Origin of the sequence: Micromonospora humidisoli (genome assembly GCF_016900955.1) — a bacterium.
GTDB classification, from domain to species: domain Bacteria; phylum Actinomycetota; class Actinomycetes; order Mycobacteriales; family Micromonosporaceae; genus Micromonospora; species Micromonospora wenchangensis.
The window spans coordinates 401,777-456,819 of the sequence record NZ_JAFEUO010000005.1; the positions used below are offsets into that span (position 1 = coordinate 401,777).

Annotated in this window: 61 protein-coding genes and 1 riboswitch (2 of these 62 running past the window's edge); of the genes, 20 read left to right on the forward strand and 41 right to left on the reverse strand. The window is 73.0% G+C overall.

Annotated elements, in window-relative coordinates:
• The 5 genes from JQN84_RS20380 to JQN84_RS20400 form a co-directional block, all read right to left on the reverse strand.
• A protein-coding gene (locus JQN84_RS20380) for a peptidase M16 family protein (RefSeq protein WP_204960077.1) crosses the window boundary here: on the reverse strand, positions 1-102 show its 5' portion. It extends 1,581 nt beyond the left edge of the window; the window shows 102 of its 1,683 coding nt (coding positions 1-102); it begins with the start codon at positions 100-102; its stop codon lies beyond the left edge, outside the window.
• Entirely contained in the window at positions 99-1,037 is a 939-nt protein-coding gene (locus JQN84_RS20385) for a hypothetical protein (protein WP_204960080.1), read from the reverse strand. The genes JQN84_RS20380 and JQN84_RS20385 overlap by 4 nt, the downstream gene beginning before the upstream one ends.
• A gap of 65 nt (positions 1,038-1,102) precedes the next feature.
• Positions 1,103-2,383: a multidrug effflux MFS transporter gene (locus JQN84_RS20390; RefSeq protein WP_239485762.1), complete on the reverse strand. Its 1,281-nt coding sequence runs from the start codon at positions 2,381-2,383 to the stop codon at positions 1,103-1,105.
• A gap of 136 nt (positions 2,384-2,519) precedes the next feature.
• Positions 2,520-3,494: a siderophore-interacting protein gene (locus tag JQN84_RS20395; RefSeq protein WP_204960332.1), complete on the reverse strand. Its 975-nt coding sequence runs from the start codon at positions 3,492-3,494 to the stop codon at positions 2,520-2,522.
• Positions 3,495-3,597: 103 nt separating this feature from the next.
• Positions 3,598-4,158, reverse strand: a complete 561-nt coding sequence (locus JQN84_RS20400) for a GNAT family N-acetyltransferase (protein ID WP_204960081.1) — start codon at positions 4,156-4,158, stop codon at positions 3,598-3,600.
• A gap of 443 nt (positions 4,159-4,601) precedes the next feature.
• On the opposite strand from JQN84_RS20400, the gene JQN84_RS20405 reads away from it, so the two are divergent.
• Genes JQN84_RS20405 through JQN84_RS20420 form a run of 4 tightly spaced genes read left to right on the forward strand, consistent with a single transcriptional unit; the run spans position 4,602 to position 8,841 of the window.
• Positions 4,602-5,306 (forward strand): tryptophan 2,3-dioxygenase family protein, encoded by a 705-nt coding sequence (locus JQN84_RS20405; protein ID WP_204960082.1) that lies wholly within the window; start codon positions 4,602-4,604, stop codon positions 5,304-5,306.
• 57 nt (positions 5,307-5,363) lie between these two features.
• The gene (locus JQN84_RS20410) at positions 5,364-6,659 is read left to right on the forward strand and encodes a tryptophan 2,3-dioxygenase family protein (RefSeq protein WP_204960083.1); all 1,296 of its coding nucleotides are present in this window, start codon (positions 5,364-5,366) and stop codon (positions 6,657-6,659) included.
• Complete coding sequence (locus tag JQN84_RS20415; protein WP_307821355.1) at positions 6,656-7,822, forward strand: aminotransferase class V-fold PLP-dependent enzyme; 1,167 nt, start codon at positions 6,656-6,658, stop codon at positions 7,820-7,822. The genes JQN84_RS20410 and JQN84_RS20415 overlap by 4 nt, the downstream gene beginning before the upstream one ends.
• On the forward strand, positions 7,819-8,841 hold the full coding sequence (locus JQN84_RS20420) for a methyltransferase (protein WP_204960084.1): 1,023 nt from the start codon (positions 7,819-7,821) through the stop codon (positions 8,839-8,841). Before JQN84_RS20415 ends, JQN84_RS20420 begins: the two co-directional genes overlap by 4 nt.
• A gap of 46 nt (positions 8,842-8,887) precedes the next feature.
• On the opposite strand, the gene JQN84_RS20425 is transcribed toward JQN84_RS20420, so the two are convergent.
• Entirely contained in the window at positions 8,888-9,904 is a 1,017-nt protein-coding gene (locus JQN84_RS20425; protein ID WP_204960085.1) for a methyltransferase, read from the reverse strand.
• Between the two features lie 57 nt (positions 9,905-9,961).
• On the opposite strand from JQN84_RS20425, the gene JQN84_RS20430 reads away from it, so the two are divergent.
• A complete protein-coding gene (locus JQN84_RS20430; RefSeq protein WP_204960086.1) occupies positions 9,962-10,342 on the forward strand; it encodes a YccF domain-containing protein in 381 nt (126 codons plus the stop codon).
• A gap of 85 nt (positions 10,343-10,427) precedes the next feature.
• On the opposite strand, the gene mnhG is transcribed toward JQN84_RS20430, so the two are convergent.
• From mnhG to JQN84_RS20470, 8 genes are all read right to left on the reverse strand, one after another.
• Positions 10,428-10,793 carry a monovalent cation/H(+) antiporter subunit G gene (mnhG, locus tag JQN84_RS20435; RefSeq protein WP_204960088.1) on the reverse strand — a complete coding sequence of 122 codons (366 nt, stop codon included), beginning with the start codon at positions 10,791-10,793 and terminating at the stop codon, positions 10,428-10,430.
• Positions 10,790-11,053: a monovalent cation/H+ antiporter complex subunit F gene (locus JQN84_RS20440; RefSeq protein ID WP_088645903.1), complete on the reverse strand. Its 264-nt coding sequence runs from the start codon at positions 11,051-11,053 to the stop codon at positions 10,790-10,792. Before JQN84_RS20440 ends, mnhG begins: the two co-directional genes overlap by 4 nt.
• Positions 11,050-11,727: a Na+/H+ antiporter subunit E gene (locus JQN84_RS20445; protein WP_204960090.1), complete on the reverse strand. Its 678-nt coding sequence runs from the start codon at positions 11,725-11,727 to the stop codon at positions 11,050-11,052. The genes JQN84_RS20440 and JQN84_RS20445 overlap by 4 nt, the downstream gene beginning before the upstream one ends.
• Complete coding sequence (locus tag JQN84_RS20450; protein WP_204960092.1) at positions 11,724-13,304, reverse strand: Na+/H+ antiporter subunit D; 1,581 nt, start codon at positions 13,302-13,304, stop codon at positions 11,724-11,726. The genes JQN84_RS20445 and JQN84_RS20450 overlap by 4 nt, the downstream gene beginning before the upstream one ends.
• On the reverse strand, positions 13,301-13,801 hold the full coding sequence (locus tag JQN84_RS20455) for a Na(+)/H(+) antiporter subunit C (RefSeq protein ID WP_204960094.1): 501 nt from the start codon (positions 13,799-13,801) through the stop codon (positions 13,301-13,303). The genes JQN84_RS20450 and JQN84_RS20455 overlap by 4 nt, the downstream gene beginning before the upstream one ends.
• Positions 13,798-16,620, reverse strand: a complete 2,823-nt coding sequence (locus JQN84_RS20460) for a Na+/H+ antiporter subunit A (RefSeq protein ID WP_204960096.1) — start codon at positions 16,618-16,620, stop codon at positions 13,798-13,800. Before JQN84_RS20460 ends, JQN84_RS20455 begins: the two co-directional genes overlap by 4 nt.
• A gap of 149 nt (positions 16,621-16,769) precedes the next feature.
• Positions 16,770-17,249, reverse strand: a complete 480-nt coding sequence (locus JQN84_RS20465; RefSeq protein ID WP_204960098.1) for a cation:proton antiporter regulatory subunit — start codon at positions 17,247-17,249, stop codon at positions 16,770-16,772.
• 190 nt (positions 17,250-17,439) lie between these two features.
• The gene (locus JQN84_RS20470) at positions 17,440-18,381 is read right to left on the reverse strand and encodes an ion transporter (RefSeq protein ID WP_307821356.1); all 942 of its coding nucleotides are present in this window, start codon (positions 18,379-18,381) and stop codon (positions 17,440-17,442) included.
• A 190-nt stretch (positions 18,382-18,571) separates the two neighbouring features.
• Between JQN84_RS20470 and JQN84_RS20475 the strand changes: the two genes are divergently transcribed.
• The 3 genes from JQN84_RS20475 to JQN84_RS20485 are packed head-to-tail and all read left to right on the forward strand — an operon-like array spanning position 18,572 to position 20,573.
• Positions 18,572-19,330, forward strand: coding sequence for a hypothetical protein (locus JQN84_RS20475; protein ID WP_204960103.1), 759 nt, complete (start codon positions 18,572-18,574; stop codon positions 19,328-19,330).
• Positions 19,330-19,995 carry a DUF6529 family protein gene (locus JQN84_RS20480; RefSeq protein ID WP_307821357.1) on the forward strand — a complete coding sequence of 222 codons (666 nt, stop codon included), beginning with the start codon at positions 19,330-19,332 and terminating at the stop codon, positions 19,993-19,995. The genes JQN84_RS20475 and JQN84_RS20480 overlap by 1 nt, the downstream gene beginning before the upstream one ends.
• Positions 19,992-20,573 carry a Rieske (2Fe-2S) protein gene (locus JQN84_RS20485; RefSeq protein WP_307821358.1) on the forward strand — a complete coding sequence of 194 codons (582 nt, stop codon included), beginning with the start codon at positions 19,992-19,994 and terminating at the stop codon, positions 20,571-20,573. The genes JQN84_RS20480 and JQN84_RS20485 overlap by 4 nt, the downstream gene beginning before the upstream one ends.
• On the opposite strand, the gene JQN84_RS20490 is transcribed toward JQN84_RS20485, so the two are convergent.
• The 7 genes from JQN84_RS20490 to JQN84_RS20520 form a co-directional block, all read right to left on the reverse strand.
• Positions 20,570-22,207 (reverse strand): CotH kinase family protein, encoded by a 1,638-nt coding sequence (locus JQN84_RS20490; protein ID WP_307821360.1) that lies wholly within the window; start codon positions 22,205-22,207, stop codon positions 20,570-20,572. The genes JQN84_RS20485 and JQN84_RS20490 overlap by 4 nt on opposite strands.
• Positions 22,208-22,307: 100 nt before the next feature.
• Entirely contained in the window at positions 22,308-23,000 is a 693-nt protein-coding gene (gene urtE, locus JQN84_RS20495) for an urea ABC transporter ATP-binding subunit UrtE (RefSeq protein WP_204960110.1), read from the reverse strand.
• Positions 23,000-23,755 carry an urea ABC transporter ATP-binding protein UrtD gene (gene urtD / locus JQN84_RS20500; RefSeq protein WP_204960112.1) on the reverse strand — a complete coding sequence of 252 codons (756 nt, stop codon included), beginning with the start codon at positions 23,753-23,755 and terminating at the stop codon, positions 23,000-23,002. Before urtD ends, urtE begins: the two co-directional genes overlap by 1 nt.
• Positions 23,752-24,939, reverse strand: coding sequence for an urea ABC transporter permease subunit UrtC (gene urtC / locus JQN84_RS20505; RefSeq protein ID WP_204960114.1), 1,188 nt, complete (start codon positions 24,937-24,939; stop codon positions 23,752-23,754). The genes urtD and urtC overlap by 4 nt, the downstream gene beginning before the upstream one ends.
• Positions 24,936-25,823, reverse strand: coding sequence for an urea ABC transporter permease subunit UrtB (gene urtB, locus JQN84_RS20510; protein WP_204960116.1), 888 nt, complete (start codon positions 25,821-25,823; stop codon positions 24,936-24,938). Before urtB ends, urtC begins: the two co-directional genes overlap by 4 nt.
• A 63-nt stretch (positions 25,824-25,886) precedes the next feature.
• A complete protein-coding gene (gene urtA, locus JQN84_RS20515; RefSeq protein WP_239485763.1) occupies positions 25,887-27,092 on the reverse strand; it encodes an urea ABC transporter substrate-binding protein in 1,206 nt (401 codons plus the stop codon).
• Between the two features lie 646 nt (positions 27,093-27,738).
• Positions 27,739-28,878 carry a substrate-binding domain-containing protein gene (locus JQN84_RS20520; protein ID WP_204960120.1) on the reverse strand — a complete coding sequence of 380 codons (1,140 nt, stop codon included), beginning with the start codon at positions 28,876-28,878 and terminating at the stop codon, positions 27,739-27,741.
• A 95-nt stretch (positions 28,879-28,973) separates the two neighbouring features.
• Between JQN84_RS20520 and JQN84_RS20525 the strand changes: the two genes are divergently transcribed.
• Entirely contained in the window at positions 28,974-29,414 is a 441-nt protein-coding gene (locus JQN84_RS20525; RefSeq protein WP_204960122.1) for a MarR family winged helix-turn-helix transcriptional regulator, read from the forward strand.
• A 216-nt stretch (positions 29,415-29,630) separates the two neighbouring features.
• Here the strand turns inward: JQN84_RS20525 and JQN84_RS20530 are convergent, their stop codons facing one another.
• The 7 genes from JQN84_RS20530 to JQN84_RS20560 form a co-directional block, all read right to left on the reverse strand.
• Complete coding sequence (locus JQN84_RS20530) at positions 29,631-30,539, reverse strand: urease accessory protein UreD (protein ID WP_204960125.1); 909 nt, start codon at positions 30,537-30,539, stop codon at positions 29,631-29,633.
• On the reverse strand, positions 30,539-31,276 hold the full coding sequence (gene ureG / locus JQN84_RS20535; protein WP_088647759.1) for an urease accessory protein UreG: 738 nt from the start codon (positions 31,274-31,276) through the stop codon (positions 30,539-30,541). The genes JQN84_RS20530 and ureG overlap by 1 nt, the downstream gene beginning before the upstream one ends.
• Complete coding sequence (locus JQN84_RS20540) at positions 31,266-31,949, reverse strand: urease accessory protein UreF (protein WP_204960127.1); 684 nt, start codon at positions 31,947-31,949, stop codon at positions 31,266-31,268. The genes ureG and JQN84_RS20540 overlap by 11 nt, the downstream gene beginning before the upstream one ends.
• Positions 31,949-33,652, reverse strand: coding sequence for an urease subunit alpha (locus JQN84_RS20545; protein ID WP_204960129.1), 1,704 nt, complete (start codon positions 33,650-33,652; stop codon positions 31,949-31,951). The genes JQN84_RS20540 and JQN84_RS20545 overlap by 1 nt, the downstream gene beginning before the upstream one ends.
• On the reverse strand, positions 33,649-34,008 hold the full coding sequence (locus JQN84_RS20550; RefSeq protein WP_204960130.1) for an urease subunit beta: 360 nt from the start codon (positions 34,006-34,008) through the stop codon (positions 33,649-33,651). The genes JQN84_RS20545 and JQN84_RS20550 overlap by 4 nt, the downstream gene beginning before the upstream one ends.
• Positions 34,005-34,307: an urease subunit gamma gene (locus JQN84_RS20555; RefSeq protein WP_145920177.1), complete on the reverse strand. Its 303-nt coding sequence runs from the start codon at positions 34,305-34,307 to the stop codon at positions 34,005-34,007. Before JQN84_RS20555 ends, JQN84_RS20550 begins: the two co-directional genes overlap by 4 nt.
• A gap of 376 nt (positions 34,308-34,683) precedes the next feature.
• Positions 34,684-35,316 carry an SGNH/GDSL hydrolase family protein gene (locus tag JQN84_RS20560; RefSeq protein WP_204960131.1) on the reverse strand — a complete coding sequence of 211 codons (633 nt, stop codon included), beginning with the start codon at positions 35,314-35,316 and terminating at the stop codon, positions 34,684-34,686.
• Between the two features lie 294 nt (positions 35,317-35,610).
• Between JQN84_RS20560 and JQN84_RS20565 the strand changes: the two genes are divergently transcribed.
• The gene (locus JQN84_RS20565) at positions 35,611-36,342 is read left to right on the forward strand and encodes a GAF and ANTAR domain-containing protein (RefSeq protein ID WP_204960132.1); all 732 of its coding nucleotides are present in this window, start codon (positions 35,611-35,613) and stop codon (positions 36,340-36,342) included.
• 11 nt (positions 36,343-36,353) lie between these two features.
• Here JQN84_RS20565 and JQN84_RS20570 read toward each other — a convergent pair whose 3' ends face one another.
• The 3 genes from JQN84_RS20570 to JQN84_RS20580 all read right to left on the reverse strand — a co-directional run bounded on the left by JQN84_RS20570 (position 36,354) and on the right by JQN84_RS20580 (position 38,701).
• A complete protein-coding gene (locus tag JQN84_RS20570) occupies positions 36,354-37,064 on the reverse strand; it encodes a GAF and ANTAR domain-containing protein (protein WP_204960133.1) in 711 nt (236 codons plus the stop codon).
• A gap of 177 nt (positions 37,065-37,241) precedes the next feature.
• Positions 37,242-37,778: an RNA 2'-phosphotransferase gene (locus JQN84_RS20575; RefSeq protein ID WP_204960134.1), complete on the reverse strand. Its 537-nt coding sequence runs from the start codon at positions 37,776-37,778 to the stop codon at positions 37,242-37,244.
• A 74-nt stretch (positions 37,779-37,852) separates the two neighbouring features.
• On the reverse strand, positions 37,853-38,701 hold the full coding sequence (locus JQN84_RS20580; protein ID WP_204960135.1) for an SDR family oxidoreductase: 849 nt from the start codon (positions 38,699-38,701) through the stop codon (positions 37,853-37,855).
• A gap of 120 nt (positions 38,702-38,821) precedes the next feature.
• Here JQN84_RS20580 and JQN84_RS20585 point away from each other — a divergent pair, with 120 nt between their 5' ends.
• The 4 genes from JQN84_RS20585 (at position 38,822) to JQN84_RS20600 (ending at position 42,149) form a co-directional block, all read left to right on the forward strand.
• Positions 38,822-39,217 (forward strand): winged helix-turn-helix transcriptional regulator, encoded by a 396-nt coding sequence (locus JQN84_RS20585; RefSeq protein WP_239485764.1) that lies wholly within the window; start codon positions 38,822-38,824, stop codon positions 39,215-39,217.
• Between the two features lie 67 nt (positions 39,218-39,284).
• Positions 39,285-39,397, forward strand: a riboswitch (SAM riboswitch).
• A gap of 272 nt (positions 39,398-39,669) precedes the next feature.
• Positions 39,670-40,566 (forward strand): ABC transporter substrate-binding protein, encoded by an 897-nt coding sequence (locus tag JQN84_RS20590; RefSeq protein WP_307821364.1) that lies wholly within the window; start codon positions 39,670-39,672, stop codon positions 40,564-40,566.
• Positions 40,567-40,605: 39 nt separating this feature from the next.
• Positions 40,606-41,403, forward strand: a complete 798-nt coding sequence (locus JQN84_RS20595; protein WP_204960137.1) for an amino acid ABC transporter permease — start codon at positions 40,606-40,608, stop codon at positions 41,401-41,403.
• A complete protein-coding gene (locus tag JQN84_RS20600) occupies positions 41,400-42,149 on the forward strand; it encodes an amino acid ABC transporter ATP-binding protein (RefSeq protein ID WP_204960138.1) in 750 nt (249 codons plus the stop codon). Before JQN84_RS20595 ends, JQN84_RS20600 begins: the two co-directional genes overlap by 4 nt.
• Before the next feature lie 68 nt (positions 42,150-42,217).
• On the opposite strand, the gene tatC is transcribed toward JQN84_RS20600, so the two are convergent.
• The 5 genes from tatC to JQN84_RS20625 form a co-directional block, all read right to left on the reverse strand.
• Entirely contained in the window at positions 42,218-43,171 is a 954-nt protein-coding gene (gene tatC, locus JQN84_RS20605) for a twin-arginine translocase subunit TatC (RefSeq protein WP_204960139.1), read from the reverse strand.
• An 18-nt stretch (positions 43,172-43,189) separates the two neighbouring features.
• Positions 43,190-43,492 carry a Sec-independent protein translocase subunit TatA gene (tatA, locus tag JQN84_RS20610; protein ID WP_204960140.1) on the reverse strand — a complete coding sequence of 101 codons (303 nt, stop codon included), beginning with the start codon at positions 43,490-43,492 and terminating at the stop codon, positions 43,190-43,192.
• 261 nt (positions 43,493-43,753) lie between these two features.
• The gene (locus JQN84_RS20615; protein ID WP_204960141.1) at positions 43,754-44,002 is read right to left on the reverse strand and encodes a hypothetical protein; all 249 of its coding nucleotides are present in this window, start codon (positions 44,000-44,002) and stop codon (positions 43,754-43,756) included.
• A 10-nt stretch (positions 44,003-44,012) separates the two neighbouring features.
• Entirely contained in the window at positions 44,013-45,008 is a 996-nt protein-coding gene (locus JQN84_RS20620) for a helix-turn-helix transcriptional regulator (protein WP_204960142.1), read from the reverse strand.
• Positions 45,005-46,003, reverse strand: coding sequence for a helix-turn-helix transcriptional regulator (locus tag JQN84_RS20625; protein WP_204960143.1), 999 nt, complete (start codon positions 46,001-46,003; stop codon positions 45,005-45,007). Before JQN84_RS20625 ends, JQN84_RS20620 begins: the two co-directional genes overlap by 4 nt.
• A 233-nt stretch (positions 46,004-46,236) precedes the next feature.
• Here JQN84_RS20625 and JQN84_RS20630 point away from each other — a divergent pair, with 233 nt between their 5' ends.
• Entirely contained in the window at positions 46,237-47,310 is a 1,074-nt protein-coding gene (locus JQN84_RS20630) for a cation diffusion facilitator family transporter (RefSeq protein WP_204960144.1), read from the forward strand.
• 54 nt (positions 47,311-47,364) lie between these two features.
• Positions 47,365-48,450 (forward strand): DUF3866 family protein, encoded by a 1,086-nt coding sequence (locus JQN84_RS20635; RefSeq protein WP_204960145.1) that lies wholly within the window; start codon positions 47,365-47,367, stop codon positions 48,448-48,450.
• Positions 48,451-48,490: 40 nt separating this feature from the next.
• On the opposite strand, the gene JQN84_RS20640 is transcribed toward JQN84_RS20635, so the two are convergent.
• From JQN84_RS20640 to rfbA, 5 genes are all read right to left on the reverse strand, one after another.
• On the reverse strand, positions 48,491-49,033 hold the full coding sequence (locus JQN84_RS20640; protein ID WP_204960146.1) for a carboxymuconolactone decarboxylase family protein: 543 nt from the start codon (positions 49,031-49,033) through the stop codon (positions 48,491-48,493).
• A gap of 149 nt (positions 49,034-49,182) precedes the next feature.
• Positions 49,183-49,380, reverse strand: a complete 198-nt coding sequence (locus JQN84_RS20645; protein WP_088646859.1) for a hypothetical protein — start codon at positions 49,378-49,380, stop codon at positions 49,183-49,185.
• Between the two features lie 55 nt (positions 49,381-49,435).
• The gene (gene pafA, locus JQN84_RS20650) at positions 49,436-50,794 is read right to left on the reverse strand and encodes a Pup--protein ligase (RefSeq protein ID WP_088646860.1); all 1,359 of its coding nucleotides are present in this window, start codon (positions 50,792-50,794) and stop codon (positions 49,436-49,438) included.
• Positions 50,795-50,862: 68 nt separating this feature from the next.
• Positions 50,863-51,486 carry a dTDP-4-dehydrorhamnose 3,5-epimerase gene (rfbC, locus tag JQN84_RS20655; RefSeq protein ID WP_204960147.1) on the reverse strand — a complete coding sequence of 208 codons (624 nt, stop codon included), beginning with the start codon at positions 51,484-51,486 and terminating at the stop codon, positions 50,863-50,865.
• Positions 51,483-52,400, reverse strand: coding sequence for a glucose-1-phosphate thymidylyltransferase RfbA (rfbA, locus tag JQN84_RS20660; protein WP_204960148.1), 918 nt, complete (start codon positions 52,398-52,400; stop codon positions 51,483-51,485). The genes rfbC and rfbA overlap by 4 nt, the downstream gene beginning before the upstream one ends.
• 88 nt (positions 52,401-52,488) lie before the next feature.
• Between rfbA and rfbB the strand changes: the two genes are divergently transcribed.
• The 4 genes in view from rfbB to JQN84_RS20680 are tightly spaced (each overlapping or abutting the next) and all read left to right on the forward strand, a layout consistent with a single transcriptional unit that may run on beyond the window.
• On the forward strand, positions 52,489-53,490 hold the full coding sequence (gene rfbB / locus JQN84_RS20665) for a dTDP-glucose 4,6-dehydratase (protein ID WP_204960149.1): 1,002 nt from the start codon (positions 52,489-52,491) through the stop codon (positions 53,488-53,490).
• A complete protein-coding gene (gene rfbD, locus JQN84_RS20670) occupies positions 53,487-54,374 on the forward strand; it encodes a dTDP-4-dehydrorhamnose reductase (RefSeq protein WP_204960150.1) in 888 nt (295 codons plus the stop codon). Before rfbB ends, rfbD begins: the two co-directional genes overlap by 4 nt.
• Positions 54,371-54,778, forward strand: coding sequence for a DUF2304 domain-containing protein (locus JQN84_RS20675; RefSeq protein ID WP_239485766.1), 408 nt, complete (start codon positions 54,371-54,373; stop codon positions 54,776-54,778). The genes rfbD and JQN84_RS20675 overlap by 4 nt, the downstream gene beginning before the upstream one ends.
• A protein-coding gene (locus tag JQN84_RS20680; RefSeq protein WP_204960151.1) for a glycosyltransferase family 2 protein crosses the window boundary here: on the forward strand, positions 54,771-55,043 show its beginning. Its footprint extends 429 nt past the window's final position; 273 of the gene's 702 nt are visible here — the first part of the coding sequence; it begins with the start codon at positions 54,771-54,773; its stop codon lies off the right edge, out of view. The genes JQN84_RS20675 and JQN84_RS20680 overlap by 8 nt, the downstream gene beginning before the upstream one ends.

Consider the following 55,043-nt stretch of genomic DNA (forward strand, 5'->3'; position numbering starts at 1 on the left):
CTCGTCTGCCTGGCCGACCCGGAAGACGAGTCCGGCCCGGCTCGGACCACCGGTCGGGGCGACGAGAGCCGGCACCCCGTCGACCTCGGTCTGTCGGATCACCACCAGCGACGCTTGCGCATGGCCCGCTCCCGGTGCTCCCGGTACACGGTCAGCGGATCGCCCAGGTAGTACCAGGGCGTCTCACTGACCAGGTTCCCGGTGGTCTCGAAGAGCCGCCTGGCGGTGGCCCGGTCGCCCATGAGGCCGAACACAAAGGCGAAGAAGTGGTGGGCCTGCACCCAGCCCACGGTCCGCCGGAACGAGGGGTGGAAGACCGAACGCTGGGCCGCCTGCCGAAGCTCGTCGGCCACCTCACGACCGTTCAGGTACTTGTGCACCCCGCCGGAGAGGGTCGCGGCGTGTTCGAAGTGCGCCGACGCGATCAGAACGGGGTTCTGCGCACCCTCCGGTGCGGCGTTCGCGCACTGCAGCGCGAAGTCGTGCATCCGGTCCAGCGTGCCGCCCCACTTCGGGCACAACTGCTGGAGCATCTCGTGCTGCGCCGGTAGGTGGTGCGGGTCACGCAGCGCCACCTGGCCGTAGCGGCGGCGGACCTCCGCCTGCCCCATCTCCAGCCCGCGGGCGATGGGCAGCCGGACGGTCCACAGGGTGGGGTCGCTGTCGTCGTGGGCGACGGCGTCGCTGGTCACCCGCTCTGCCTCGCCGAGCAGCTCGTGAAAACGGACGAACTGCTCGCGGCTGACCTCCCGCGCCATCTTGTGGGTGCGGACCGCCCAGGCGTCGTTGACGAGACGGTTGGCGAGCATCGCGGCGGCGACGGTGTCGCCCGGATCGGCCCGCACCGCCGATTCGAACAGGTCACGGCTGCCGTACCCGGACGACATCTGGACGAGCGACGTGCGGGTACCGGCCGGCAGGTCGGTCAGCTGACGCCGGGCCGCCGGCCAGTCGCCGTCGCGCAACGCCGTGCGCAGCGGCACCAACTCCGGGTAGGCCACGGCCGGGTCGATGGTGAAGTCGGAGGGGGCGGTCACCCGCGCATCCTACGAGATCAACTTCGCGGCCGTGGTACCCGAATCGACCCGTCCGGCCGGCCTCGTCAGTGCACGACGACGACCGCCGAGGGCGGTTCCAGGTCGGCGAGCCGCGACGGGCGGACCACGAGGAACAGCACCGCCAGCGCGGCCACCATGCCCCCGGCCACGACCAGCGCCATCGCCACCGCGCCGTTGCCCAGCACCCCCACCATCGGGGCGGCCACCGCGCCGACGCCGAACTGCACCGCGCCGAGCAGGGCCGAGGCGGTGCCGGCGGCCTCACCGTGGCGGGACAGCGCCAGCGCCGGGGCGTTGGGCATCGCCAGTCCGGCCGCCGCGAGCACCACCCACAGCGTCACCAGCAGGGCGGGCAGCCCACCGAACCCGGTCGCGGCGAAGGCCAGCAGGGCCAGCCCGGCCAGGGTCCCGATGCTCAGCGAGGTGACCAGGATGCGCTGCGGCGAGTAGCGGCGCAGCAGCCGTACGTTGTACTGGGCGGCGCCGATCAGGCCCACCGCGCCCGCCCCGAACGCCAGTCCGAACTGCTGCTCGTCGAGCCCGTACCTCTCCTGGAGGACGAACGACGAGCCGGCCACGTACGCGAACAGCGCCGCCATGGCCAGCCCGGCGACCACGACCAGCCCCACGAAGGTCCGGTCGCGCAGCAGCGAGCCGTACAGGCTCACGGTCGACCACGCGCCGCCGCGTTGGCGGCGCTCGGCGGGCAGGGTCTCGGGCAGGCCGATCACGGCGACCACGACGAGCAGCACACCGAAGACGGCCAGGGTCACGAAGACACCCCGCCAGTCGGTCCAGCGCAGCACCCCGCCGCCGAGGGTCGGGGCGAGGACGGGGGCGGCGCCCATCACCAGCAGCAGCCGGGACAGCAGGGTGGCGAAGGCGGTGCCGCTGAACAGGTCCCGCAGCACCGCCATCGCGACCACCGTGGCGGCGGCGACACCGAGGCCCTGCACCACCCGCAGCGCACCGAGGACGACGATGTGCTGGGCGACGACGCAGAGCGCCGACGCCACGACGTGCAGGGCGAGGCCGGCGATCAGTGGGCCCCGGCGGCCGACGGCGTCGGAGAGCGGCCCGATCAGCAGTTGACCGAGGGCGAGCCCGGCCAGCGTGCCGGTGAGGGTCAGCTGGACCGCCGCCGAGGTGGTCATCAGGTCGGCGGCGATGGCGGGCAGCGCCGGCAGGTACATGTCGATGGTCAGCGGGCCGATGGCGATCAGCGAGCCGAGGACGAGGACGAGCCGGACCCGCTGCCGGCGGGTCATCAGGTCTCCGGGCGTCGGCGCGACCTTGGCCAGCCGGTCGTGGGCGAGGTCGGTCATCGGGGAAGCTCCGCCCGGTCGTGGTGCGGCCGGGCGTGAGACGGTACGACTGTCACACCTGGCTTCAAATCCGGACCCGCTGGTCTGATTCCCGCTCCACCGAGAGGTAACGCGGGTCACAGCCGATGGTCACGGCTCAGGCCGGGTCCACGCGCCCCTGCCGCCAGTACCCCATGAAGGCGACGGCGTGACGGTCCATGCCCCGCTCGGCGACGAGGTGCCGGCGCAGGGCGCGGATGACACCGGCCTCCCCGGCCAGCCAGGCGTAGACGGGCACGGGCGCGGTCGGGGTCGGCACCTCCCACAGCGGGGCCACGTCGACGTCGACGTCGACGACCGCTGCGGCGGGCACCGTGGCGGTGCGGGTCAGCAGCCGCTGTGCCGCCGCGGCCACGGCGGGCAGCAGCTGGCTGCCGTGTCCGCCGCCGGCACGGGCCAGCCAGCTGACGGTGACGCCGGGTGGGGCGGACACCGGCAGGACGTCGGCCGGGTCCGGCACCTCCAGCAGCACCTCGCCCCGGGCGTCGAGGGGCAGGCGTTCCAGGATGGCGCTGATCGCGGGCACGGCGGTCTCGTCACCGGCCAGCAGCAGGCGGCCGGCGGGCGGCGGGCGGAACTCGATGCCGCCGTGCTCGCCGTCGTAGCCGGCGTCGGGTCCGAGCAGACCGGCCTCGTCGCCGGGGCGGACCCGCAGCGCCCACCGGCCGGCCGGGCCGTGGTCGCCGTGCAGCACCAGGTCCACGTCCACCTCGGCCAGGTGCGGCCGGACCGCCCGGACGGTGTACGTGCGGATCGGGCAGCGCTCCTGCTCGGGCAGGGCGCGCCAGTGGGTGTACCAGTCGTCGCCGCCGGGCAGGTGGACACCGGGCCGGCCGGGCAGGTGGACACCGGGCCGGCCGGGCAGCGGCAGCACCAGCTTGATCCGCTGGTCGTACCCGTTGTCGGCGAACCGGTCGAGGTCCGGGCCGGTGAAGGTGACCCGCAGGAACGACGGGCTGAGCCGACGCGCCGCGCGTACCTGCACGTCGAACAGCCGCCAGGGGGCGACGGGCAGGGTCGCGGTGCCGGTGGGGCGGTGCCGCTCCCCTGCCGGGCGAACTCGATCACCAATCACATAGGCGAGGCTAACCTAACCAGGAAGATGAATGGCGACCCGGGTCACCCACCCCCCGTTCGGGGCACGTCGCCACCCGACCGGGCAGCCCCGACCCTGGTCAGCGGGCCCGGGTGGCGCGGTCGAGGAAGAGCAGCCGGGCCCGCTTCTCCGGCAGGTCGATCTCCGGCCCCGGCACGAAGCCGGCGCGGACCAGCCGGTCGATGGCGCGGGCGTTGCGGGCGTCCGGCTCGGCCACGATCCGCAGCCGGGTCGGGTCGGCCAGCACGAACGCCAGAAAGACGTCGAGGAGCACCCCGGTGAAGCCGGGCTCCCGCCCACCGTCCGGCGGGCCGATGAGCAGGTGGATGCCGAAGTCACCGGGGCGTACGTCGTAGCAGTGGCCGACCGGGTCGGCCGCCGGCTCGTAGGTCTGGAACAGCGCCGCCGGCCGGCCGTTGCGGTGGACCAGGTAGGCATGGTGGGTGGTCAGTGAGTCGAGGTACGCGTAGATCTCCCGGACCCGCTCCCGGCTGGCCCCGCCCATGCCCCAGAACCGGGACCGCTCCCGGGTCACCCAGTCGTGGATCACCGCGACGTCCCGGTCGGGGTCCACCGGCCGGATGGACACCTCCCCGAACCCGTCGACCCGGCACGAGGTGGAGGTCGGCGCAGTGGTCATGGCACTCCTTCCGGGCGACGGGCCCGACCGGGCCGTCACTTTTCGCTGTCGAAACGACACCGTCGGCGACGAGTCAGGCAGACCTCACCACAACTTCGGAAAGTACGCAAACGAGCACCCGGAGCAATCTTCCCGCCGCAAGCCCCCGCGCGCCGACGGCGACACCGCAACGGCGACACCGGAATACCGCGCCCGACCACCGGCGACCGGCCACCGCATCCAGGGCGGCCACACCTGTGACGCGTCAGGCATCCCCCGGTATTGACTCACGTAATTTGTTCTGTTAGCACACCCATGCCCGGCGGCAAAGGCGGACTTTTGCTCGGCAGGCCGAGGCTCACTATTTGTGGAACAGGGGGTGACACATTGCTGTTCGTCGTTGAATAATTGCCGTTGTCGAGTGCCGATCCCGGTGCGCGCCGGCGTTTACCGAAGGGACAGCCGTGAAACGTGACCAGTCACCGGTGCTGCCGGGCGACGGCTCCACGGACTACGCCCGTTACATGCGCACCGACGAGCTGCTCGCCCTGCAACGCCGCCCGGAGGAGGTGCTCCACCGCGACGAGCTGCTCTTCCAGGTGGTGCACCAGTCCGCCGAGCTGTGGCTGAAGCTGGCCGGGGCCGAGCTGACCGCCGCCGTCGGGCGGACCGGGGCCGCCGACCCGGCCGGGGCGGCGGCGCTGCTGGCCCGCGCGACGCTCGCGGTGCGGCTGGTCACCGACCAGTTGGAGATGTTCCGGCACCTGTCGCCTGTCGACTTCCAGACGATGCAACCCGCACTGGGCAACGGATCCGGCGCCGAGTCGCCCGGCTGGCGGCAGGCCGCGACGGTGAGCCGACAGCTCGGCCGGGCCTTCGCCGGGCACCTCGCCACCCGGGGCGGCCGGCTCGACGCGCTGGCCCCGGACGACCCGACCCGGCGGCTCGCCACCGCGATGATCGCCTGGGACGAACAGGTCCACCGGTGGCGGGCGCGTCACTACGAGGTCGCCCTACAGGTCGGCGGGCACGCCCCCGGCGGCACCCCGGGCAGCGCGGCGACCGTGCTCGCCAAGCTCCTCGGGCACCGGTTCTTTCCCGAGCTGCATCCGGGCCGGGCGGGCGTCGGCGTCCCGGTGTCGGCGCATTCGGGCACCACCGAGGCATGACGAGCCGCGCCACTCGAAGAAATCGTCGGCGCTCCCCCTGACACATACCCCTCCGAGGTGCGGTTCGTGCATGAGCTGACGAGCTGGTCGTCCGGTACGGCCGATCCCGAGCAATTTCCCTACCATGCAGTGGTCACCGAATTTCATCGCGTCGGTAAACACTTCGTCAAAAAGCAACTTCTCGTCCAGCTGGACCAGGCCCGCGCCCGGGTGAACGCCCGGACCACCCCCGCCCGCGAGTTGTCCGCCTTCCTCGACGTGGCGCTCGACAAGTGGGACGCCCGATACGACTACCGCAGCTACCTGGCCCTGCCCCTGCTCCCCCTGCCCACCGCGTCCCCGGAGACCGGACCGGTCGGGCGGGCGGCCGACGAGGTCGACCGGGCCGGGCCGGGCAGCGGGCGGTGGGAACGCGACAGGCTCCTGGTCGACCTCGTCGCCGACGCCCTCGCCTTCGAACTGGCCGCCTCGACCGACGCCATCGACCTGCTCCCCGAGCAGCGGCCGGGCCCGGCGCTGGCGGCCAAGCGGTGCCGGCTCGGGGTACGCGCCGTCGCGGCGGCCCTGGCCCGGCTCGGTCACGCCGGGGCGGGCACCGGGCAGGACCCGGTCGCGGCAGCGGTGGCGCTGCACCGACTCGCCGTCACCGGCCGCGACCCCGGCCGGGAACGCGCCCTGCGGTTGAGCATGCTGCCGGTCTACGTCTCCCACGACGAGTACCTGTTCATCCGGGTGCTCCAGGCGTACGAGTGCGTCTTCGCCGGGGTCGCCGAGGAACTGTGGGGTGCGATCGTCGCGTTGGACACGGGCCGGCCCCGCCCGGCCGCCAGCCGGCTGGCGTACGCCAGGGAGCTGATCAGCGGTGCCGGCGGGCTGTTCTCCCTGCTGGCCACCATGCAACCGGCGGCGTTCCGGACCTTCCGCGAGTACACCGAGGGGGCCAGCGCCATCCAGTCCCGCTCGTACAAGATCATGGAGTCGCTGTGCCGAACACCGGAGGCGGAGCGGTTGGACTCCGCCGCGTACCTGTCGGTGCCTGAGGTACGCGAGGTGGTGCGGGCCGGCCAGCCGTCGATCGACCGGGCCTACCGCGCGGCGGTCCACGCCGGATCGCTGCGCGGGCCCGACCTCGACCTGGTACGGCAGCAGATGGCCGCCTTCGCCGAGGCGGTGCTGACCTGGCGTCGCACCCACCACCGGTTGGCGATCCGGATGCTCGGCGCCCGCGCCGGCACCGGCTACACCGAGGGCACCCCCTACCTGGCGGCCGTCCGCGCCGTCCCGGTCTTCACCACCGTGTCCACCGAGAACCGTCCACCCCGGACCGAACCGATCGGAGGCTGCTGCGAGTGAGCGCACCCGCAACCCACCCGGCGCGTTGCCTGGACAGCACCGCACACGCCGCCCTGCGCGCCGAGTTCCCGGTGCTGGAAACCTGCGTCTACCTGAACAACAACTCCACCGGCGCGACGCCCCGGGGCGTCGAACGGGTGCTCGCCGACTACTGGGCGACCCTGCGCGACTGGCGCGACGACGTGTGGCAGGGCTGGCACGTCGGCCTCGACCGGTACGCCGACTCGGTCGCCGCGCTGCTCGGCGCGCCCCCGGGCAGCGTGGTCACCGACGCGAACCTGAGCACCCTGCTGGCCCGGGTGCTGTCCTGCTTCGACTACCGTCCGCCGCGCGACCGGATCGTCACCACCGACCTGGAGTACCCGACGGTGCCGTTCATCGGCACCGCGTTCGGCCGCTACGGCGCACGGCTAGACGTGGTCGGCACCGGCGGACCCCGGTTCGACGAGGACGCCCTCGAAGCCCGCATCGACGAGCGGACGCTGCTGGTGTGCGTACCCCATGCGAGTTTCTCCTCCGGGGCCACCGTCGACCTGGCCCGGCTGGTGGCCCGCGCCCACGCCGTCGGCGCGCTGGTGGTGGTGGACGCGTTCCAGACCGTCGGGGCGGTCCCGCTGGACGTGACCGCGCTCGGCGTCGACATCGTCCTCGGCGGCGCGCACAAGTGGCTGTGCGGGGCCGGCACGGCCTTCCTCTACGTCCGCCCCGACCTGGTCGAACGGCTGGCACCGGCGGCTACCGGGTGGCAGGCCGGCGACCGGGCGCTGACCTTCCGGGTGTCGAACGGGTGGGCGGCGGGGGCGCAACGCTTCGCCGGTGGCACGCCGTACCCGTTGACCTCGCTGATCTCCCAGGTCGGCCTGGACCTGCTGGCGGGCGTCGGGATCGGGGCGATCCGGGCGCACTCGCTGGCGCTGACCCAGCGGGTCCTGGACCGGGCGGCGGCGGCCGACATCACCGTGGTCAGCCCCACCGACCCGCAGCGCCGGGGCGGGGTGGTCTGCCTGGACGTCCCCGACGGCGAGGAGGTCAAGCGGCGGCTGGCCGCGCGGAACATGATCTGCAGCTGGCGGGGCTGGCTGCGGGTCGGACCGCACGTCTACAACACCCTCGACGAGGTCGACACGTTCATGGACGCGCTGACCGAGGAACTGGGCCGGTGAGCGTCACCCTGTCCCCCCGGGCGCTGATGAGCCTGCTCGTCAACGGTCCCAAGGCCGTCGACGTGCTGGAGACCGCGCTGACCCTCGGCCTGCTCGACGCGCTGGAACCCGGTCCGGTACGCCTGGACGCGCTGGCCGACCGGTTCGGGGTGCGCCCGCTGCGGCTCTACAAGTTCCTCGACTGCCTGGAGAGCCTCGGCTGCGTCACCCGCCACGAACCCGACGACGACATCGCCGGGGCCAGCTACCGGGCGGTGCCGGGGCTGCGCGACGCCGTGCTGGCGGTGGTCGGCCCGGACGCGATCGAACGGGACCGGGACCGCTACCCGTGGCGGCTGCTGCACGGCCGGCTCGCCGAGAGCCTGCGTGGCGAGGTCGGCATGACCGACGACGACTTCGCCTGGCCGCCGAAGACCGACGCGCAGACCGCCGACTTCGAACGCAGCATGGCCGCCGGGCTCGGCCCGGTGATCGAGACGCTGCGCCGGCACGCCGACCGGCTCTGGTCGGACCGGCGACGCCTGCTGGACGTCGGCGGTGGCGACGGCACGCTCGCCGCGCACATCCTCGACACCGCCGACGGCCTGCGGGCCGACGTGTTCAACCTACCGGCGGTGGCGCCCCTGGTGGCGGCCACCCGGGTCGACCGGGGGCATCCCGACCGGTTGGGCTTCGTCGGCGGCGACTTCCTGGCCGGGCCGCTGCCGACGGGCTACGACGCGATGGCGTTCGTCCGGGTGCTGCACGACTGGCCGAACGACGTCGCCCGCCGCCTGGTCGAGCAGGCGTACGCGGCACTGGAGCCGGGCGGGCTGCTGCTGATCGCCGAGGAGTTCCGCACCCCGGACCGGCTGGCCGTGCAGTTCTTCTGGAGCTACTTCCTGATCGGGGTGGACAGCTGCGTCAGCCGGCTGCGGGAGGTCGAGTTCTACACCGGGCTGCTCGCCGAGGTCGGTTTCACCCGGGTAGGGGTGCTGCCCGGCGGGTGGGAACTGGTCACCGCGTACAAGCCGGGGTGACCGGCGGCCGGGCCGGCGGACCGTGCTGCCCCGCCGGCCGGGCCGGTCAGGGGCGGCGGGCCAGCACCGCGCCGTTCGCCCCGGGGGCCTCGAACGGCACCGTACGCACGTCGACGAAGCCGACGTCGGTCAGCCAGGCCCGGTACTCCGCACCGGAGTAGTTCTTGCCGCCCTCGGTCTCGACGAGCATGTTCATGCCCATCAGGGCGGCCTCCGGCGGGCCGGTGCGCTCGTCGTTGAGCAGCAGCTCACTGATGACGATCACCCCGCCGGGCGGCAGCGCGGCGAAACACTTGGCCAGCAGCGCCCGGTTGGTCGGTTCGTCCCAGTCGTGCAGGATCATGCTGAGCAGGATCACGTCGTGCCCGTCGGGCAGGGCCGGGTCGGCGAGGAAGTCACCGGCGACCGTGCCGATCCGGTCGGTCAGGCCGGCCTCCGCGATCCGCTCGCCGGCCCGTACGCACACGTGCGGCAGGTCCAGGATCGTCGCCCGCAGCTGCGGCAGCCGCAGGCAGAACTCGATCGGGAACGCCCCCGCGCCGCCGCCGACGTCGAGCAGCCGCCGGTGCGCGCCGAAGTCGTACGCGTCGGCCAGGGCGCGGGCGGTGAACCGGGAGGTGGCGAACATGGCGTCCCAGAACTGGGCCACCAGCTCCGGGTCGGTGGTGTCGAACAGCGAGTCCTGCTGCTGCGGGTCCCAGGTGAGCGGCCGGTTGCCGCGCAGCGCCTCGCCCACCCGGTGCCAGGGCAGGTAGGTGCGCAGGTCGGAATAGCGCACCTGGGCGCCGAAGTAGTACGGCTGCCCCTCGACCAGGAACTGCTCGGCCAGCGCGGAGTTGCGGTAGCCGTCGCCGGCCCGCTCCAGCAGCCCCAGCGACGCGCTGGCCGACAGCAGCAGGTCGGCGGGACGTTCGTCGAGCCCGAACTCGGCGGCGGCCTGCGCCACGGTGACGGTCCGTCCGCCGGCCAGCCGGGTGAACAGGCCGAACTCGACGCCGACGGCGAGGGTCTTGAAGCCCCAGACGCCGGCGACGAGGTGCATGAGAGGAGTGGGAGTGATCATGGGAACATCAGATCATGGAACGGTGACGCGGTGGCACGCGCCGGTCACTATGGAGTAATGATTCGCTTCGTCCTGAACCTGCTGTGGCTCATCCTCGGCGGCGGAATCGTGCTGGCGCTCGGCTACTTCGTCGCGGCGGTGGTCTGCTTCGTCCTCATCATCACCATCCCGTTCGGGGTGGCGTCGCTGCGGCTGGCGTCGTACTCGCTGTGGCCGTTCGGCCGTACCCTGGTCACCAAGCCGGGGGCCGGCGTGCCGTCCGGGCTGGCGAACGTGCTGTGGGTGCTGCTGGCCGGCTGGTGGCTGGCGCTGTCCCATCTGCTCGCCGGGATCGCGCTCTGCGTCACGATCATCGGCATCCCGTTCGGCATCGCCAACTTCAAGCTCGTCCCGGCGGCGTTCTGGCCGCTCGGCCGGGAGGTCGTCAAGGCCCCCTGACCCCGCGGCGTCGCCCCCGGCCCGGACCGCGACGATCCGGCGTCGTCCGGCGGCACCACGGCCGCGACGGCCGGGGGTACGCCGGTCAGGGCCGCCGGTCGGCGTGCAGCCGGTCGAGGTGGGCGGCGAGTTCGTCGGTGACCAGCAGGTCGGTGCGGATCCGGTCGTGCGGGTAGCCGGCCCGACCGATCATGTGCGCGGCGACCGGCGCGGTGGCCAGCTGGAACGCCCCGACCAGCACCAGCGTGGTGACGTCCACCCCGGTCCGCAGCCGCAGCGCGCAGCCGAGCAGCACCAGCAGCAGGCCGAGCACCTGCGGCTTGGCGGCGGCGTGCATCCGCGACAGCAGGTCGGGGAAGCGGACCAGGGCGACCCCGGCGGCGAGGCTGAGCAGCGCGCCGCCCAGCAGACAGACCGCGGCCACCACGTCCAGCACCGCGTCGACGCTCACCTGTCGTCCCGGCGGGTGGCGAAGCGGGCGACGCTGACCGAACCGACGAAACCGAGGATGGCCAGCACCACCAGGATCGGCAGCGCGGTAGCGTCCCGGCTGTAGGCGGCCTCGGTCGCCACCGCGGCCACCACGATCGCCAGCAGCACGTCGGTGGCGACCGCCCGGTCGAGCACCGACGGCCCCCTGACGATCCGGGTGAGGGTGAGCGCACCGGCCACCGCCAGCAGCACGGTGACGATCACGGCGACAGCGGTCATCTCGAACTCCCTTCCAGGGTGGACGGTGTGTGCTCCCGGACCAGCCGTTGCTCCTGCGCCGAACCGATCGCCGCGATCAACCGGGCTTCCAGCTCCAGCACGCCGTCGCGGAAGCGTTCGACCTCGGCGCGGTCGCGTACCCCGAGCACGTGGACGTAGAGGATGCCGGCGTCCCGGTCGACCTCGACGATGAGGCTGCCCGGCACCAGGGACAGCGCCTCGGCGGTCAGGGTCAGGTTGAGGTCGGAGCGGACCCGCAGCCGCACCGCGATGATCGCGCCCAGCGGGGGGTGCCCGAACCGCAGCGCCAGGGCCGCGATCTGCACGCTGGCCACCACCAGGTCACGCAGGAACCGCAGCGCGAACCGCAGCAGCGGCACCGGGTGCACCCGCCCGGTGAAGGTGACCGGGGGTAGCGGGAAGACGGTCAGCACCACCAGCCCCACGACCAGCCCGCCGAGCACGTTGGCCCAGCTCAGCGTCCCCCAGAGCAGCACCCAGACGGTGACCAGGACGATCATCGCGACGGCCCGGTTGCGGCGGCGGGCCGCCCGGGTCAGCGGCCGGTCCTCGGGATGATCCGGGGCCGGCCCACCCCCGGGAAGCGGCGGCGACGGTTCCCCGGGCGGCGGCGACCGGTCCGGGGGGCGCTGCGGCGGCGGATCGTGGCTCACGGGGTCCCCCCGGGGTAGACGGCCTCGACGTACGGGGTGCGCCGCAGCAGGTCGTCCGCGGCGTCGGAGCTGATGTCGAACAGCGGCCCGGCGACCACGGTCAACGCCAACCCCAGCACCACCAGGGCGACCGTCGGCGCGATCATCAGGCGGGGCAGCATCGCGCCCGGGTGGGCGTCGCGGTCCGGCCCCCGGTAGGGCTGCTCCACCCCGTCGGTGCGCACGGTATGCACGCTGTCCTGCGGTTCGGGCATGTCCGGATGCGGGCGACGCCAGAACGCCAGGTTCCACACCCGGGCGATCGCGTACAGGGTGAGCAGGCTGGTCAGCAACCCGCCGGCGACCAGCACCCAGGCCAGCGGGCCGCCGTCGTCCACCCCGGCCTGGACCAGGCCGAGCTTGCCCAGGAAACCGGAGAACGGGGGGATGCCGGCCAGGTTCAGCGCGGGCACGAAGAACAGCACGGCGAGCAGCGGCGACAGCCGGGCCAGCCCGCCGAGGCGGTCCAGCGCGGTGCTGCCGCCCCGGCGTTCGACCAGACCGGCGGCGAGGAACAGGGTGGTCTGGATGGTGATGTGGTGCACCACGTAGAAGATCGCGGCGGCCAGCCCGAGCGACGAGCTGAGCCCCACCCCGAACAGCATGTAGCCGATGTGGCTGATCAGGGTGAACGACAGCAGTCGTTTGATGTCGGACTGGGCGACCGCGCCGAGGATGCCGACCAGCATGGTCAGGGCCGCCACCACCAGCAGCAGGTCGGCCGTCCGGCCGCCGGGGAACAGCAGCGTCTCGGTGCGGATGATGGCGTACACGCCGACCTTGGTGAGCAGGCCGGCGAAGACGGCGGTGACCGGCGCGGGCGCGGTGGGGTAGCTGTCGGGCAGCCATGCCGACAGCGGGAAGACCGCCGCCTTGATGCCGAAGGCGAGCAGCAGCATCCCCTGCAGCACCAGCCGCAGGTCGTCGGGGAGGGCGTCGAGCCGGTCGACGAGCTGCGCCAGGTTGAGGGTGCCGGTGGCCGAGTAGACCAGCCCGATCGCCACCAGGAAGATCAGCGACGACAGCAGGCTGACCACGACGTACGTGGTGCCGGCCCGGATGCGGGTCTCGGTGCTGCCCAGGGTGAGCAGCACGTAGCTGGCGACCAGCAGGATCTCGAAGCCGACATAGAGGTTGAACAGGTCGCCGGAGAGGAACGCGTTGCACACCCCGGCGGTGAGCACCAGGTAGGTGGGGTGGTAGACCGACAGCGGGGTGTCCTCGTGCCCGTCGGCCATGCCCTGCCCGATGGAGTACACCAGCACGCAGAGGGTGACGGCGGCGGACACCACCAGCATCAGCGCGGCGAGCTGGTCGGCGACGAGCACGATGCCCAGCGGCGCGACCCAGCCGCCGACCTCGACGACGAGCGGCCCGTCGATCGAGGAGCGGACGAGCAGGGTGGCGGCCACCGCGACGGTCGCGGTGAGCACGGTGAGGCTGACCCACCGCTGGGCCCGGGGGCGGCTGGCCAGCAGCAGGGTCAGGGCCGCGCCGAGCAGCGGCATCACCACCGGCAGTGGGACGAGGTAGTTCACGCGTCCCTCCCCCGCTCGCCGGCCGCCGCCGCCACCGAGGCCGGCGAAGGCCGCCGGCTGTCCGGATCGGGCCGGTCGTCGCCGTCGGGCTGGTCGTCGGAGTCGGACTGGTCGGCGTCGTCGGTGCCCGGCCCCTCGTCCCGGTCGGCCAGGTCCATGATCCGGCGGTCCTCCACGTCGTCCTGCACCTCGTCGTGGCCGTTGAGGTGCCAGCTGCGGTACGACAGCGCCAGCAGGAACGCGGTCATCCCGAGGGTGATGACGATGGCGGTGAGCACCATCGCCTGAGGCAGCGGATCGCTCATCTCGTCGGCGTCGGTGGTGCCGACGATCGGCGGGCCACCGGCCCGGCCTCCGGTGAGCAGCAGCAGGTTGGCCCCGTTGCCGAGCAGGATGACGCCCATCAGCACCCGGGTGAGGCTGCGTTCCAGCAGCAGGGTCACCCCGGCGGCGAAGAGCACACCGACCACCACGATGTAGGTGAGGTTGGGGGTCACACCAGCTCCTTGTCCCGTACGTCGTCGTGGGCGTCCTCCTGCTGGCGGTCCATCTCGGCGCCGAGGCTGCGCAGGATGTCCAGCACCAGGCCGACCACGATCAGGTAGACGCCGACGTCGAAGAAGACCGACGAGACGAAGTGGACCTTGCCGAGCAGGGGCAGGTGCAGGTCGAGCACCGCGCTCTGCAGGAACTCCCCGCCCAGTGGCATCGCCACCACGCCGGTGCCGACGGCGAGGAACAGCCCCGCGCCGAGCACCGCCCCGGCGTCGACCGGCGCGGCGGCGTTGAGTTCCCGCCGGCCGCCGGCCAGGTAACGCACGGCCAGGGCCAGGCCGGCGACCAGCCCGGCGGCGAACCCGCCGCCGGGGGCGTTGTGACCGGAGAAGAGCAGGTAGACCGAGAACAGCACGATGGCGTGGAAGAGCAGCCGGGTGACCACCTGGAGGATCACCGAGTGCCGGTGCGCCTCGAAGCCGGCGGTCAGCCAGCGCGGCCCGCCGGTGGTCGCCGGTCGGGGGCCGGGGACGGCGCTGCGCCGGTCCAGGTCGCGGGAGCGGCGGAAGATCAGGCTGGCCACCCCGGTGGCGGCCACCACCAGCACCGCGATCTCGCCCATGGTGTCCCAGGCCCGGATGTCGACCAGGGTCACGTTGACCACGTTCTTGCCGCCGCCGTAGGAGACCGCCTCGTCGGGGAACCGCTCGGAGACCGGGATGGCCAGCCGGCCGCTGGACGCGACCCAGGCCATCCCGGACACGACCGCTCCGACGGCGACCCCGAGGGCGATCCGGCCCCGCCGGCTGCGGCGGATCGGCCGGGCCGAGAACTTCACCGGCAACCGACGCAGCACCAGCACGAACATGACGATGGTGACGGTCTCCACCAGGAACTGGGTCAGCGCCAGGTCCGGTGCGCCGTGCAGGACGAACATCAGCGCGGTGCCGTAGCCGGCGACCCCGACCAGGATCATCGCGGTGAGCCGGCGCAGCGCGCGGGCGGCCATCACGGCGGCCACGATCACCAGGGCGGCGACGACAGCCTGCAACGGGGTGTCCCAGGCGCGGAACTGCCGGGGCCACGGGCCGCCGGTGAGCAGCGCCCCGCCGGGCAGCAGCACCAGCACCAGCAGGATGATCCCGAGATAGAACGGCAGCGAGCCCCGCTGGGTCGCGCCGGTCAGCTCCACCGCCAGCCGGTCCACCCCGGCGACCAGCCGTTCGTAGCCGGCCGCGCCGTCCAGCGGCGTCCACCGGGTGGCCCGCAGCCGACCCCGGTGCAGCAGCAGGAACAGCCCGGCACCGACCGCCACCGCCAGGGCGGACAGCCCCAGCGCCGGGGTCAGGCCGTGCCACAGCGCCAGGTGGTAACCCGGCCCGGCGGTGGAGAACCCGTCGGCGTACGGGGCGAGCAGCCCGTCGAGGGCCGGGGCGGCGACACCGACGACCAGCCCGGCGACGGCGAGCAGCGCCGGGGCGGCGAGGAACGACAAGCCCGCCGGATGCGCTTCGGTCGGCGCGACACCGGGCTTGGCGGCGAACGCCCCCCACAGGAACCGCAGCGTGTACGCCACGGTCAGGGCCGAGCCGGCCACCACCCCCGCCAGCACCAGCAGGTCCGCCGGGCCTCCGTGCTGCAACGCGTCGAGGGCGGCCTCCTTGGCGACGAACCCGGCCATCGGCGGCAGCCCGGCCATCGACGCGGCGGCCAGCACGGCGACCCCGACCAACGCCGGCGCGCGCCGGCCGAGCCCGCTGAGTTCGTGCAGGTCCCGGGTGCCGGTGGTGTGGTCGACGATCCCGACGACGAGGAAGAGGGTGGCCTTGAACAGGGCGTGCGCCAGCACCATGGCCGCGCCGGCCAGTGCGGCTTCCCGGGTGCCGGCCCCGAGGATCACCATCAGCAGTCCGAGCTGGCTGACCGTGCCGTAGGCGAGCAGCAGCTTCAGGTCGGTCTGGCGCAGCGCCACCCAGCCGCCGAGCAGAAGGGTGGCCAGGCCGGTGCACAGCAGCACCACCCGCCAGGCGGTGACGTCGGCGACCGCCGGGCCGAGCAGCGCGACCAGGAACACCCCGGCCTTGACCATCGCGGCGGCGTGCAGGTAGGCGCTGACCGGGGTGGGGGCGGCCATCGCACCGGGCAGCCAGAAGCTGAACGGCACGATCGCCGACTTGCTGAGCGCGCCGAGCAGGATCAGCATCAGCGCGGTGACCAGGTAGCCGCCGCCGGGCAGGTCGGTGGCGACGACCGACCAGCGGTAGCTGCCGGCGTGCTGGCCGAGCATCACGAACCCGGCCAGCATGGCCAGCCCGCCCAGGGTGGTGACCAGCAGGGCCTGCATGGCGGCCCGCCGGCTGGCCCGCTTCGCCGGGTCGTAGCCGATCAGCAGGTACGAGAAGACGGTGGTGAGTTCCCAGAAGACGTAGAGCAGCAGCAGGTCGTCGGAGACGACCAGGCCGAGCATGGAGCCGGCGAAGGCGACGAAGACCGCGGCGAAGCGACCCAGCCCGGGGTCGTCGGAGCGGAAGTACCTGGCGCTGTACGCCAGCACCAGCGCGCCGACCCCGCCGACGAGCACCACCATCAGCCAGGACAGGGTGCCCATCCGCAGGGCCAGTTCCAGGCCGATCCGGGGCACCCACGGCCAGGTCTCCACCACCGGCTCACCGGACCGCACCCCACCGGTACGGGTCAGCGCCCAGACCAGCGTGGCGGCCGGGGCCAGCGCGACGGCGTAGAGCGCCCGGCGTCCGAAGCGGCGTACCAGCCCCGGGGCGACCACGGCTGCCAGTGCGTGGACCGCCACCAGGACCAGCACATACCCTCCTCGAAGTTCGGTGTCGGGTCTCGCCCGCCCGCTCGGGGCTGCGCGGGACCGGCGGCGCGGGGACGGGCGTCCCCGGGTCGCGCGGCCACCGCGACGGTGGCGTCACCCTGGTTGGTCGTTCGGTCTGTCGTGGGGTCCGGTCAGTGACCGGCGAGCACGTCCGCGGCGGAGGTGGTGGCCGCCTCCGTACCCGCGACGACCACCTCGTCCCCGGCGAGCAGGACGACGTCGTCACCGGGGGTCGGGACGACCCGGCCGGCGCGGACCACCGCCAGCAGCGACAGCGGTCGACCGGACAACCCGGTGTCCCGCCAGCGTTTCCCGTCACCGACGCTGTCCACGGCGACGGGTATTCGCACCACGGTGACGCCGGGCAGCTGGCGTTCCAGCTCGGCGAGGTGGTCGACGGTGACCGCCTGGTTGAGCACGGCGGCGACGGCCTGCGCCTCGGACTGGTCGAGCACCAGCGTGGCGAGGGCGGTGTCGCCGTCCTCCGGGTGGTAGATCACGATGTCGCGCCGACCGCCCGGATGGGAGATGACGCTGGCCCACTGGCCGTTCGTGGTGGCGAAGCGCTGGCAGAGTCCGACCCCGGGAAGAACCGTCCGTTCGAACCGCATGCCTACCTCCCTCGCCCATCACCGAAGGGGCGTCCGGCCGGTAACGGCCGCGCGCCCCTTCATCCCTATCATGATCAGGGCGTGATCGCCCACCGCCACCGTCCCGACCAGTGGGAGACGGCGACGTCGGGACAGTGCCGGGATCGACGGCCGACGCCCGGGGACGACCGCCGGAGGGCGGGTCGCCCGGTCAGCGGGCGTCGGTGCGCTCGGCGGTCGGCCGGTGGCGGGCCGCCGGCTCGTCCCGGTCGATGCGCAGCTCCCGTTCCAGTTCGGCGATGACCGCCCGCAGGTCGTCCAGGCGCTGGGTCAGGGCGATCCGGTCCACCTCGTCGGGCACCCCGTCGCCGTCGGCGTCGTAGCCGGGCGCCAGCCGCTCGGTCATCTCCAACCGGCGGGCCTCCTCCATCGAGTTCACGATGACCGCGATCAGGATGTTCAGCAGCAGGTTGACCGTGATGAGCACGTAGCTGACGTAGTAGACGAGGGTCCACGGGGACAGCGCCAACCCCTGCTCGACCAGGTCCGGCAGGGTCTCCAGGGACAGCAGCACGAACAGGGTCAGCAGCGACCTGCCGATGTCGCCGTACTGCTCCGGGTAGGCCCGCCCGAAGATCAGCCAGCCGGCCATGCCGTAGACGTAGAGGGTCACCATGGCCAGCGCGAGGAACCCGCCGACACCGGGCAGGCTGCGCCACAGCGCGGCCACGATGGTGCGCAGACCCGGCGAGAAACGCACCAGGCGCAGCACCCGGGCCACCCGGACGACCCGCAGCAACGCCGAGTCGCCGTGCAGCCCGGGCAGGAAGATCGCCGCGATCACCACCAGGTCGAACACGTTCCAGCCGTGCCGCAGGAAGTCCTGCGGCCGACGCCCGTACGCCAGCACCCGGACGGCGATCTCGGCGACGAAGGCGGCCCGGAAGCTCAGCTCCAGCCAGTGCAGCGCAGGTCGGGCCGCACCGAGATCCGGGTAGGTCTCGACCCCGAGCACCGCCGCGTTGGCCATGATGAGTACCACGATCGCCGCCTCGAACGGGCGCGAGCGGGTGATCCGGGCACACCGCTGGGCGAGACCGGCGGGGCGGACGGGCGGCGGATCGGCGGGACGCCGTCGGGCGGGGACGGGCACGGACGGCACCTGTCACCCGGCCCCGGGGCGGTACGGGATCGTGGCGGCCATCCCGACACCCTATCGGCCACCCGGGACGGTGACCGTCGGTGATGGACCGGGCACCCGGCCGCCGGCGATCGCAGGTTCTCGTCCCGACATTGAACGACCAGCGCCCCGGCTTCGTACCACCAGGCGAAGGGAGCTGCTCATGAAGCGCACGACCCCGTTGCTCACCCTGCTGACCGGGACGGGCATGGCCGCCGTCCTGTTCGCGATGAGCGCCCAGGCGGCACCGCGTACGGTCGATGCCGGTGCGGCCGCGCCCGCGACGAGCCCGCCCGAGGCCGCCGTGGTGTCGCCCGCCGCCCCGGCCGCGGAGCCGGACGCCGACCCGGCGGCCGAGCCGGACGCCACCCCGGCGGCGCCGGCGGGGGGCCAGCCCGGCCCGGCGCAGACCACGCCGCCGACCACGCCGCCACCGGCGAAGCAGGCCGACTCGAACTGGACCGGCCGACTCGACGGCGGCGCCACCATCGCGATCACCGTAACCGACGGCAAGGCGGTGGCGTACGTCTGCGACGGCAAGAAGCTGGAGGTGTGGCTCAACGGCACCGCCGCCGACGGCCGGATGAAGCTGACCGGCAAGAAGGGCGAGGTGCTCACCGGGTCGTTCGGCGACGGCGTCGCCTCCGGCGAGATGGTGGTGGGTCAGCGCCGGTGGAAGTTCACCGCCAAGCAGACCGGCAAGCCCGACCCGGTGCTCTACCGGGCCACCGCCCAGCAGCGCCGCGCCGGCGTCGACGGCGGCTGGATCATGCTGCCCGACGGCAGCCAGATCGGGGTGGTCACCCGCGACGGTGTGCCCGTGTCGGCCCCGCCGCTGGACCCCGCGTTCGGCACCACCATCCTCGACGGCCGGACCGTCACCGCGTCACCGGTCGTGGCCGACCCGGGGTCCGGTGCGTGATGACGACGGCACGCCGCAGGTTCGAGATCGACGTGGGACGCGACCTCGACGACGGGCCGCCCGTCCGGGTCCTGTCCGACCCCCCACCCGCCGTGACCCCGCCCGCCCCGATCGGCGTGCCGTCCACCGGCTCCGGTGCCCCGCCCGCCTCGCTGCTCGTGCCGCTGCTGGTCGGGGCGGCGGTCGCGGTGGCCCTCGGGGCGTACGGCCGGATGCACCAGCCCACCGGGATCGCGGTCAACGTGGCCGGCTTCTCCAGCCCTCAGACGGTCAAGGTCTGGCTGGGCACCGGAGCGGCCTTCTTCGCCGTGGTGCAGTTGCTCAGCGCGTTGGCGATGTGGGGCCGGCTCGGTGGATTCTCGCCCTCCTGGGCGGGTGGGCTGCACCGGTGGAGCGGCCGGGTGGCGTTCCTGCTGACCGTCCCGGTGGCGGTGCACTGCCTCTACGCGCTGGGTTTCGCCGACTACGACCTGCGGACCCTGCTGCACTCGCTGCTCGGTTGCCTCTTCTTCGGGGTGTTCACCATGAAGATGCTGGCGCTGCCCAAGCGGGGGCTGGCCGGTTGGGTGCTGCCGGTCGTCGGTGGGCTGGTCTTCACCGTCCTGATGGGGATCTGGGTGACCTCGTCGCTGTGGTACTTCACCACCTTCGGGGTGGGCACGTGACGCGCGACGGGCTCGGGGCACGGGAGAGGAACGACGGGCAGATGTGCGACGAGCGTGGGACCGGGTGTGCGTCCCGGCGGGCGGTGCTGGCCGGTGCCGGTGGGGTGGGCGTGACCGCCCTGCTCACCGGCTGCCAGACGTACGGTGAGCCGACCACGCCGGCCGCGGCGCCGCAGACCGGCGGATCGGCCGCCGCGCCGGCCGACGCCTCGCCGGGCGGCAGCGCACCGGCCGGGCCGTCCGCCGGGGCGAGCGGTTCCCCCGCCGGGGGCGGCGAGCAGCCGCCCGCCCCGGCGGCGCTGGCCGCGGTGGCGGACATCCCGGTCGGGGGCGGCAAGATCTTCAAGGCCGAGGGCGTGGTGGTGACCCAACCGGCCGCGGGCACCATCAAGGCGTTCTCGGCGACCTGCACCCACCAGGGCTGCACGGTCACCTCGGTCAAGGACGGCATCATCGTCTGCGGCTGCCACAACAGTGTCTTCGGCATCGCCGACGGCGCGGTGCGCAGCGGCCCGGCCGGGAGCCCGCTGCCGCCCCGGGCGGTGACGGTCGACGGCGACGACATCCGGCTGGCCTAGATCGCCGAGTCCAGCCACGCCATCCGGCGGTCCAGCCAGTCCCGCAGGTAGTCGAGCTGCCCCTGCCACGTGTCGGCGGTCGGGGTGACGATGGGTCCGATCTTCTCGGTGGTCAGGTTCGGCCACCGCTGGAAGTTGCGGTCGGCGGCGTTGGCCAGCGGCGCGGTGAGACCGGCGAGGCGCGCGTCGAGCCCGGCGGCCGACAGCGGGCCCCGCCGCAGCTCGGCCCAGCGGGCCCGGACCAGCGCCATGAACCCGGGATCGGTGACCAACCTGTTGATCCAGTTGTTGGGCTTCGGCCACCGGGGCTGCTCGTACTGCCAGCCGGTGGTCTCCAGGTTGTCCCCGCCGCCGATGCCGTAGGTGAGGTCGAGATCCCACAGCGGCCCGGCGGTGATCTTGCCACCCCGGTCCTTGTAGAAGTACGAGCTGCGGGCGTAGGCGTCGAAGTTGCGGGTCAGTTCGTTGAGGATGAACGAGTCGACGAACGATCCCACGTCGATCCAGGCGGGATAGCCGGTCACCGGATCGGCGAAGTCGCGGGACTGCATCAGGTCGTTGAACTGTTGGAGGTGCCCGGTCAGCCAGGCCTGCTGCTCCGGTTGCAGCGGCGAGGGGTCGACCACCTCCAGGTAGTGCCAGCAGGTCGCGGGCCGGCCCTGGCACTCCAGGGTGGGTTCCTCGGCCGTCAGCCACTCGAACTTGACGATGTACCCACCGGTGATGGCCGGCAGGGTGACGTCGTCGGGGTCGAGCTCCTTGAGGTCGAGCCGGTTCTTGGCGTTCTTGATGGTTTCGACGATCAGGTAGACGCCCTGGTAGTCCTCGGCGGCCACCGGCCGGTCCGCGACGTTGTGGTAGAACTCGACGAAGGCGTACCGGGGCGCCTGGAATCCGATCTCGCGGGCCAGGTCGAAGGTGAACGCCTCCCGGATCAACGCCTTGTCGGTGTAGGGCCCGCGCAGCACCCAGTCGGACTCGGCCGGCATGCCGAGCACCGGCAGGTCGACGTCGTCGTCCTCGTTGTCGCGGAACTCGACCCGGTAGGGCGCCTTGTCGAACAGGGAACTCGACGTGCCGCGCAGGTGGTAACCGATCCGGGTGGCGAGGGTGGGTGGCGTGGAGAGCGACGCGTGTCCGCCGGTCGGTGCGAAGAGCAGCGCGGCGGCGTCGACGAACTCCCGTCCCGGCGCACCCTGGCCGTACCCGTCGATCAGCAGGATCGGCAGGTCGAGGCTGACGTCCACGGCCCGCTCGACGTAGAGGGCGGTGCCGGGGTCGCCGGTCGCCACCCCGTCGACGAAGGCCCCGGCCCGTAGCTGGGTGGTGGCGGAGACGGTCAGCGGGGTGTCGTCGTAGCGTGGGGAGTCCGCGCGGGGCAGTGACCCGTCCGTCGTGTAGCGGATCTCGGCGTCGGCCACCGTCGTGCGCAACGAGACCGCGAACGCGTCCCGGAAGGTGCCGCTCGGCACGGAGAAGACGATGTCGCCGGTCAGCTCGTCGGCCGGGTCCGCCGCCGGGGCGGCGGTGGCCGGCGCGCCGGCCGGTCGGGCCGGGGTCGGCGACGGGCCGCCGGCCACCCCGAGCGAGATCGCGGTCACGACGCCCAGGATCCGGGCCGGCAGATTCCGCACTGTCACTCCCCTGCGTCACGGGCGGCTGGAGCACACTCCCATCCATCTACGCACGCCAATGTTACAGGGGATGTCACTTTCGGTGATCAGTCCGGCACTCTCAGACCGCGAGCGCCTGGCGGACCGACCGTTCGGCGTCCCGGCCACCGTCGCCGGTGGCGGTGACCCGGCCGGACTCCAGCACGTAGTGCCGGGTCGACACCCGCAACGCGAAGCCGAGGTGCTGCTCGACCAGCAGCACCCGGATCCCGGCCCCGGTGGTCAGCTCGACGATCCGGTCCTGGATCTCGGCGACCACCGACGGCTGGATGCCCTCGGTGGGCTCGTCGAGCAGCAGCAGCCGGGGCCGGGTGACCAGCGCACGGGCGATGGCCAACTGCTGACGCTGACCGCCGGAGAGCAGCCCGGCCCGCCGCCGCAGCAGGCTCCGCAGCGCCGGGAACAGGTCCAGCGCCTCGGCGGTGGCGGCGGCCCCGTCGCGCCGACCGTCGGCCACCAGCCGCAGGTTTTCCGCCGCCGTCAGGTGCGGGAAGCACTGCTGGCCCTGCGGCACGTACGCCAGGCCCCGGGCGACCCGCTGGTGCGGGGCGAGCCGGGTGACGTCCTCCCCGTCGAGGGTGACCGTGCCGGCGCGGGGGCGCAGCAGGCCGACGGCGACCCGCAGCAGGGTGCTCTTGCCCGCGCCGTTGTGGCCGAGCACGGCGGCCACCCCGTCGGCGGGGACGGCCACGTCCACCCCGTGCAGCACCTCGCTGCGGCCGTAGCCGGCGTGTATCCCACGCAACTCCAACATCACGCCTCCGGTGCGGTGTCGACGCCGAGGTAGACCTCCTGCACCCGGGGGTCCGCCTGGACCTGGGCGACGGTGCCCTCGCTGAGCACCTTCCCGGCGTGCAGCACGGTCACGCTGCGGGCGAAGCGGCGCAGGAAGTCCATGTCGTGTTCGATGACCACCACGGTGCGGTCCCGGCTGACCGTCTCCAGCAGGACGCCGGTGGCGTCGCGTTCCTCGTGGCTCATCCCGGCGACCGGCTCGTCGAGCAGCAGCAGCCGGGCGTCGGAGACCAGCAGCATGCCGATCTCCAGCCACTGCTTCTGCCCGTGCGCCAGCGCGCCGGCCGGCTGGTCGCCCCGGTCGGCCAACCCGATCGTCTCCAGCGCGGCGGCCACCTCGTTGGGGATCCGGTTGCGCCGTCGGGCCAGCGTCCACCAGCTCCGGGTGGCCCCGGCGGCGATGTCGAGGTTCTGCACCACGGTCAGCTCCTCGAAGACCGAGGCGGTCTGGAAGGTCCGGCCGATGCCGAGCCGGGCGATGCGGTGCACGTCCCGGCCGAGCAGTTCCCGGTCGCCGAAGCGGACCGAGCCGGTGGCCCGGACCAGCCCGGTCACGGCGTCGACCACCGTGGTCTTCCCCGCCCCGTTGGGGCCGATCAGGAACCGGATGTCCCCGGGCGGCACGTCGAGGTCGACCCCGTCGACGGCGGTGAACCCGTCGAAGGTGACCCGCAGGTCGCGTACGCACAGGCCGTCGAGCTGCGTACCGGTCATGCCGCCGACACCTCCGTCCGGGCCTCGGCCGGGTCTGCCACCCGGCTCCGCCGCCACCACCGCGCGCCGGCCGGGTCCGACCGGCGCTTGCGGGCCAGCACCCACAGCGACGCCAGGCCGCCCGGCAGGAACGCCACCACCAGCACGAACAGCAACCCCTGCAGGTACGTCCAGGTGCCCGGGAACCGTTCCGACAGGGCGGTCCGCGCCCAGGCCACCGCCACCGCGCCGAGCACCGGGCCGAGCAGGGTGGCCCGGCCACCCACCGCGACGCCGATGACGAACTCGATGGACGGCACGATCCCGATCAGCGCGGGCGAGATGATCCCCACCGCCGGGACGAACAGCGCCCCGGCCAGACCGGCCATCCCGGCGGCGATCACGTAGCCGACGAGCTTGACGCCGGCCGGGTCGTAGCCGAGGAAGCGGACCCGTTCCTCGCCGTCGCGGACGGCGACCAGCAACTCGCCGTAGCGGCTGCGGATGAGTTGCCGGGCCAGGGCCAGCAGCGCGAGCAGGCTGGCGGCGATGATGAAGTAGACCATCCGCTGGTTGACCGGGTCGTCCAGGTCGTACCCGAAGAAGCCCTGGATGTCGGTGAGGCCGTTGGTGCCGCCGGTGGTGCCCTGCTGGCCGACGAGCAGGATCACCATCGCGGCGGCGAGCGCCTGACTGAGGATGGCGAAGTAGGCGCCGCGGACCCGGCGGCGGAACACCAACGAGCCGAGGCCGAACGCGACAGCCATCGGCAGCAGCACGGTGGCCGGCAGCGCGATCCACGGGCTGGCGAACGGCCGCCACCACAGCGGCAACTCGTCGAGCTGGCCGTAGAGCTGCATGAAGTCGGGCAGTTCGCCGGGGCCGGCGTCGGCGAGCTTGAGGTGCATGGCCATCGCGTAGCCGCCGAGGCCGAAGAACACCCCCTGGCCGAGGGTGAGCATGCCGCCCCGGCCCCAGGCGATGCCGATACCGACCGCGACCATCGCCACGCACAGGTATTTGGCCAGCAGCGACAGCCGGAAGTCCGACAGGGTCAGCGGAGCCACGGCGAACAGCAGCGCTGCGCCGAGGGCGAACCCGGCGGCGGTCCGCGCCGGGCCCTCGAACCGGCGGCCCCGCCGGCCGCCGGCCGGGGTGCCGGCAGCGCTGGCGGGATCGGTGCCGACCAGCGGCGCGGCGGTCATGCGAGGCTCCTGGTACGCAGGGTGAACAGCCCCTGGGGCCGCCACTGGAGGAACGCCACGATCGCCACGAAGACGATCACCTTGGCGACGCTGAGCGTGGTGAGGTACTCGCCGGTGGCCTGGAGCACGCCCAGCGCGAAGGCGACGATCACGCTGCCCTTGAGCTGGCCGATACCGCCGACCACGACGACCAGGAAGGCGTCGATGATCAGGTTGGTGCCCATCGTCGGGCCGATCGGCCCGAGCAGGGTCAGCGCGACCCCGGCGACGCCGGCCAGCCCGGAGCCGATGAAGAAGGTGGTCCGGTCGACCCGGGCGGTGGGGATGCCGGAGACGGCGGCGAGGTCGCGGTTCTGCACCACCGCGCGGATGCGTCGCCCGAGCGGGGTGAGCCGCAGCGCCAGGGTCAGCGCCAGCACGGCGGCCAGCGCGAGGGCCAGGATGAACAGCCGGTTGTTGGCGACGGTCAGCCCGCCGGGCAGGGAGATGTTGCCGGTCAGCAGCGCCGGGGCCCGGGTCTGCACGTTGGGGCTGCCGAAGACGTCGCGGGCCAGTTGCTGGAGCATCAGCGAGACGCCCCAGGTGACCAGCAGGGTGTCCAGCGGGCGGGCGTAGAGGCGGCGGATCAGCAGCACCTCCAGCAGCACGCCCATGACGCCGGCCACCGCGAAGGCGACCGGCAGCGCCACCAGCAGCGACCAGCCGGCGGCGGTCACGGTCTGCTGGAGCACGTAGGTGGTGTAGGCGCCGGCCATGATGAACTCGCCGTGCGCCATGTTGATCACGTTCATCTGGCCGAAGGTCAGCGCCAGGCCGAGGGCGATGAGCAGCAGCACCGCGCCGATGCTGATGCCGGTGAAGAGCTGACCGAAGAGGACTGTCACGTTCGCGCTCCGAAGTGGTGGGTCGGCCCGGGCGAGGGTGCCTCCCGCCCGGGCCGGGATCGGTCAGCTCAGGCCGCTCGCCCAGGGGTAGCTCTTCAGGTACGGGTCGGGCGTGATCGGCTGGCCCGAGTTCCACACCTCGGTGATCAGCCCGTCCGCGCCGACCTTGCCGATCCGGGCGGTCTTGGCGATGTGCTGGGTGGGGCCGTCCACGGTGACCAGGCCCTCCGGGGCGTCGAAGGTGATGCCGCCGGAGGCGGCCCGGACCTTCTCCACCTCGAACGTGCCGGCCTTGTCGACCATCGCCTTCCACAGGTACACCGCGACGTAGGCGGCTTCCATCGGGTCGCTGGTCGGCTTGTCCGCGCCGTACTTGGCCTTGTACGCGGCGACGAACTTCTGGTTCGCCGCGCCGGGGGTGGTCTGGTAGTAGTTCCAGGCGGTCAGCTGGTCCTTGAGGTACTGGGTGCCGATGCCCTTGACCTCCTCCTCGGCGATCGACACCGACACCACGGGCATGCTCGCGGCGGTCAGCCCGGCGGAGGTGTACTCCTTGAAGAACGCCACGTTGCTGTCGCCGTTGAGGGTGTTGAACACCGCGTCGGCCTTCGACGAGCGGACCTTGTTGACGATGGTGCCGAACTCGGTGGAGCCGAGCGGGGCGTAGTCCTCGCCGAGCACGGTCATCCCGTTCGCCGCCGCGTACGCCTTGATGATCTTGTTGGCGGTACGCGGGAAGACGTAGTCGCTGCCCACCAGGTAGACCGACTTCTTACCCTGCGCCTTGAGGTAGTCCAGGCCGGGCACGATCTGCTGGTTGGTGGTGGCCCCGGTGTAGAAGATGTACGGCGACTGCTCCAGCCCCTCGTACTGCACCGGGTAGAACAGCAGCGCCTTGTTCTTCTCGAAGACCGGCTTGACGGCCTTGCGGCTGGCCGACGTCCAGCAGCCGAAGACGGCGGCGACCCGGTCCTGGGAGATCAGCTTCTCGGCCTTCTCGGCGAAGGTGGGCCAGTCGGACGCGCCGTCCTCACCGACCGGGACGATCTTCTTGCCCAGCACGCCGCCGGCGGCATTGATCTCCTCCACGGCGAGCATGATGGAGTCCCGCACGGTGACCTCGCTGATGGCCATGGTGCCGGAGAGCGAATTGAGCAGGCCGACCTTGACGGTGTCGCCGGACACGTCGGCGCTGACCCCGGCTGTCGACTTCTCGTCGGAGGTCTTGCTGCCACAACCGGCGAGCGCGGCGGCGGCAATCAGTGTCATGGCGCCCGCCAGGATGCGGCGGCCCCGGAACTGTGACATTCATTCTCCCTGCGGAGCGATGTTCGCCGGATAGTTTCCGTGCCGGCCCACACTGGCCGGCAGATATTGCTGTCAATGATTGGTAGGCGGTGCGGTCGCGGTGCACGTCGGCGGCCTCGTCGCGCGACGGGTGGGGCGTCACGGCGGCGGTCCGCAGTGGACTTCCGGGCAGCAAAAGCCTCTGCCCACTTGATTGCCGCCACGTTTCCCGGCCCTTAATTGACTGTTTCCCGGGCCGATCTCGACACACACAAAAAAGGCCACCGCACAATGCACGATGACCGATCACAAAAAGCGCAAAGCCCGCCCGACACGGGGCGGAACACCAACCACCAGACCCACCCAACAATACGCAGGAATGGCGATTACTTCACGCAGGAAGCATCCTAGAACCCCCACCCACCCCCCTGTCAACACCCCCCACTCCCCCACCCACCCCCCACTCCCCCACCCACCCCGCGCCCCGCCCATCCCCCGCCCGCGTGATCAAGAGGTTTGCGTCAGCCGTGGCGCTGGAACTGACGTAAACCTCTTGATCACCGGGGACAACAACCGGGACAAGCGGGGACAACCGGGGGCGGGACGGGCGGGAGGGGGAGCGCGGGGGTCAGAGTTCGGCCAGGACGGTGAAGTCGAGGCCGTCGGCTTCGGCGAGGTAGATGCGTTGGCGGACGTGCCGGCGGCGCAGCTGCAACTCGCCCCGGGGGCCGTGGTAGGTGACCGCGTCCGCCGTCGCCCCGATGGCGCGGACGTCCAGGGTGCGGGCGCGGGCGATCAGGGCGGCGAGCAGCATCACGCCCTCGTAGCAGGACTCCCCCAGGCTGCCCAGCGGCGGCGCGTCCACCCCGAACCGGCTGGCGAACGCCCCGTGGAAGTCCAGGTTCTCCCGGGTGACCAGGCCGGCGAAGAACCCGGCCGTGCTGAACAGCCGGCGGGTGCCGCCGACACCGCTGGCCAGCAGCATGTTCTCGTCCATCAGGGTGCTCAGCCGCAGGCACCGCTGGTCCAGTGCGGAACGGCCGAAGGCGCGGTTGAACCGGACGGCGTCGGCGCCGACGAGCAGCATCAGCACCGCGTCGGCCTCGGCCCGCTCGATCTCCCGCAGCACCGGCCCGAAGTCCTCGGTGCCCAGCGGCAGGAACGCCCGCCCGCACACCCGCGCCCCGTCGTCGCGGGCGTACCGCTGGGCGGCCTGCGCGGTGCGGCGCGGCCAGACGTAGTCGTTGCCCACCAGGTACCAGCGGCGCACCCCCTGCTCCCGGGCGAGCAGCCGCATCGCCGGCCGGAGCTGGGCGTCGGGCGTCTCGCTGGTCAGGAACACCCCCTCGGTACGCTCCCCGCCCTCGTACAGCGCGGTGTAGACGTACGGCACCCGGTGCGCGATCCGGGGCGCCACCGCCTGCCGGACCGACGAGATGTGCCAGCCGGTGACCCCCTGCACCGCGCCCGTGGACACCAACGCCTCCACCTCGGCGGCGACCTGCGCCGGTGGCGCACCGCCGTCGACCGGCACCAGCCGCAGCTCCCGGCCGAGCACCCCACCGGCCCGGTTGACCTCCTCCACCGCCAGCTGGGCGCACAGCTCACAGGTGGGGCCGAACATGCCGGCCGGGCCGCGCATCGGGAAGACCAGCGCGACACTGACCACCGACCGGTCGACGGTCAACCAGGGGGCCGCCCCGGCCGGGCCGCCCGGGCGGGACGACGGCTCCGGCACGCCGTGGGGGCCGGGCACCGGCACGGACATGCTGACATGATTGCCGGCAACCCTGGCGGGCCACCAGACCCGACCGAAAACCGGGACGCTTCGGTAACATGGCAACCCACCGAACGGGGAGAGACATGGCCGACGATCCCACGACGCCCGTCGACCTGATGCGTGCGCTGACCCGCGCCGAACGGCTGCTCGCCCGCCGGGTCGGCGCGGTGCTCACCACCGAGGGGCTCACCGTCGAGGCGTGGCGGGTGCTCTGCCGCCTCGCCGACGGGCAGGGCCACCCGATGAGCGAGGTCTCCACCGAGGAGTCGTTACCGCCGGGCACCCTGACCAAGATCGTCGACCAGCTCGTCGACCAGAACCTGGTGCACCGCCGGATCGACCCGTTCGACAGGCGACGCATCCGGGCCTACCTGACCCCCCGGGGCCGGCGCGAACACGAGCGCATCGACGCCCTCGTCCGGGTCGAGCTGGCCGGGATCATCGATGACGCGGAGCTGACCGGGCAGCTCGTCGACCTGGTCGCCCGGCTCGACCCCCGCCGGCAGCCGGTCCGGGCCGGCTGACCGGAACGACCCGGTCCACCAGCGATTCCGCCCGGAGCATGGCCGGCGGCGATCCGGCGCGGGCGCCGGCACGACAGGTCGCCGACCGGCTCGCCGGGCGGCAGCGACGCCCGGCAGGAAGCCCTCGCGATCGACACCACCGCACCCCGCGCCGCCCGGGCCGGGGGCGGAAGCGAGACAGGGGCCCGGCCGGTGACAGGTGCGGGGTGCGGGCTGCTAGGCGACCGGCACCACGTCGGTCCCGGTGCGGGCGGTGGGCCGACGCGGACCTGCCCCCGGCACCCCCTCTGCGGCTACGCCCCCGGGCGGGCTGTGCCCGTCGGCCGGGGTGGTGAGCAGGGCAGGCGGGATGTGCGCGTCGGCCGGGAAGGCGAGCAGGGTACGCAGGGTGTGCGCGTCGACGGCGGTGGCGGTGAGCAGGGCCGCCGGGCCGCCCGCCAGCGGCAGCCAGGCGGCGGACGCCCCGGGGCCGGCGGGGAGCACCCGGCCCCGGGGCTGACCGCCGCCGTCCACGGTGGCCGGTCCCGACGCGGCGGCGGGACCGACCACCAGCAGTGAACCGGTCGCCGTCGCCCCGCCCAGCACCGCCGGCCCGGCCCAGCCGGGAGCGGCCGGGCCGGCCGCCAGGGACTGGCGCAGCAGCGGCCGGCCGGCGTGGTCGACCGAGGTGGCCACCACGACGTCGCCGGCGGGTTCGCCGTACCGGCCGCAGACCAGTTCCTCGCGCCAGAGCAGCCGGGCCCCCTCGGCGAGGGTCACCCGGGACTCGGCGACGTGGTCGCAGCCGGCCGCCGCGACCAACTGCTCCGGCAACCAGTGCAGGGTGCCCCCGTCGTGCACCACCGCCTCGACCCGCATCCGGGAGACCGCCCCTGCCCGGCCGGGCAGGGCCACCGAGGCGGCGACGGTACGCACCCGCACCGTCGCCCCCGGCCCCACCTCGACGCTCAACCGCAGGTCGTCACCGGCCAGCGGACCGGCCGCGCCGCCGACGACGTACACCGTGGGGACGCCCTGTTCGGCGGCGGCCTGGCGCAGCAGCAGCGGCGACTCGCCGCGCAGCTCGCGCAGCACGGTGCGGCCCTGCCGCTCGGCGACCGCCACCACCCGGGCGACCGCGCGCATCAGGCGACGGCCAGCCGGCCGCGATGGTGGGCCAACTCGTGGCGGACCCAGTCGGCCACCCCGGTGGCCAGCGGGTCGCCCACGATGGACAGGAACACCGTCGGCAGGTCCCCCCGCCGGGCCCGGGCGTCGCGGTCCATCACCGACAGGTCGGCCCGGACCAGCGGGGCCAGGTCGGTCTTGTTGATGACCAGCAGGTCGGCGGCGGTCACCCCGGGCCCGCCCTTGCGGGGCACCTTGTCGCCCCCGGCGACGTCGACCACGAAGATCTGCCGGTCGACCAGCCCCCGGCTGAAGGTGGCGGTGAGGTTGTCCCCACCGCTCTCCACCAGCACCAGGTCCAGCGGCCCGACCCCGTCGACCAACTCGTCGATGGCGTCGAGGTTCGCGCCGATGTCGTCGCGGATCGCGGTGTGCGGGCAGCAGCCGGTCTCCACCGCCCGGATCCGCGCCGGGTCGAGCACCCCGGCCCGGCGCAGGAAGTCGGCGTCCTCGGTGGTGTAGATGTCGTTGGTGACCACGCCCAGGCGCAGCTCGTCGGCGAACGCCCGGCACAGCGCCGCGACCAGCGCGGTCTTGCCCGACCCGACCGGCCCGCCGATGCCGACCCGCAGCGGGCGGGCGGTGGGCGGCAGCGGGGCGTGCGGGTCGACCCCCGGCTCGGGGTGGGTGTGCGGCACGGTCTCGTCGTGCGGGATCGACGCGTGCGGGGTCGGCGATACGGTTTCAGGACGCAAAGAGACGCACCTCCCAGGTGGTGTGGACTTCGGCGTGGATGTCGGTGAGCGGGGCGGCCGGGGCCGGCAGCCACTCGGGTGGATCGTCGGCGGTGGCGACCGCGCGGGCCGCCGTGGCGTCGCAGTCGACGGCCAGCGCCGCCAGCACCGCGTGCACCCGGTACGGGTCGAGCCCGAGCAGTCGTACCGCCGCGCTGGCCGGTCCGGTGACCGAGCCGTACGCGGCGACGGTCGCGACCGCCACCGGGTCCAGGCCGGCGGCGGCGGCGACCAGGCCGAGCACCAGCGGCTGGTGTGGCCCGGACGGGTCGGTGGGCAGGGCGTCGAATCCGCCGCCGGGCCAGATCTCCCGGCCGGCCCGCAGCAGCGCCCGGCCCTGCCGGCGGGAGACCGCCCGCAGCGCCGGGGCGGCGGTACGGGCGTCCAGTTCGGCGTCCAGTCGGGCCAGCGTCGCCCTGCGGTCGACCACCCCGGCGGTCCGGTGCGCCGCCACCGCGAACGCGGCGGCGACCAGCCCGCCGGTGGCCAACCGGCCGCGCAGGAACCCGGCCAGGGTGGCCGGGTCGGTGACCAGGCCGGCCGCCACCGCCGCCTCCAGGCCACCGGAGTGGGCGTGCGCCCCGGCGGGGAACCTGCCGTCGGCCAGCAGCAGCACCAAGCTCGACGGGGTCATCAGAACAGGTGGTACCGCTGGGCCATGGGCAGTTCGACGACCGGTTCCGGGTCGACCACCACCCCGTCGATGCGGACGGTGAAGGTGTCCGGGTCGACCTCGATGCGCGGCAGCGCGCCGTTCTCGGGCAGGTCGGCCTTGCCCCGCGAGCGTACGTCGGCCACCGGGACCAGCGGGCGGCGCACGTCCAGCCGCAGGCCCGCCTCCAGCGCGGCCGGCGCGACGAACGTCACGCTGGTCGCGGCCGGCACCACGCCGTACGCGCCGAACATCGGCCTCGGCAGCATCGGCTGCGGGGTGGGGATGGAGGCGTTCGCGTCGCCCATCTGCGCGTACGCGATCATCCCGCCCTTGACCACCAGGTGCGGCCGGACGCCGAAGAACGCCGGGTCCCAGAGCACCAGGTCGGCGAGCTTGCCCGGTTCCACCGAGCCGATCTCCCGTTCCAGCCCGTTGGCCATCGCCGCGCAGATGGTGTATTTCGCCACGTAGCGGCGGGCCCGATGGTTGTCGGCCGGGCCGTCACCGGGCAGCGCGCCCACCCGGCGCTTCATCACGTGTGCGCTCTGCCAGGTCCGGGTGATCACCTCGCCGACCCGCCCCATCGCCTGCGAATCCGAGCCGATGATGGAGATCGCCCCGATATCGTGCAGCAGGTCCTCGGCGGCCATCGTGGACGGCCGGATCCGGCTCTCGGCGAACGCCAGGTCCTCCGGCACCGACGGGTTCAGATGGTGGCAGACCATCAGCATGTCGAGGTGCTCGGCGAGGGTGTTGCGGGTGTACGGCCGGGTCGGGTTCGTCGACGACGGCAGCACGTTCGGCTCCCCGGCCACCGTGATGATGTCCGGCGCGTGCCCACCCCCCGCCCCCTCGGTGTGGTACGAGTGGATCGCCCGCCCGGCGATGGCGCGCAACGTGTCGGCCACGAACCCGGCCTCGTTGAGGGTGTCGGTGTGGATGGACACCTGCACCCCGGACGCGTCGGCGACCCGCAGGCAGGCGTCGATCGCCGCCGGGGTGGTCCCCCAGTCCTCGTGGAGCTTGAAGCCACCCGCACCGGCCCGCAACTGCTCCCACAGCGCCTCGGTGGAGACCGTGTTGCCCTTGCCCAGCAGCAGCACGTTCACCGGGAAGGCGTCCAGTGCCTCGTGCATCCGGGCCAGGTGCCAGGCGTTCGGGGTGACCGTGGTGGCCCGGGTGCCCTCGGCCGGGCCGGTGCCCCCGCCGACCAGGGTGGTGATGCCCGAGGTGAGCGCCTCGGTGACGATCTGCGGGCAGATGAAGTGCACGTGGGTGTCCACCGCCCCGGCGGTGAGGATCCGCCCGTTGCCGGCGATCACCTCGGTGGACGGGCCGATCACCAGGTCCGGGTGGACGCCGGGCATGGTGTCCGGGTTGCCGGCCCGGCCCAGCGCCACGATCCGCCCGTCGCGCAGCCCGACGTCGGCCTTCACCACCCCCCAGTGGTCCAGCACCACCGCGCCGGTGATCACCGTGTCCAGGGCGCCCTCGGCCCGGGTGGCCCGGGACTGGCCCATCGACTCACGGATCACCTTGCCGCCGCCGAAGACCGCCTCGTCCCCGCCGACGCAGTGGTCGACCTCCACCTCGATCAGCAGGTCGGTGTCGGCCAGCCGGATCCGGTCGCCGGTGGTCGGGCCGTACAGGTCGGCGTAGCGTCGCCGGTCCACGGTGCTCACCGGCCCGCCTCCGCGTCGCGCGGGTCGGACCCGTCGGCGTCCGGCCCCGGGTCGAGGGGGCCGGCGACCTCGCCGCGCAGCCCCGGCACGATCCGGGCCCCGCCCAGCGGCACCAGGTCGACGGTTCGGCTGACGCCCGGCTCGAAGCGCACCGACGTCCCCGCCGGCACCGCGAGCCGCTGGCCGTACGCGGCGGCACGGTCGAAGCGCAGCCCCGGGTTGGTCTCGGCGAAGTGGTAGTGCGAGCCGACCTGGATCGGCCGGTCGGCGGTGTTGACCACCAGCAGGGTGGTCACCGGCCGCCCCACGTTGATCTCGACCGGCCCGTCGCCGGGCAGGATCTCCCCGGGGATCACGGGATCGGGTGGTGCACCGTCACCAACTTGGTGCCGTCCGGGAACGTCGCCTCCACCTGCACCTCCCCCAGCATCTCGGGGATTCCGTCCAGCACGTCGTCGCGGCCGAGCACGGTCCGGCCGGCGGCCATCAGGTCGGTGACGGTCCGGCCGTCCCGGGCGCCCTCCAGCAGGAAGGCGGTGATCAGGGCGACGGCTTCGGGATAGTTGAGGCGCAGTCCGCGCTCGCGCCGGCGGCGGGCGACGTCCGCGGCGACGTGGACGAGCAGGCGGTCCTGCTCGTGGGGCGTGAGGAACACGGGATCTCCCGGGCGGCTCGGCGTGTTTCCCACCGTAACGGCCGGAACCGGGCCAGGGGCGCGGAACGGGCACAGGGCAGGAGGACACACGGGACCGCCGACGGGCCACCGGCAGGATGCTCCGGGGCCCCACCGGCCCCGGCCCGCCACGGGGCCACTCGGCGGTGGTGGTTGGGAAGGACCGCACCGCCAACCGCTGGTCCGACGGTAGAGGATCACCCCGGGCCGTGGCAACGCCCCGCCGGCCCGACCCGTTCCGCAGGCGTGCCCGGACGGGTCGGCCGCAAGCGCCACGAACCCGCAGCCGGGGTGTCGAGCCGTCCCGCCGCCGGCTGCGGCAGCGGCACGGCTGACCCCCGGGCGGGACAGCCGGGGGTCAGGTGCCCGGGGTGACCGCCGCCAGCCACTGCTGGGCCAGCACGGCGTGACCGGACGGGGTCAGGTGCACCCCGTCGTCGGTCCACACCCGGTCGTCGACATCGGCGGCGTCGAACCGCGCCTGCACCGCGAGCAGCGTCGCGTCGAACTCGGCGGCCAGCTTGCGTACCGCGTCGATCTTCGGGTCCAGGTCCTCGTGCCAACGCCGCTGGTCGTCGTCGACAGGCAGCAGGAACGGCTCCATCAGCACCAGTCGGACGCCGGGCAACGCGTCGCGGGCACCGGCCAGCAGGTGCCGGTAGTCGGCGGTGAACTCCTCGACGGTGGTGGTCTCGCCGCTGCTGTACCGCCGCCAGGTGTCGTTGATGCCGATCAGCACCGACACGACCTGCGGGGACAGTGCCAGGCAGTCGTCCGCCCAGCGGGCCCGCAGGTCGCGTACCCGGTCACCGCCGACGCCCCGGTTACGGAAGGTCGCCCCGCACTCCGGGTGCCGCGCGGTGAACCAGGCGGCGGCCATCATCGCCCAGCCCACCCCGAGGTCGGCGGGATCGCTGCGGTCCCGTCCGGCGTCGGTGATGCTGTCGCCGATGAACAACACCCGGCCGTCGCGCGGGATCTCCACCGTCATCCGTCCGCTCCCCTGTCGTTGTCGGACGCCCATCATCCCCCGCTGTCCGACCCGGACACCAGCCGAGAAGTCGACGCGGCGGGTGGTGTCCATCGCCGGTGCGGGCCGGCCGACCGGTACAGTGGTGCTCCGCATCCGACGCCCCACCGGGTGTCGTGCGTGAGCGTCAAGCAGCGGCGCGGTCCCCGGCCCGTCCCGGCGGTTGCACCCGCGGCCCCCCGGCATGGACCGATCATCACGCGCCGCCGGCTCCGGCCGGTGGTTTCGCGCCGGTTCGCAAGGACGTCAGACGCCATGCCGCAGTCACCGCTCGACCTCACCGAGGCTGTCCTCCGGTTGGGGTCCATCCGCCACGACGAGATGGGCCTCGACGCCGTCCTGTCCCGGATCACCGAGGTGGCCCTGGAGAGCATCCCGGACGCCGCCGAGGTGACGGTGACCCTGGTGCACGGCACCGAGGCGACCACCGCCGCCCACACCGGCGAGGTCGCGCTCCAGCTCGACAGGTGGCAGTTCGAACACGGCCGTGGCCCGAGCCTGGACGCGGCCACCACCGGCACGGTGCTGATCGTGGCGGACATGACCGAGGAACGACGCTGGCCGGAGTGGGCGGCCCGGGCGCACGCCGTGGGGGTGTGTTCGTCGATGTCGCTGGGCCTGCCGATCCAGGAGGCGGTGGTCGGTGCCCTCAACCTCTACGGCACCCGGCCGCACGCGTTCGGTCCGCTGGCCGCACCGGCCCGGACGTTCGCCGACCACGCCGCGGTGGCCCTGGCCAACGCCCACCTCTACGACAGCACCGCGACCCTGGCCGGGCAGATGCAGGAGGCGATGCGCAACCGGGCGGTGATCGAGCAGGCCAAGGGCATCATCATGGGGCAACGCCGGTGCACGGCCGACGAGGCGTTCGCGCTGCTGGCCCGGGTGTCACAGAACTCCAACCGCAAGCTGCGGGACGTGGCGGAGGCGCTGGTGCGGCAGGTCACCCGGCCGGTGCCCGGTCAGCCCACCGCCGCTGACCGCTGACACAGGACGGTTCAGCGGCTACCGGCGGTGGCCCGACCGACGAGGGCGGCGGCGACGTCGCGCAGCCGGCGGTGGGAGTCCTGGGAGAGCTTGGCGAGGATGCCGAAGGCCTCGTCGGCGGTGCACCGGCGTTGCCCCATGATGATGCCCTTGGCCTGCTCGATCACCGCCCGGCTCTCCATCGCCGAGCGCATCTGGTCGGCCAGGGTCGCGGTGCTGGCGTAGAGGTGGGCGTTGGCCAGGGCCACCGCCGCGTACGCGGCGAACGTCCGGGCCAGTTCCACCGTCTCGGCGTCGAACGCGTGCGGCCGGGTGCCGTAGAGGTTGAGGGCGCCGACCACCGCCTCCTGGATCGGCAGGCCGATCGCGACCACGCTGCCGACGCCGGCGTCGACGGCCCGCGTCGCCCAGCCCGGCCAGCGTTCCTCGGTGCCGGTGTCGGACACGACGAGGGTGTCGCCGGTGACCGAGGCGTCCAGGCACGGCCCGTGGCCCTGCCGGTACTGCCACTCGTCGAGCCGCAGCGCGTTGTCGCCGGTGACGGCGACGCTCTGCGGGCTGCCGCCGCGCAGCAGGGTCACCGACGCCTCGGACACCCCGCGTAGGCTGCGGCAGGCCAGGTCGGCGATCATCCCCAGCACCTCGTCCACCCCCACCTCGTCGAGGCGGATCCGACCGAGTCGGGTCAGGGCGTCGTGCGGGGAGAGCGGGGGCGCTGCCATCACGCGACTCCTTTCCGGCGGACGTCCCCACGCCGCGGTGGCGGGGACGCGTGGCGCGTCGGCCCCCGGCCCGACGGTGGGCCCGGCGCACCGGGGTGCGCGACAATCCGCACCATACCCGCACCTGGAGCCGGCCGCCTCCGCACGAACCACTGGCCGGTGACCCGCAGGGGCCGGTCAGGCCAGGTAGGTGGGCGGCACCGCGTCGGTGAGCCACACGCCGTTGGCGCTGCGGTAGAAGGTGTGGCCGTCGCGGGCCATGGCCGCCGCGTCGACGGTCAGCACCACCACCGCACCACCCCGGCGGGCCCCGACCCGCCGGGCCGTCGACACGTCCGGCGACAGGTGTACGTGGTGCCGTGCGCCCCGGTTGAGCCCGGTGGCCCGGATCGAGTCGAGGGCCGCGGCCCCGGTGCCGTGGTAGAGGCGGGCGGGTGGCGGCTGCCCGGTCAGCCCCAGATCGACCGGGTAGGAGTGGCCCTGGCTGGCCCGGATGCGGTCCACCCCGTCGGCGTCCCGGGTCACCGCGAACCGTTGCTTGTCGTTGTCGGCGACCACGGCGTCGAGGGTGGACCTGTCGATCCGCAGGGCGGCCAGCAGGTCGGTGACGGCCACCCACCCGCCCGGGTCGGGAGCGAGTCCGAACCGGGCGGGTCGGTGGCGCAGGGCCAGTGCGATCCGTTTGCTGGTCCGCACCAGCGTGTGGTGATCCATGTCGAGCATTGTCGGGCCGGTGGCGGGCCCGCTCCACCGGTTATCCGGTGCCGTGCCCGCCCGTCGCCGCCGGGTCAGCCGGCGACGCGCAGCGCCTCGGCGAGGGTGGTGGGCCGGCGACCGAGCAGCTTCTCCAGGTGCTCCACCGGCACGTACAACGCCCCGTGGGCGATGCCCCGGTCGGCGTCGGCCAGGGTGGCGGCGTACGGCTCGGGCAGCCCGGCGGAGACGAGCACCTCGGTGTACGCCGGCACCGGCAGGTCGGTGTAGCGGACGTCGTGTCCACTCTGGCGGGACACCTCGGCGGCCAGTTCGGTCATGGTGAACGCCTCGCCGCCCAGTTCGTAGACCTGACCGGCGTGCCCCTCGGTGGTGAGCACCACGGCGGCGGCCTCGGCGTAGTCGGCCCGGGTGGCGGCGCTGACCCGGCCGTCGCCGGCCGACCCGGCGACCCCGTGGGCCAGGTAGTTGGCCAGCTGACCTGTGTAGTTCTCCAGGTACCAGCTGTTGCGCAGCAGCACGTACGGCAGCCCGGAGGCGCGAAGTTCCTCCTCGGTGGCCCGGTGTTCGGTGGCCAGCAGCAGGTCGGAGGTGTCGGCGTGGGCGATGCTGGTGTAGACGACCAGACCGACGCCGGCCTGTCGGGCGGCCTCGATCACGTTGTGGTGCTGGGGCACCCGCTGGCCGACCTCACTGCCGGAGACGAACATCAGCTTCTCGGCGTCGGTGAAGGCGGCGCGCAGCGAGTCGGGGTCGGTGTAGTCGGCCGCCCGGACCACGACACCCCGGTCGGCGAGGTCGGCGAGCCGGTCCACGGTGCGGCCGAGGGCCACGATCTGCCCGGCAGGTACGCCCCGACGCAGCAGGGATTCGACGATCAGGCGACCCAGGTGGCCGGTGGCTCCGGTGACGACGACGGACATGGCGCTCTCCTTCGGATGACGTGTTCTTGTCGTACTGGCCAACACGCAGGTGGGAGCCGATACTTCCCGACGGAGAGTAGGCACCTTGAAGTTTGTGACGCACTGATGGAGAGTAAGGGGATGCGACCCGACCCGTTCCAACGCGACTGCGGCAGCCGGCAGGTCATCGACCGGATCGGCGACCGGTGGAGCGTGCTCGTCGTGCTCACCCTCGCCGACGGCGAGCGGCGCTACGGCGAACTCGCCGAGCACATCGACGGGATCAGCCAGAAGATGCTCACCCAGACCCTGCGCGGGCTGGAACGCGACGGCCTGGTCACCCGCACCGTGCACGCCAGCGTCCCGCCCCGGGTCGACTACGCCCTCACCGACCTGGGCCACAGCCTGCTCGACCTGGTCTCCGGCCTGGAAGCCTGGGCCACCACCCACCTCGCCGACGTGCAGGCCGCCCGGGTCCGCTACGACGCCGAGGTCCTGCGCCGCCCGCCGGCCACCACGCGACCCGCCCGACGGTAAGGGGCGGACGTGAGGGCCGTCATAACGGGTGGACGACCGGCGGGGCGCTGCTGCTAGATTTCGGGCAGGTCATGAGCGCCAGCGTCAAGCCCCGGCTCGCTGGCCGGCAACCCTCCGCCACGGTGGGGTGCTCCGGGTGAGGACCAGGCACCGGTGAACGGCCCGGTGCAAGCGTGGCCTGGTCACCCAGGTCGACACCGATCAGGGAGAACCCGTGTCGAACCATTCACCCGCCCCGCCCGGCGACGGCGTCACCGTCGTGACCCGACCCGGCGTCCGGTCCGTCGGCGTACGGCTGGTCAGGCGGCGACACGTCGACCTCATGCGGGTACACAGCGACTCCTGTCGCCGCTAGTCGAACCCCTCTTCCCGTGACACCTCAGCGGGATGCCCGGTGGGCATCCCGTCGGCGGCGCGCGTCCGCCGCCGCCCGACCACCTCCGGAGACACCCGTGCGATTCCTTCCTGCCCTGCCCACCCCCCGACTGCTCCGCGCCACCTGGACGCGGGTCGCCGCGCTCGGCGTCGCCGCCCTGCTCGCCGGCACCGCGCTGACCGCCTGCGGCGGCGACTCCGAGTCGGCCGACAACCCGTACGGCCTGCTCCAGCCGGGGGTGCTGCGCGCCGGCACGCTCACCGACGCCCCACCGAACGTCTACCTCAAGGACGGCAGGTTCACCGGCTTCGACAACGACCTGCTCGTCGCCGTCGCCGGCAAGGTCGGGCTGACGGTCGAGTTCGTCGGCACCGACTTCTCGGCGCTGCTCTCCCAGGTCAACAACCGCAAGTTCGACGTCGGCAGCTCCTCGATCACCGTCACCGAGGCCCGCCGCAAGACCGTCGACTTCGGCAACGGGTACGACTTCGGCTACTTCGGCCTGGACGTGCCGGCCGGCTCCCCGCTCACCGGCTTCGACCAGCTCGCCGGCAAGCGGGTGGTGGTCGTGCAGGGCACCGTGCAGGACGACTACGCCACCTCGCGCAAGCTCGACCCGGTGCGGGTGCCCGACTACAACGGGGCGATCAACCAGCTCAAGGCCGGCACCGCCGACGCCTGGATCGCCCCCGCCGAGATCGGCGAGAAGTCCGCCGCCGACAGCAACGGCAAGATCACGGTGGCGGCCACCGAACTGAGCCCGGCCCCCACCGCGTACGCCGTCGCGAAGGGCAACGACGCGCTGCGCGAGGCGCTGGACAAGGGCCTCGACGAGGTCATCGCCGACGGCACCTGGACCCGGCTCCAGCAGCAGTACTACCCGGGTCGGCCGATCCCGGCCGGCTTCACCCCCGGCAGCGGCGACGTCACCGCCCCGGGCGCGGCGGCACCGTCGGCGTCGGCCACCTCCTGACGGTACGACCAGACCAGCGAGCGGGGCGGTAGGAGAACGATGGATCCGTTGAGCACCCTGTGGGAGACGTTCTTCGACGGGGAGTCCATGCGCGAGGCGCTGCCCGAGATGCTGACCGTCGGGCTGCCCAACACGTTGATCCTGGCGGTCTCCGCCGCCCTGCTCGGCTCGGTGCTGGGCATGGCGCTGGCCGTGGCGGGCATCTCCCGCACCCGCTGGTTGCGGTGGCCGGCCCGGGTCTACACCGACGTGTTCCGGGGCCTGCCGGCCGCCGCCACCATCCTGCTGATCGGCGTCGGCCTGGCCCCGCTCGGCATGCAGGTGTGGGGGCCCAACCCGTACCCGCTGGGCATCCTCGCGCTGTCGCTGATCGCCGCCGCGTACATCGGGGAGATCTTCCGCTCCGGCATCCAGAGCGTGGAGGCGGCGCAGCTGGAAGGGGCCCGCGCGCTCGGCTTCTCCTGGGGTGAGGCGATGCGCCTGGTCATCGTCCCGCAGGGGGTACGCCGGGTGCTGCCGGCCTGGGTCAACCAGCTGATCGCGTTGATCAAGGACTCCAGCCTGGTCTACTTCCTCGGCCTGCTGGCCAGCCAGCGGGAACTGTTCCGGATCGGGCAGGACTACGCCGCCAACACCGGCAACCAGTCGGCGCTGCTGCTGGCCGGACTGTGCTACCTGGCGTTGACCGTGCCGCTTACCCACGCGGTCAACGCCATCGACCGGAGGCTGCGCCAGGGCCGGGCGGTCACCGTCGACCCCGACGACGACGGCGGGCTGGCCCTGGCCGGCGAGACCGCCCTACCGCAACCGCGTCCCACCCGGGAGGACCCCCGATGACCGCCGGCACCGCGACCACCACCCCGGTCAGCCTCGCCGTCCGCGACGTGCACCTGGCCTTCGGGGCGAACCGGGTGCTGCGCGGCGTCGACCTGGACGTCGCCCGGGGCGCGACGGCGTGCGTCATCGGCCCGTCCGGCTCCGGCAAGTCCACCCTGCTACGCACCGTCAACCGGCTGATCGAACCGGACGCCGGTGACGTCCTGCTCGACGGGCGCAGCGTGCTGCGCGACGACCCGGACGCCCTGCGGCAACGGGTCGGGATGGTCTTCCAGCAGTTCAACCTGTTCCCGCACATGACCGTGCTGCGCAACATCACCCTGGCGTTGCGCCGGCTCAAGAAGCTGCCCGAGGAGGAGGCGGTGGCGCTGGCCCGTTCGCAGTTGGCGCTGGTCGGCCTCGCCGCCAAGGCCGATTCCCGGCCCGCCCACCTCTCCGGCGGGCAGCAGCAGCGGGTCGCGATCGCCCGGGCGTTGGCCCTGCAACCTGAGGTGATGCTCTTCGACGAGGCCACCTCGGCGCTCGATCCCGAGCTGGTCAAGGGGGTGCTCGGGGTGATGGCCGAGCTGGCCGCCGGGGGCATGACGATGGTGGTGGTCACCCACGAGATGGGCTTCGCCCGCTCGGTCGCCGACACCGTCGCCTTCATGGACCACGGTGTCGTGCTAGAGGCCGGCGCACCGGAGGCGGTCTTCGAGGCACCGCAGCACCCCCGGCTGCGCCGCTTCCTGTCCCAGGTGCTCTGAGCCCCCGGACGGGCGACGCCGCCCCCGGCAGGCGGGAGCGGCGTCGGACGGTGCGGATGACCCGGCGGTCAGGTCATGTCGTCGTAGCGGCGGTCGATCGGCCTGGGCGGGGCCACCGGCTCGGAGGCGTGCACCGGCTCGGACAACGCCAGTTCCGGCGTGGCCACCACCGGGTCGTCGTCCAACTCCAGCGGCGACACCTCGTCGTCACTCAACCCCGCGTAGGAGCCGTCGCGCCGCTTCCTGCGCCGGTCGTTGATGAACGCCACCCCGACCGCGACGAAGTACAGCAGCGACAGCGAGAGGGCCAGCAGCGTCATGCCGAACGGACCCGGATCCGGAGTGGCGATCGCGGCGAACGCGAAGCAGATGAAGATGACCGCCCGCCACCAGCTCAGCAGGCGCTTCGCGCTCGCCACGCCGGTGAAGTTGAGCATCAACAGGATCAGTGGGAACTCGAACGCCACCCCGAACAGCAGGATCATGTTCGTGACGAACGAGATGTAGCGGGTCACCTCGAGCTGGGTGGACAGCCCGGTGACACCGGACTCCATCAGGAACGCGAGGCCCTTGTCCACCACCAGGTAGGCCAGGACCGCCCCGGCGGCGAACAGCGGCGCCGCGATCGACACGAAGACGTACGCCCACTTGCGTTCGTGCCGGTGCAGGCCGGGCGCGATGAACGCCCACAGCTGGTAGAGCCAGACCGGGGCACCGACGATCAGGCCGATCCAGAGCGCCAGCTTCAGCTTGAGGATGAAGCCGTCCGCCGGTGACAGTTGGAGGAACTGCTGACACTCGCCCGCCGCGTCGAGGGCACCGGGCAGCTGGCAGTACGGCTCCTTGAGCAGATTGAACGCGGGCTGCGCGAGCCAGAAGCCCACGATCAGCCCCACCACGATCGCCAGCGAGGCGCGGAACAGCCGGTTCCGCAGCTCGCGGACGTGCTCCATCAGGGTCATGGAACCGTCGGAGGCCCGTTCGAAGGTGCTGGGGCCACGTTTACGGAGTGCGAAGGCCACGGTGATCGGGCCCTTCGGTCAGTTGTCGCGGACGCGCTGCACCGGGTCGACCGGCGGGGCGAGCGGCTGCTGCTGGGGCTGCGGCGCGTACGGCTGCTGCTGCACGGGCTGCTGCTGGGGCGGCAGCGGCTGGTAGCCGGCCTGCGCGTCGGCCTTCTCGGCCAGGTCGCGGTCGTCGTCGGCCAGGCTCTTGGTCTCCGCCTTGATGATCCGCAACGAACGGCCGAGCGAGCGGGCCGCGTCGGGAAGCCGCTTCGCGCCGAACAGCAGGATCAGCACGACCACGAGTACGGCGATGTGCCACGGCTTGAGGGCACCCATGGGAAGCTCCAGTCGCTCTGTGTCGAAGGGTGGGGTCGTCGCCCATCGTACGTGCGCGACGGGCTGCTGCCACCCGCCGGGCCACCGCTGATGCGGCCCGGCCGGTGAAGTCTTGACCACCGCTGAGTGTCCCGTCAACCACCTGTACGGGTGCAGAGCCGCGTGAAACGGACGCCGGGCGGACGGCGGGCACGCGATTCACCGACCGGCGTCGATCACTCTCCGCGCCTGGCGTCGATCGGTTCGCGCCCTCGACCCCGGTCAGTTCCCGCGCTTGGCCTTGATCAGTTCGAGCCGCTGCTGGGTCGTCTCGGTCTGCCGCTGCAACGCCTCGGCCCGCTCCTGCAACGCCTCGGCGCTGTGCCGCAACGCCTCCGCGTCGGCCTGACGACGCTGCAACCCCACCGCCGCCCGGCGCAGCCGGGGCAGCCGCACCAGCACCGGGCGCACCGCCAGGGCCAACACGACGAGCGCGAACAGCAGCACCGCCAGCACGATCCACTTCACCACGACGGTCAGCCTACCGGGACGTCACCGCGCCCGCCGGGCCGGCCGGGGCGGGCGTCGCGTACGCCTCCAGCGCGGCGGTGGCCTGGGCGCGGACCTGGGTGGCCAGCTCGACCGGGGCGAGGACGGTGACGTCCGGGCCCAGCCCGAGCACGAAGCGGCGGGCCCAGTCGAGATCGGTCACCCGCAGCGACACCAGCCAGTGGTCGCCGTCGACCTCGACCCGCTCACACGGGTAGTACTCGGTGATCCACCGCTCCCCCCGCCCGATCCGCAGGGTGATCAGCGGCAGGTCCGCAGACGGCTGGAACACCCCCTGCCGCAGGTCGTGCGGGCGGGCCTGCGGCGGCACCACGGCCGGCTCGTCCAGCTCGACGACCGCGTCGATCCGGTCGGCCCGGAACAACCGGACCGCCTCGGCGCGGCGGCACCACGCCTCGACGTACGCCCGGCCGTCGACCATCAGCATCCGCAGCGGGTCGATGACGCGGTCGGTGCTCTCGTCCCGGGCGGCGGTGTAGTAGGTGATCCGCAGCGCCCGCCGTCGCTCGACCGCGGCCCGCAGCTCCTGCACCCGCTGGCCCTCGCCGGGCAGCCGGACGGCCACCGGGGCGCCGACCAGGTCACCGGCCGCGTTCTCGATCTTGGCCAGGGCCCGTTCGACGGCCTCCCGGTTGGCCACCCCGGGCGTCTCGGCGAGCATCCGCAGCGCCACCACCAGGGCCAGCGCCTCGTCCGGGGTGAGCCGCAGCGGCCGGTCGATGCCGGCGTCGTAGGTGATGGTCACCCGGTCGCCGTCGAAGGCCATGTCGATCAGGTCACCCGGGCCGTAGCCGGGCAGTCCGCAGACCCAGAGCAGCTCCAGGTCCTCGCGCAGCTGCCGTTCGGTGACGCCCAGGTCACCGGCCGCCTCGGCGATCTCGATGCCCGGCCGGGCCAGCAGGTAGGGCACCAGGTTCAGCAGCCGGGCCAGCCGGTCGGCGGAGGTACGCGCGGCGGGGCGGGTCACCTGGCACCCCCGGCCACGGCCAACTCGTCGTGCCGCACGGCGATCTCCTTGAGCCGCTGGATCACCGCGTCGCGCACCTCGGGTGGGTCCAGCACCCGGACGTCCGGGCCGTATCCGACCAGGTGTCCGGCCAGCGACTCCGGATCGGCGTAGGGCAGCACCAACCGGTCACCGTCGGGGCCGGGCACGCACTGCACCGCCCACCGGCGCAGCCCGGCGGCCCGCCCGGGGGTGGCCAGCACGGTGGCCCGACCGGTCCGCTCGACCGGCCCGGACCAGGCGGCCACGTGCGAGATCAGGTCGACGCCGGCCGGGGGCTCGTAGCCGCCTGGCGCACCGGTGACGCGCACCGCGCCGGTCACCCGGGACAGCCGGAAGCAGCGGGTGGCCGCCCGGTCCCGGTCGTGGCCCACGACGTACCAGCGGCCCCGCCAGCAGACCACGCCCCACGGTTGCAACCGGCGGCGGGTCGGCGCGTCCCGGTCGGGCACCCGGTAGTCGAAGGTGACCTCGCGGCGGTCCCGGGCGGCGGCGGTGAGCGGGGCGAACGCCGGGTCGACGGTGACCATCGGCTCCAACCCGAGGGTGGCCTGCGGATCGACGTCCACGCCGGCCGCGCGCAGCTTGGCCAGCCCCGAGGAGGCGGCGGCGGCCAGCCCGGCGTGCTGCCACAACCGGGCGGCGATGCCCACCGCGGCGGCCTCGTCCGGTTCGAGCGGGATGTCAGGCAGGGCGTACTCCCGGTGGGCGATCCGGTAACCGGGCTCGGCGTCGAACACGCTGGCCGTCCCGGTCTCCAGCGGCACCCCCAGCTCGCGCAGTTCCGCCTTGTCCCGCTCGAACTTACGCTGGAACGCCTCGTGTTCCCGGGCGTCGTCCGGATCGTGTTCGTAGCCGGGCACGGTCGCGGCGATCTGCGCGGCGGTCAGGAACCGCCTGGTGGACAGCAGACAGATCACCAGGTTGACCAGGCGTTCGGTACGACTCCGCGACACGGGGTGAACGCTAGCAGCCCGGACGGGATACCCGTGCACCCACGCCGGACCGGGCCCGCCCCACCCGACCACGATCCCCGCCCCGCCCCGCCCCGTCCTGCCCCGTCCTGCTGCGGTGATCAAGAGGTTCGCGTCATCCGTCTAGATCAAATTGACGTAAAGCTCTTGATCACCGGGGCACGACCCGCCGGCCGCTGCGGGCGGAGGCGGGCTCACGGAACTACGGTGACCGCATGTCGGAAGCCGCAGTCAAGAACGAGAGCGTCGGCACGGTGGTGGTGGCCGGGGCGGCGAACCTCGCCATCGCGGTGGCGAAACTGGTCGCCGGGATCCTCTCCGGCTCCGCGGCGATGCTCTCCGAGGCGGCCCACTCGGTCGCCGACACCACCACCGAGGTGCTGCTCTACCTGGCGCTGCGCCGGGGGGCCCGGCCCGCCGACGTCCGGCACCCGTTCGGGTACGGCAAGGAGAGCTACGTCTGGGCGTTCCTGGCCGCGCTGTTCACCTTCGTGGCCGGTGCCGGCTTCGCCATCACCCACGGGGTGACCACCATCCTGGTCCACGAACACAGCGGCGACTACCTGGTCTCGTACGTGGTGCTGGCGGTCTCCTTCGCCATCGAGTCGGTGTCGCTGGCCCGCGCGGTCCGCCAGGTACGCGGCGAGTCCCGCCGCTGGGGGACCACCCCGCGCCGGTTCCTGCGGCTGACCGCCGACACCACCGTCAAGGCGGTGTTCCTGGAGGACAGCGCCGCCCTGATCGGCCTGCTCATCGCCGGGGTCGGGCTGGGTCTGTCGCAGTGGACCGGCGACGAGCTGTTCGACGGCATCGCCTCGATCCTGATCGGCCTGCTGCTGCTCGTGGTCGCCGCCATCCTGGCCAGGAGCAACATCTCGCTGCTGGTCGGCCGGGCGGTGCCCGAACGACTGCACCGCGAGATCGAACGCGAGCTGGCCGGCCTGCCGACGGTGGACCGGGTCGACACCCTGCTGACCATGCAACTCGGCCCGGACGACATCCTGGTGGCCGCCAAGGTCGACTTCCGGGACGAGGCGACCGGGGCCGACATCGAGGCCGCCGCCGACGAGGCCGAACGGCGGCTCACCGACCGCTACCCGGAGATCGGGTACGTCTTCCTCGATCCCACCCCGTCGCTGCCCGGCGTCACCGGCCGCCACGCCCGGCGTACCCAGCAGGAACCCGGCCCGGTGGGCGACGCCCCGCTGGGCACGGCGTACCCCGGCCCGGCCGGCGGCACGCGACCGGCCGACGGGCCGTCCGATCAGGAGCCGGACGGGCGGGGCTGACCGGACGCGGCCCCGGACGCGGTCGGCCGGATGGTCGGCGATAGCGTGCCGGGCATGGTGCGATGGCGGTCCGGGACGGTCACGGCGGTACGGCGACGGTGGGCCGGCGCGGTGGAACTCGACGTCGCCCTGCCCGACGGGGCCAGCATGCGCGCGCTGGCCTACCCGGAGCTGGTCGGCGACCCCGTCCCCGGCGACCGGGTGCTGCTCAACGCCGGCGCGCTGCTGATGGGCCTGGGCACCGGCGGGTACGCCCTGGTGGTCGCCCTGCCCGACCGGCTGCCCGCCGATCCGCCGCAGGCCGGCGACACCCGCGACGCCGGTCACCTGGTCAAGGCCCGGTACACCCCGTTGCAGCCGATCATGCTGGGGGTCGACGAGGAGGCGTCGCCGCACCACGCGCTGCTCGCCGCCGTCGACGACCTGGACGGGTTGCCGGTGGTCACCGCCGACCTGCACTCCGCCCTGCCGGCGATCCTCGCCGGCATCCACGCCGACGCCCCCCGGGCCCGGGTGGCCTACCTGCTCACCGACGGGGGCGCGCTGCCGGCCTGGTTCTCCCGCACCCTCGACGGGCTACGCGACGCGCTGGTCGGCACGGTCAGCGTCGGGCAGGCGTTCGGCGGGGATCTGGAGGCGGCCACCCTGCACACCGGCCTGCTGGCCGCCCGGCACGTGCTCCGCGCCGACGTGGCGATCGTCGCGCAGGGGCCGGGCAACCTGGGCACCGGCACCCGGTGGGGGTTCTCCGGCGTCGCCGTCGGCGAGGCGGTCAACGCGGTGGCGGTGCTGGGTGGCCGGCCGGTCGGTTCGCTGCGGATCTCCGACGCCGACGCCCGCCCCCGGCACCAGGGGGTGTCGCACCACAGCCTCACCGCGTACGGCCGGGTGGCGTTGGCCCCGGCGGAGCTGGTGGTGCCGGATGGCCTGCCGCCGGAGCTGGCGGCCCGGGTGGACACCGCGCTGGCCCCGCTGGCCGACCGGCACACCCTGGTCCGGGTCGGCACCACCGGCCTGGACGCCGCGCTGCGCGCCCTGCCCGTGCGACTGTCCACGATGGGCCGGGGTCTGGACGCCGACCACGCCTACTTCCTCGCGGCGGCCGCCGCCGGCCGGCACGCCGCCGCGCTGCTCGGCTGACCGGTCCCGGCACCGCCGGCCGGGGCGGTCGACCCCGTGGTCAGGCCGTGTAGCCGTGCTCGACGATCCGCGCGGCCGTCGCCTCGTAGCCCTCACCCTCGGGGGCGTAGGTGCCCAGCCCGTCGACGTACCGGTTGAACATGCAGAACGCGGCGGCGATCAGCACCGTGTCGTGGATCTCCAGGTCGGTGGCGCCCTCGGCGCGGGCCGCCTCGACCAGTTCGGTGGTGACCTGTCGCCCGTCGGCCTGGACCGCCGCGCCGATGCGGAGCAGGGCCCGCAGCTTCGCGCTGATCGGCGCGGTGTCCGGGTCGGCCCGCACCTGGTCGACCAGGGTCATCCCGGTGGGCAGTTGGGCGGCGGCGAACGCCGAGTGGGAGGCGCAGCAGAACCGGCACTCGTTGAGCCCGGAGACGTAGGCGGCGATCAGTTCCCGCTCGCCCGGCGTCAGCGTCGGGTGCGGGGCGCGCAACAGCACCTCGGCCAGCTCGTTCAGCGGTTTCGCGGTCTCCGGCCGGTAGCGCATCGGCCCGGTGATCCCCGGGAACGCCTTCTCGTCGAGACCAAGATCGATATGCGCCACCGGCACCCCCTGATTCGTCGGCCGCCTCCGACGGGCCGCCGTCGCACCAGGGTGCCAGCACCGGGCGGCCGGCTCATCTTCCAGATTGCTCGATCGGTCGGCGGCGACCCCACCGGGCGGTGCACGGCGGGGGACCGCGACGCCCCGCGTCAGCCGACCAGGAAGATCAACGCGAGCCAGCCGACCACGATGACGACCAGCGCCACGGTCAACACCCAGGTCGGCACGGTGTACTCGCCCCGGCGGTTGCGGGCGATCTCGTCGCGGATCTTCGCCCGGCGGCGGTCGATCCAGTTGAGCCGCTGGGTGTCGCCGCGCTCGCGGTCGGCGGATTCGGAATCGTTCATCGCCCCGCCAGCGTACCGGTGGGCCGGCGGCCGTCACCGACCGCCGGCCCACCGGTCACATGCTCGCGATCAACCGCTCCACCCGCTCGTCGTACGCCCGGAACGGGTCCTTGCAGAGCACGGTGCGCTGCGCCTGGTCGTTGAGCTTCAGGTGCACCCAGTCGACGGTGAAGTCACGCCGCTTCTCCTGGGCGTGCCTGATGAACTCGCCACGCAGCCGGGCCCGGGTGGTCTGCGGCGGGGTCTCCTTGGCCTCGAAGATCTCCGGATCGGTGGCCACCCGGTCCACCTGGCCACGCCGTTCCAGCAGCCCGTACAGGCCCCGGCCCCGACGCAGGTCGTGGTAGGCCAGGTCCATCTGCGCCACCCGGGGGTGCGACAGCGGCAGGTCGTGCTTGCGCTGGTAGCGCTCGATCAGCCGGAGCTTGCTCACCCAGTCGATCTCCCGGGCCACCGGGTCCAGGTTGCCGCTCTCCACCGCGTTCAGCACCCGCCCCCACAGCTCCACCACCCGCTTGGCGGTCTGGTCGCCGCCGCGACGCTCCACGAACTCGGTGGCCCGCGCCAGGTACTCCTGCTGGATCTCCAGCGCGCTGACCTCCTTGCCGGAGGCGAGGCGCACCTTACGCCGGCCGGTGATGTCGTGCGACACCTCCCGGATGGCCCGGATCGGGTTCTCCAGCGACAGGTCGCGCATCACCACGCCCGCCTCGATCATCCGCAGCACGATGTCGGCCGAGCCGACCTTGAGCAGCGTGGTGACCTCGTTCATGTTGGAGTCCCCGACGATGACGTGCAGCCGGCGGTAGCGTTCGGCGTCGGCGTGCGGCTCGTCGCGGGTGTTGATGATCGGCCGGCTGCGGGTGGTCGCCGAGGAGACGCCCTCCCAGATGTGCTCGGCCCGCTGGGACAGGCAATAGACCGCCCCGCGCGGGGTCTGCAACACCTTGCCCGCCCCGCAGATCAGCTGCCTGGTGACCAGGAACGGGATGAGCACGTCGGCCAGCCGACCGAACTCACCGTGCCGGGAGACCAGGTAGTTCTCGTGGCAGCCGTACGAGTTGCCGGCCGAGTCGGTGTTGTTCTTGAACAGGTAGATCTCACCCGCGATGCCCTCGTCGTGCAGCCGCTTCTCCGCATCGACGAGCAGGCCCTCCAGGATGCGCTCACCGGCCCGGTCGTGGGCGACCAGGTCGGTGACCGAGTCGCACTCCGGAGTGGCGTACTCCGGGTGCGACCCGACGTCCAGGTAGAGCCGGGCCCCGTTGCGCAGGAACACGTTGCTCGACCGGCCCCACGACACCACCCGGCGGAACAGGTACCGGGCGACCTCGTCTGGGGACAGCCGCCGCTGCCCGCGATAGGTGCAGGTGACGCCGTACTCGGTCTCGAGGCCGAAGATTCGCCGCTCCATGATGTGACACTAGCCGCCCGGAGGGCCGGTTCGTCACTGTCACAGCACAGGTAGTGTGCTCCGGTCGCTCAGATCCCGTCCGAGTACGACATTCCGTCCGGCCCCAGCCCGGCCACGAACTCCCGGCAGGCGGCGTAGTCCGGCAGCGTCCCTGCCGCCCTGACCTGCGCGAACGTCGGTGCCGCCGCGTCGCGGGCGGACAGTTGCGGCACCTCGGCGGGCCACTCGATGCCCAGCTCCGGGTCGAGCGGGTGCACCGCGTGCTCCCCGGTCGGGTTGTAGGTGGTCGAGCAGAGATAGTTGAGGGTCGCGTCGTCGGTCAACGCGCAGAAGCCGTGCCCCAGCCCCTCGGCCAGGTAGACCGCCCGCCGGTCGGTGTCGTCCAGCCGGACGCCCTCCCAACGGCCGAAGGTCGGCGAACCGGTCCGCAGATCCACCACCACGTCGAGCACCGCGCCCCGCACACAGGTGACGTACTTGGCCTGCCCGGGCGGGACGTCGGCGAAATGGATGCCGCGCACCACACCCCGTCCGGAGATCGACAGGTTGGCCTGGGCCAGCCGCAGCGGATGGCCGACCGCCTCGGCGAGCTGGTCGAACCGGTACCACTCCATGAACAGGCCGCGTGGGTCACCGTGCTGCTGCGGGGTGACCTCCCAGGCGCCCTCGATGCTCAGCGGACGAATCTTCACCGCGCCCCCTCCGTTCCCGACTGTGCCGCGCGCAGCACCGCCTCGTCGTGCTTGTCGGCCAGCAGACCCAGCAGGTAGTCACCGTAACCGCTCTTGGTCAGCGGCTCGGCCAGCGCGCGCAGCTGCCCGTCGTCGATCAGGCCGGCCCGCCAGCAGACCTCCTCGACGCAGCCGATCTTCATGCCCTGCCGTTCCTCGATCACCCGGACGAACTCGCCGGCCTGCATCATCGAGGTGAAGGTGCCGGTGTCCAGCCAGGCGGTGCCCCGGTCCAGCACGGTGACCGACAGCTCGCCGGCCTCCCGGTACGCCTCGTTGACCGCGGTGATCTCCAGCTCGCCCCGGGCGCTGGGGGTGAGCTTGCCGGCGATCTCGACCACCCGGTTGTCGTAGAAGTACAGGCCGGGCACGGCGTAGCGGGACTTCGGCCGGGCCGGCTTCTCCTCGATCGACAGCACCCGGCCGTCGCCGTCGAAGTCGACCACGCCGTACGCCTGCGGGTTGGCCACCGGGTAGGCGAAAACCCGCCCGCCGACCAGGTCGCCGTTGTCGGCCAACTGCCGGCCGAGGCCGACGCCGTGGAAGATGTTGTCGCCCAGCACCAGCGCCACCGAGTCGTCGCCGATGAAGTCCGCGCCGAGCACGAACGCCTGCGCGATGCCCTCCGGGCGGGCCTGGGCGACGTACTCCAGGCGCAGCCCCCACTGGCTGCCGTCGCCGAGCAGCCGCTGGAACTGCTCCTGGTCCTCCGGGGTGGTGATCACCAGGATCTCCCGCACCCCGGACATCACCAACGTCGACAGCGGGTAGTAGACCATCGGCTTGTCGAAGATCGGCATCAGCTGCTTGGACACCGCCCGGGTGATCGGCCACAGCCGGGACCCGGTGCCACCAGCGAGAAGGATTCCACGCACCGGGGGAGCCTACCGGGACCGGCGCGAACCGGACACCGGGGTCACGGTCCCCGGAGCTGCGGGCCGATGCGCGTACACTTCCGTCCCCGTGAGGATTCTCGTCACCGGCGGAGCCGGATTCATCGGGTCGGAGTACGTACGGATGCTGCTGGGCGTGCCCGGCGGCGACGCGTCCGGCGTGCCCGCGATCGAGCCCACGACGGTGACCGTGCTGGACAAGTTGACCTACTCCGGCAACCTGGACAACCTCGCCCCGGTGCGCGACGACCCCCGGCTGCGGTTCGTCCGGGGCGACATCTGCGACCCGGCGACGGTCGACGAGGTCGTCGCCGGCCAGGACGTGGTCGTGCACTTCGCCGCCGAGTCGCACGTCGACCGGTCGATCGCCGGCGCCGCGCCGTTCGTCACCACCAACGTGCTCGGCACCCAGACCCTGCTGGACGCGGCGCTGCGGCACGGCACCGGCCGGTTCGTGCACGTCTCCACCGACGAGGTGTACGGCTCCATCGACTCCGGGTCCTGGACGGAGACCTGGCCGCTGGCCCCGAACTCGCCGTACTCGGCCTCGAAGGCCGGGTCCGACCTGCTGGCGCTGGCCTACCACCGGACCCACGGGATGGACGTGGTGGTCACCCGCTGCTCCAACAACTACGGGCCCTACCAGTTCCCGGAGAAGGTCGTTCCGCTGTTCGTGACCAACCTGCTCGACGGCGGGACGGTGCCGCTCTACGGCGACGGCGGCAACGTGCGGGACTGGCTGCACGTGCACGACCACTGCCGGGGCATCGCGATGGTGGCGCACGCCGGCCGCTCCGGCGAGGTCTACCACATCGGCGGCGGCACCGAGCTGAGCAACAAGGAGCTGACCGGACGGCTGCTGGAGGCGTGCGACGCCGGCTGGGACCGGGTCGTCCCGGTGACCGACCGCAAGGGCCACGACCGCCGCTACTCGCTGGACATCAGCAAGATCAACACCGAGCTGGGGTACGCCCCGAGCATCGGCCTCGACGAGGGCCTGACCCGGACCGTCGCCTGGTACCGGGACAACCGGGCCTGGTGGGAGCCGCTGAAGACGGCACCGGCCGCATGACCCGGGTCCTCGTCACCGGCGCGGGTGGCATGCTCGGCCGGGACCTGCTCGCCGTGCTGGCCACCCGGGGCGACCTCAAGGTGACCGCCGCCACCCGCGCCGACCTCGACGTCACCGACGCCGGGGCGGTGCACACCGCGGTCGCCGGGCACGACGTGGTGTTCAACGCCGCGGCGTGGACCGACGTCGACGGCGCGGAACGCGACGAGGCGGCGGCGACCGCGATCAACGGCGACGGCGTGGCCCACCTGGCCCGCGCCTGCGCCGGGCACGGTGCACGGCTGCTGCACGTCTCCACCGACTACGTCTTCGCCGGTGACGCCGACACCCCGTACGCCGAGGACGCCCCCACCGACCCGGTCAACGCCTACGGCCGCAGCAAGCTCGCCGGGGAGCGGGCCGTGGTCCGATTTCTCCCCGAAACCGGCTACCTGGTGCGGACCGCCTGGCTCTACGGCGCACACGGACGCAACTTCGTCACCACCATGCTCGACCTGGCCGCCACCCGGCAGCACCTCGACGTGGTCGACGACCAGCACGGCCAGCCCACCTGGTCGTACGCGTTGGCCACCCGGCTGGTGGCGCTCGCCGATGCGGCCCTGGCCGACCGGGCACCCGCCGGGATCTACCACGGCACCTGCACCGGCCAGACCACCTGGTACGGGCTGGCCCGCGCCGCCTTCACGCTGGCCGGGCTCGACCCGGACCGGGTCCGACCCACCACCAGCGACCGGTTTCCCCGTCCCGCCGCGCGACCCGCGTACAGTGTGCTAGGGCACGACCGGTGGGCCGAGGCCGGCCTGCCCCCGCCGCCGGACTGGCACGACGCGCTGTCCGACGCCTTCGCCTCCCCGACTGCACCCGCCCCGTGGAAGGTCGCATGAAGCTCACCCTCGTCACCGGTCTGACCGGCCTGATCCTGCTCGCCACCATCGTCGAGCTGCTGCGCCGCCGGCAGCTCCGCGAGAAGTACGGCATGCTCTGGCTCGGCGTGCTGGTCATCGTCATCCCGTTGTCGCTGTTCCCCCGCCTGCTGGACAACGTGGCCGGCTTCTTCGGCGTGGTCTCCGGCGTCAGCCTGGTGCTCTTCCTCGGCATCGTCTTCCTGCTGCTGGTCTGCGTGCACCTGAGCTGGGAGGTCAGCGCGCTGGAGGAGGAGACCCGGACCCTGGCCGAGGACTTCGCCCTGCTCCGCGCGCAGATCGACGCGGAGCGCGCCGCCCGGCTCGCCGACGGCGCCCAGCTCACCGCAGCCACCCGAGACGAACTGGTGTCCCACGATGGTTAACGGCAAGCGCGTCCTGATCATCATCCCGGCGCTCAACGAGTCCGGGTCGATCGCCGACGTCGTCGGCGAGGTCCGGGGCGAACTGCCCGGCGTCGACGTGCTGGTGGTCGACGACGGCTCCACCGACCGCACCGCCGCCGTGGCCGCCGCCGCCGGAGCCCGGGTGGCGAAGCTGCCCTACAACCTCGGAGTGGGCGGCGCGATGCGGCTCGGCTACCGCTACGCCCGCGACAACGACTACGACGTGGCCATCCAGATCGACGCC

Bases quoted from the DNA above. Each gene is read 5' to 3' on its own strand.
- JQN84_RS20390 (WP_239485762.1), bottom strand. From the start codon at position 2,383: ATGACCGACCTCGCCCACGACCGGCTGGCCAAGGTCGCGCCGACGCCC.
- JQN84_RS20400 (WP_204960081.1), bottom strand. From the start codon at position 4,158: ATGACCACTGCGCCGACCTCCACCTCGTGCCGGGTCGACGGGTTCGGG.
- JQN84_RS20425 (WP_204960085.1), bottom strand. From the start codon at position 9,904: ATGATCACTCCCACTCCTCTCATGCACCTCGTCGCCGGCGTCTGGGGC.
- JQN84_RS20430 (WP_204960086.1), top strand. From the start codon at position 9,962: ATGATTCGCTTCGTCCTGAACCTGCTGTGGCTCATCCTCGGCGGCGGA.
- JQN84_RS20440 (WP_088645903.1), bottom strand. From the start codon at position 11,053: ATGACCGCTGTCGCCGTGATCGTCACCGTGCTGCTGGCGGTGGCCGGT.
- JQN84_RS20465 (WP_204960098.1), bottom strand. From the start codon at position 17,249: ATGCGGTTCGAACGGACGGTTCTTCCCGGGGTCGGACTCTGCCAGCGC.
- JQN84_RS20475 (WP_204960103.1), top strand. From the start codon at position 18,572: ATGAAGCGCACGACCCCGTTGCTCACCCTGCTGACCGGGACGGGCATG.
- JQN84_RS20480 (WP_307821357.1), top strand. From the start codon at position 19,330: ATGACGACGGCACGCCGCAGGTTCGAGATCGACGTGGGACGCGACCTC.
- urtE (WP_204960110.1), bottom strand. From the start codon at position 23,000: ATGTTGGAGTTGCGTGGGATACACGCCGGCTACGGCCGCAGCGAGGTG.
- urtD (WP_204960112.1), bottom strand. From the start codon at position 23,755: ATGACCGGTACGCAGCTCGACGGCCTGTGCGTACGCGACCTGCGGGTC.
- urtC (WP_204960114.1), bottom strand. From the start codon at position 24,939: ATGACCGCCGCGCCGCTGGTCGGCACCGATCCCGCCAGCGCTGCCGGC.
- urtA (WP_239485763.1), bottom strand. From the start codon at position 27,092: ATGACACTGATTGCCGCCGCCGCGCTCGCCGGTTGTGGCAGCAAGACC.
- JQN84_RS20520 (WP_204960120.1), bottom strand. From the start codon at position 28,878: ATGTCCGTGCCGGTGCCCGGCCCCCACGGCGTGCCGGAGCCGTCGTCC.
- JQN84_RS20525 (WP_204960122.1), top strand. From the start codon at position 28,974: ATGGCCGACGATCCCACGACGCCCGTCGACCTGATGCGTGCGCTGACC.
- JQN84_RS20530 (WP_204960125.1), bottom strand. From the start codon at position 30,539: ATGCGCGCGGTCGCCCGGGTGGTGGCGGTCGCCGAGCGGCAGGGCCGC.
- JQN84_RS20540 (WP_204960127.1), bottom strand. From the start codon at position 31,949: ATGACCCCGTCGAGCTTGGTGCTGCTGCTGGCCGACGGCAGGTTCCCC.
- JQN84_RS20560 (WP_204960131.1), bottom strand. From the start codon at position 35,316: ATGACGGTGGAGATCCCGCGCGACGGCCGGGTGTTGTTCATCGGCGAC.
- JQN84_RS20565 (WP_204960132.1), top strand. From the start codon at position 35,611: ATGCCGCAGTCACCGCTCGACCTCACCGAGGCTGTCCTCCGGTTGGGG.
- JQN84_RS20570 (WP_204960133.1), bottom strand. From the start codon at position 37,064: ATGGCAGCGCCCCCGCTCTCCCCGCACGACGCCCTGACCCGACTCGGT.
- JQN84_RS20575 (WP_204960134.1), bottom strand. From the start codon at position 37,778: ATGGATCACCACACGCTGGTGCGGACCAGCAAACGGATCGCACTGGCC.
- JQN84_RS20580 (WP_204960135.1), bottom strand. From the start codon at position 38,701: ATGTCCGTCGTCGTCACCGGAGCCACCGGCCACCTGGGTCGCCTGATC.
- JQN84_RS20585 (WP_239485764.1), top strand. From the start codon at position 38,822: ATGCGACCCGACCCGTTCCAACGCGACTGCGGCAGCCGGCAGGTCATC.
- JQN84_RS20595 (WP_204960137.1), top strand. From the start codon at position 40,606: ATGGATCCGTTGAGCACCCTGTGGGAGACGTTCTTCGACGGGGAGTCC.
- JQN84_RS20600 (WP_204960138.1), top strand. From the start codon at position 41,400: ATGACCGCCGGCACCGCGACCACCACCCCGGTCAGCCTCGCCGTCCGC.
- tatA (WP_204960140.1), bottom strand. From the start codon at position 43,492: ATGGGTGCCCTCAAGCCGTGGCACATCGCCGTACTCGTGGTCGTGCTG.
- JQN84_RS20630 (WP_204960144.1), top strand. From the start codon at position 46,237: ATGTCGGAAGCCGCAGTCAAGAACGAGAGCGTCGGCACGGTGGTGGTG.
- JQN84_RS20635 (WP_204960145.1), top strand. From the start codon at position 47,365: ATGGTGCGATGGCGGTCCGGGACGGTCACGGCGGTACGGCGACGGTGG.
- JQN84_RS20645 (WP_088646859.1), bottom strand. From the start codon at position 49,380: ATGAACGATTCCGAATCCGCCGACCGCGAGCGCGGCGACACCCAGCGG.
- pafA (WP_088646860.1), bottom strand. From the start codon at position 50,794: ATGGAGCGGCGAATCTTCGGCCTCGAGACCGAGTACGGCGTCACCTGC.
- rfbD (WP_204960150.1), top strand. From the start codon at position 53,487: ATGACCCGGGTCCTCGTCACCGGCGCGGGTGGCATGCTCGGCCGGGAC.
- JQN84_RS20675 (WP_239485766.1), top strand. From the start codon at position 54,371: ATGAAGCTCACCCTCGTCACCGGTCTGACCGGCCTGATCCTGCTCGCC.